This is a genomic window from Citrobacter sp. Ce119 (genome assembly GCF_030334525.1).
GTDB lineage: Bacteria > Pseudomonadota > Gammaproteobacteria > Enterobacterales > Enterobacteriaceae > Citrobacter > Citrobacter europaeus.
Genome location: NZ_JAOWDR010000013.1, coordinates 115,344 through 173,014, shown reverse-complemented (window position 1 = coordinate 173,014; position 57,671 = coordinate 115,344). Strand labels below are relative to the sequence as shown.

Sequence of the window (57,671 nt, the reverse complement as noted above, 5' to 3'; positions counted from 1 at the left end):
GTGATCGGCGACGGCCTCGCCGTTCCTTCTGTCCGTTTCCTGGCCGAACGTATTCTGGAGCCACTGGTGATGGCCGTCAGAATTAATAATACCCACTGAACGGAGGATGTTCGCGAATGAACTGGACGTCACCGATTACGCTCGATGGCTGGGAAAGTAAACTGATTGATTATTTTCTTCGGTTTGGTGCTGACGACGATGCGCAGGATATTCGCTGGTTTGAAGTTACGCCGGAGACGCTCGCGGCAGCATTCGCCGACAGCGGCGTTAGCGCGGATGATGTTGAGGAAGCGTTTCGAACCTGCATGTCGAAAATACGGGAGCTGCCGCAGCGCCTTGCAGGCGGCATGATGGAAAAGTCAACTCGTCGTTCGCCCGGATATTTTACTTATCTGGTCATGACGTTACTTATTAGCAGTAAATTCGACGTACAGGAAAAACGCAATGATTTTCGCCTGAAACTACAGAGCTGGTTGCAGACCACGCATAGTTTTCAGAACTTATCCGGCGTCAACAAGATGTGGGAGGCATTAACCGAATGGCTTGACCAACGTATTCAGGAAGGCGAGCCCTACAGGCGTCTTGTCCTGCCGCCGCGGGATGGCTGGGTCCAGATCGGTCACACACTGCGATTGGCATTCCCGAATAAAGCCGATCTACGCCTAATGAGAGAATGTCTTGAAAGCTATCCACAAGCTGGCGCGAACCCGCGCCAGCTAATTGAATACTTTCAAATCGTTATTCAGAGATACGGTGTTTCTCCTGCGCTGAAAGAGGCTTTTGCCGAATTCAGCGACGCTTGGTTGTTGGGTCATCGCGCGCTGTTCGATATGCCTTTCTGGCACCTGCGCCAACGAGCAGTCCAGCTATCTTCCTGTGTAACACCGCATCAGGCCATCATTGATATGTACGTCGATTTCGATGGCTCGCGGTGCTATTTCAGTGTCGCAGACAAGAGCGACGAAAGAGTTTTTCATCCTACATTATCCGAAGCTCTTATCGCCCGCGACGCAGAGAGTAGCGAAAATCTGGGGAAGGCGACGCAGGTTGGCTTACTCTTTTTTTACGAGATAGGACACGGACGCTGGAGAGCTAAATCGTCACCCGACGTAGACTCCCAACAGTTTCATATCGCTTTATCCAGTAAACATTCTGTACAGATGAGCAAGCGCTTGAATGAATATATTTCAGAGGACGAGTGGATTTTAACGTCGCAGCCGCTGAGCAGGGTTTCAGCGGCTGATTTATTCCGATTAATACGATCCTCTTCGGCTAATCAGGATGATGTCGTTACACGCCCTCAGCTATACGGAGGAATACGCGTCCCTGGCGGATGGCTGGGATTACCGGCATTTTTGCCTTATGTTGAGTCAGATACGCGGCGCTACAAAATATATTCAACCGTGAATGATGAAGCAGGAACCAATATTTCTGTAATAGATGGTCGGCTGAATTCTTCTGAGCCGCTTAACGGTGAATTTTTCATCGAGCCAGTCCTTAAGGCGGGTGAACAAACGCCGCTCTGGCGGCGTCGCGCGCGTTTTTTCACCCGCGCCATACCGCACCCTACTTTAGGTGAAAGCGCAAGATACCGGTTTGAACTGCTTTGCGATTGGTTGACGTCTTCACTAAAGGCACCGGCGTTTAATTTCGAAGGATTGTTTGAGTGGGAAGATAGCGAAGCGTGTTGCGATCACCTCCTCGAAGCGATTTACGCGAGTGGAGCCAGCGGCTGGGAAGAAGCTGAATTAATCGAGCTTCTCAAGTCTGTGACCGGTGATCTCAACGTATGGCATTTGATTCGTTGTTTACATCATGCGGGTCTGATCGAGCCGCGCTTGCGGCCAGGCTGGAAAGGTCGGGTATGGACATTAGTTAAACCTTCATTGTTTTATATTCGCAATGGAGAAAATAGTCTGATTGTTGTGGAAGGCGCAGTCTGCGCCAGTCTGATGGATGATTTTCAAAAAGCGGTCGCTGGGCTGGGTGGAAATAGTTTTCGTCGTTGCGGTGTAAGCCTCTGGTCGCCGCCTGTATTTGGAGCAGCACTAGCTAATCCTCTTGCATTATCCCAACGTATGGGATGGCCGCTTATCGAAGCACCGTCGTCATCCGATACAACACCACTTTCACTGGTCTCAACGGAGCGCACAGCTGAACTACACGAGCCAGCGGCTGTCTGGAACTGGCGTTCAGGAAGATTTCAGCAGCATGGTTCTGAGGATAAAGAGTCTGCTTCGCTGTCATATCATAATCACCCTGGCGGGCGAGATCATGATATTTATCGGGTTGTTTCCGGAAAAAAAACAATACATTATCTTTCTAGAACTGCAGCTATTATCGCTGCTGGCGCAAAAAACCGGCAACCCGTGTTTAAACGCATCACCAAAAATCATCTGCTATGTCTTATCACTGATTGCGGTCTGCCTGACGCGCTTGCCGCGGGAATACGGCGTCACACACTCAGAAACGGAGGCCCAACGGATTCTGGTTATGTTTATCCTGTCGATGACGCCTCTTTCTTCTGGTTGAAATCGCTGCTTCCGGGATGTTTTTCTTCCCTCGCGCCGGACGGCGAGAAGGAAGCAAGCAATTTGGTTTCCTCCGCTCGCCATTCCGGCGGGAAAATACGTCTGACATGGCGAGACGGGCGACTCATGCTGGGTCCGAGATAATAAGGAAAATAACAATGAGTGAAATTCCATGGTATCTTGGTCAATATGACCGCAGAAATTACCAGTCGTACTTCAAAGTTGTCGCGCAGGAAACCCAAGATGGCTGGAGTGTGATCGACAATCCTAAGAAGAAATTTCCTCGTACAGGGGAAGTCGAGTTTAACGGAACTGACCTTTTACAATTTCGCCCGCAAGAATGGGCTGCCTTTCAGGTAGGTCCAGGTCCTCGAAACAAGACTCAGGCGAAACACACCCGTCGTATTTATCCTTATTATGATTTATCTTCCGGGCAATCACTGCTGGAGGCGCGTCGTAGATTAAGTTTCGATGGCATAACGGCAGACGGCGAACCGGGATTATGGGCTATCCGCTTCGGGTCCGATGCGCTTATTCTGGCTAATCTGGCGGAATCGAAATCAGGCAGCCTTATCCTGTCCAGAAATCAGAACGTTTACGAATATGATTTCAATGAAAACGGCGTAATTATCGTATCCGGTATATCTGAAAGCGAAAATTTATTTTATATGCCCGATGTCGATGCATCACCAACCCAGGTCCATGACTGGACGCCGGATAAGCAATACATCGAAAACGTTATTCGACTACTTTCCTGCGCTGATTCAACAGCCGCGGTAGCTTCGTGGCTTCGGGTGCATACAAACGAGCAAAATGGGGAATTAACATCCGGCACCGAAGCTCTTCTGGCTGCCGCTCAAACGCTCCGGGCTGGAGAGCTGGCGAAGAAACTGGAAGAAGAGGATTCACTGGCTCGTCAATTTACTGAAGCGGTGTTGAAGGACCAGCATATCACCCGCCTTCTCGACCATCAGATAAAAAACATTGCGAAAGAAGAGCGAGTCGCATTGCGCGCCGAACAGCATAAGGCGCTCGAGAAAGAGTTTTCTATTGAACGACGGCGACGTCGTGAAGTTATTGAAACGGAAATGGCCGTTTTTGAGAAGACAAGTAAAAGCGAGATCGAAGAGAAGCTCGCACAATTACGGCAACTCGAAGAAGAAAAATTACACATTGATTTTGCAGAAAAGCAAGCGAATATAGAACAAACGCTCAAACAGGAAAAAGCGTATCTCGAAAGCGAAATTAGCCGTCTGAAAGACGCCAACGCTGATTTATGCGCTCAGAACGAAAACCAGCGTCAGATACTGGCTTCTTTGACCTGTGAACATGAAGACTGTTTGGCATCTTTAACAGATATCGAAGAACATACCGCTCAGGCGCAAATTGAACTCGAAAAAATAGATATCGCCATTGCTGAGAAGGCTCGTCGTATGGCTTACTCAGCGATCCCCGAAGTACGCCTCCCGGTGCAAGCGAGAGTCGTATCTTGCGAAGAGTTCGGTCATACCGTCAGAGAGAACAAGCTACTGACGTCTGACGGAAAGATACTCATGACGCAATTTCTGGCGTTGATGTTGGCCGGCGAGTGTCCATTGCTATATGGCCCGGAGACACAAGACTTCCTTGCTATTGCCGAATCGCTGATTTCTTCAGGCCGCTCCATCCGACAGATCGCCGATCCAACGATGATTTCCTGTGAAGATCTTTGGGTTCGTGCGGGAAATAATATGGCAACGCCGTTTTATCAGGGTTTATTATTGAGCGAAGCCTCTTGTCCTCGAACGATTCTCGCCGTCATTGAACGTGTCGAATGTTCCGCTGCGCGTTTCTGGCTGCCAACGCTGAAAGACCGATTACACGGCGGCGATTTGCCCAGACGCTTTCTGATTTGCGGCACCATTGAGAACGAAGATTGTGAAGAAGCAGAGAAAATGAAGGAACAACATCTTCGCCTACGGATGGAAAACGTCGTCATTCAGAATGCGATTGCGCTGTCCCCTTTGCACCTTTCCCCGGAAAATCATAGTGAACTGGATCCTGGCATAGCATCGCAAGGTTCACTCCCGGATAAACTCGCTATCACGGATAAAATGTCAGCCGGACGTTTGGATCTGGCAAATACCCTACGGGCGATGCGAACGGCACATGAAGTCGCGCCGTTTGATGATGAAAACAAAGCGATACATCAGAAGCAGTTAGTCGATTTATACGCTGATTTGCAGAATAACGAGCTGTACGCCCAATAAATTACAGGAGAAGGAAATCATGTTAGATCCAATTGGCGGTTTTCGCCGCATTCAGGACTTCTTCATTTCATATATAGAAACCAGCTTTCGAATTGCCGATCCTTCAGTCGCGGACTCAAGACGCAGTCTCTTGAATAGCAGCGGGGAATTTGCCGCAGAGCCCTACATTGAACCTGTTTTACGGTATGAGTCTTCGGATAAAACGCTTGAAGCTTTGGCCGAGATGGACAGCGGGCCGCTGAATAGCTTGTCTTCCAAAGGCCGTAAAGCGTTCGTCGAACTAGCGTTATCCGGTCTGTTCGATTCTAAACCAGGCGACGAAGTCTGGCCGCGTCGTTCGGTCCATGCGCCCTATAGCCACCAGACTCAAATGCTAGAGCGCGGTATTCGCCCCGGCTGCCCCGGCATTGTGACATCGGGAACAGGTTCGGGAAAAACGGAAAGTTTTATGTTGCCGATACTGGCTGCATTATCGAATGAGGCTGTCAACTGGGCCAAGCCTTGCGATGGCTATCTGCAAAATCGGTGGTGGAATGGCGAAAAAACAAACTGGGTTTCTCGTCGCGAAGGGGAAAGACGCCCTGCAGCGGTCAGGGCGATGGTGCTTTACCCAATGAACGCTCTGGTTGAAGATCAAATGGCGCGTTTGCGTAAAACACTGGATTCCGACGATGCGCGAGAGGTCATGGAGCAGCGTTTCGCCGGAAACAAGATCTTCTTCGGGCAATATACCAGCGCCACACCGATTACCGGCTACTCTAACCATCCTCGTCTTTCCGGCATCAGTTCGGAAAAAAGCCGCCGGGCTCGTAATCTTGAAAAATTACGTAAGGCGTTGAAACGAATTGATAGCGATCAGCAGGCTGCGCGCGCATTCGACGAAAAAGAAAACGCTTCGGAAAAGACCCGATATATATTTCCTTCTACAGACGGCGGGGAAATGATGTCTCGCTGGGATATGCAGGCTGCCCCGCCTGACGTTCTTGTCACTAACGCCTCAATGCTAGGGGCAATGCTTTCGCGCGAAGTCGAAGACGGTATTTTTGATGCAACGCGCGAATGGTTGATGAATAACAACGATGCGTACTTCTATCTGGTATTCGACGAACTGCATTTAATGCGCGGTTCCGCTGGAACCGAAACCGCAATGTTGATTAAGTCGCTGATTATCAGACTTGGGCTTGACGATCCGAAACATCGCTACAAACTGCGTTTGCTGGCGTCTTCCGCATCGCTGCCGATGGATGGAGCTGATGGAGAACAATCACGGAAATACCTTCGAGATCTCTTTGCGCCCTTTGGCACTTGCCGCGATTCTCTGGATCCCGGTAGCGATAAGCCTGATTTCTGGCTTAACTGCGTCATTCAGGGAAAACCTTATATACCGTTGAAGCCAGAAGGAAAAATCGCCGTGCGGCCTTTTGCCGCATTAATGCGGGTTGCCCTTGAGAATCAGGGAAATGTCATTCGCAATTTGAATATGACGGACGCGCTGAGTCAGGCTTTGTCTGATGTATTCCTGGCTCTGAGCGTGAATGCGCAAAATGATATACAAGGCATTAAACAAGCGGCGGAAAAAGCGGCTGCGCTATTGACCAACGCTTGTATAGAAGAAGACGGCGAGTTGCCACGAGCAATGCCTCCAGGACTTATTATAGATAAGATTTTTCTGAAGGAAGACTCGGATAAACCAGATGAATTGGAATTAGCATTACGCGGGTTAATGCTGGTGCGCGCGCTGCCGGAATGCGGAGTGGTTTGCGAGAAGCCCGCCAACGTCACACCAGCTTTTCGCGTGCATACATTCGTCAGAAATATTGAAGGTTTCTTTGCCTCCGTATCGGCGGGAGAGCAAAAGGCGAAATTCGCAGACTTTTGCCTAGAGCGAGGGCTGTCGCATGCGCCATCAACACCAGCCGGAAAACGTGGTCGCCGTTTGTTCGAAATGTTGTATTGTGAAGCGTGTGGCGAGTTACTGATCGGGGGGCAGAAGGGACAGAATCACGGTAAAATCATCGAATTATTACCTTCAGCGACAAATCTGGAAAATCTTCCAGAACGCCCTAGCGCTGAATATTACGATGATATGACACTGGATGAGTTCGCGGTTTTCTGGCCTGTCGATATAGCTGATCGACCGCCGGTAGGTTGCGAAAAAGGTTGGGATGTCTGGGAAAAAGCGGCGCTTAATCCTGTTACAGGCATAGTGACCACTGGTCAGGAAACATCAACGACGAATACTGACGTAGTTCGCGGGTATATCTATTTCCAGAATCAGGTTAAGCCTAAAAAAGGTGAGCCGCCGAAGAAACCCTCTGCGCAACCTTTCTGCTGCCCTAGCTGCGGTATTGACTATTCCAGCCGGCCTGCCAGCAATCGTTCCAGATCGCCCATTCGCGCATTTCGTACCGGTGTGACGAAATCATCCCAACTGGTAGCAACGGAGCTATTTGAATTACTGCATGCGATCGGCGCAGAAGCAAAGAGTATTGTTTTCTCAGACAGTCGACAGGATGCGGCATCAATGGCGCTGGAAATCGAACGGCTGCACTTGCGCGATCTACGCAGGGAAATATTGATCGCAGCGTCCAGGGCGATGATTAACGAGGCCGAAAGCGGGTACATTTCAGACAAGGATATTGAAGAAAGGAAAGCCAAAGCTATACAATCTGGAGACTACGATGAGTATGCCAAACTAGATAACCTTCAAAAAAGCCAAGTCGGAATTACCGAGCTTTGTAAATATCGACGGGTAAAAATAGACAAATTGCTGGAGTCTGAAGGCGGCTCAATCGGAAGAATCACATCTGAGCTAGTCGGACTGGGAATATCACCCTATAAATACCGTTCTAATTCAGATGAGAATGATAGCGCTGTTTGGCATGCTAATTTCATTAAAGAAGAGGAATCGGTTAGATTCAGTGAAAGACTTCCTTCTCATGAACTAATGAAAATAAAGACGAAAATATCTTACGATCAATCTGAACTGATAGATGACGTTATCTTCGCCAATACTTTTTTCGCGCTGGAAGAAACAGGACTGGCATACCCATGTATCTCAGATAAAGATGACATGCCGGAAATTGATGCTTGGCTAAGGGTGTTTTCCGGTGCCTATCGTGTTAAAGAGAATAAATATTTCGATGCAAGCCGTACTCGTGATTGGTATGTTGGGAAAGATGTTGAAAAAGAGAAAATTAAGCGAGTCGCGAGAGTTTTATTCGGTGATAACAACTATCAAGATGGGTTGACGCGTATATTAAAGCAGTTTACTGATTTGAAACATCCAGCAGGATTAATTAGTATCGGCAAGTTGTTTCTTAAAGTTGCTAAACCTGGCGATAATTACTGGCAATGCGGTAATTGTGGGCGAATTCACTTACATTTAGGGTTCAATCATTGTACCCGTTGCGTAAACCCGCTCGACATTAAACCCAGCGGAGTTGTCGAAGAGCTATGGGAAGAAAATTTTCTTGGTAAACGCATTGTACGTGGAGAGCGAGACGGAGTTAAACGTTTCCGGCTGAACGTCGAAGAATTGACGGGACAAACGGATGATTTCTCCGATCGTCTGCGTAAGTTCAAGGGTATTTTCGTCGATAAGATGAGTGAACTTGAAAAGCTAGATGCGGAAATAGATATGCTTGCTGTTACCACGACAATGGAAGTTGGAATTGATATCGGTTCACTTCAGTCTGTTTATCAGGCGAACATGCCGCCTCAACGGTTTAACTACCAGCAGCGCGTCGGTCGAGCTGGGCGACGCGGCCAAGCTTTTTCTTTCGTTATCACATTTTGTCGCGGACGTACTCATGATGCTTACTATTTCGCCCATCCTCATGCGATCACCGGTGATCCACCGCCGCCGCCCTTTCTGGCGGTAGATCACGATGCCATTCCATTAAGACTTATGCGGAAAGTATGGCTTAGAGCTGCATTTAATCTTTTACGCGAAGAGGATCATAAAAACGGAACAACTTTCCCTGGAGATAAGCTCGTTCCTCCTGATATTCATGGCGAATATGTTTCTACGCATGATTACTATCATAGCGATGAAACAAATTGGGCTGAAAGATTGCTGGGAGCATTGAAAGCGACTCAGAATATACATGATCGTTTTATTGAAGCAGCAACATTCGCTCCAGAGCAAAAACAACGTCTTTATTCCGCATTAAATGCGGAAAGAGTAATTGATGAAATCGCTGAACTGAATGCTTATGTCCCTGAAGAAGATATGGGGCTCGCTCGTTTCCTGGCCGAACACGGTAAACTGCCGATGTATGGAATGCCGACACGGGTGCGCAACCTTTATTTGGGATTGCGTAAAACAAAAGGTCTGAATGCTCAAGAAGAATACGAATGGTCGACGATGGATCGAGATCTTGATCTCGCAGTTTTCGAATATGCTCCCGGTTCTGTATTGATTAAGGATAAGAAAAAGCATGAGGTAATAGGCTTTACAGGCAATTACCAGGAACCACAGGTCAAAAATAACCGAATATGGGATCTATCGACGGTAGGCTCCTGGCAGGAGTCATGCAGCCATGTAGCAATTTGCCCGGCATGTGGCTCCGCCAAGCTGGAGTTACATAAGCCTGGCAGCGATATTAATTGCGAGGATTGCCGCGCTCCTATTAGTCCTGACGAATTCAGGCTTTATATCACGCCCGCCGCTTTTCGCACGGATTTCAAACCCAAAGACGATATAGATAGTTTTATCCGCATGTCGTTGAAAACCACGGCGACAGTGTTGCATGAAGGCATTCCAACAAAATGCGATTCTTTCACTGTGCAACGCGGCGAAGTGACCATCCTGCGCCTCAACGATGGTCCTATTAATGGAGAAAAGGAAGGTGAACGATTTACTGTCGACTTGGTAACCGATCAAAAAGCACCGATGCCCTTTTCTACATATTGTTCGTCAGTTAAAGGCGAGCAGGCTATCGATTCAGGATGGCTGGAATCGCACAATAACCCGCGCTGGCAGTTTAGCGGCAAGAGAAAAAGTTTTGGGCTTATATCGAGCAAAGAGACCGAATCGCTTCATCTTGAACTAACGAAATTCGATACTCGCCTTAATCTGAATATGGTCGCCAGATACGGAGAGTACATGAATTTGCCTACGCGCGCCGCGGCTATCAGCGCAACCCAGATATTGACGCATAAAGCAGCGCTCTATCTGGATGTTTCGCCAGATGAATTTGAAATACTTGAACCCCGACTACATCTTGGTAAACCCATATTGCAAATCGCCGACGCGTTAATCAACGGTTCAGGATTATGCAGACGGCTTGCCGAACCAGCAACTGCTAACGGCTTACCTTTGATAGTCAAATTATTACATGAGATTCTCGAAGAGAAAAACGACTGGCCGATGGTTGATTTTCTAAAAAATGATCACCCGACTCAGTGCAAAACCGCGTGTTACAAGTGCATACAGCGCTATGGCAACCGTCAGTATCACGGCTTGTTGGACTGGCGTTTAGGTATGGCCTATTTACGAGCGATGGTTATGCCTGAATTCGCATGCGGCCTGAACTCCGTCGACTGGAACCAACCGGAAATGAAAGGCTGGCGAGAAAGAGCGTTTGAGTTAGCGGAAGACGTCGAGGCGCTACGACCAGGAACAATCAAATTGTCAAAAGAGCATTCATTACCTGTTCTTATCGAAATACAGGACGGAAAAGAGCTTTGGCGAGCGGCCGTAACGCATCCATTATGGCAATGGAGAGACGCCGAACGTGATGCCCTTATCAACACTTTTGGATTGGTTGATGGGAAGTCGCCGCTACGATTCATCGATACATTTGAACTGGAAAGACGACCACTGCGTGCGCTGACGAATCTTAAAAAATTGCAGTAGCGTTTATTGTTACTGGCTGGTGTTTTTTGCCGAAGACGCTTTCGATGCGAAAGCGCTTTTAAGTGACGACATAACATAGCGAGGTTTACGATGGATACGGTTTCTCCTGCTAAACGAAGCTATGTTATGTCCAAGGTTAAGGGGAGAGATAGCAATTCAGAAAGAATCGTTAGACGTCTCGTCTATCATGCTGGATTTCGTTATCGTTTATGCGATCCACGATTGCCGGGCAAGCCAGATTTAGTGTTTTGGGGAAAGCGTAAAATTATCTTCGTGCATGGCTGTTTTTGACATGGTCATGAGGGATGTCAGCGAAATCGTATGCCAAAGTCAAACCAGGAATACTGGTTTGTTAAGTTGGGGAAAAACAAAGTCAGAGATACTTTGCATTTATCAAAACTACATGAAATGGGTTGGCAGAAGTTGGTGGTTTGGGAGTGCGAACTTAAAGAAACAGATATCCTTTTGGAAAAAATGAAAACGTTCTTAAAAGAATGATGGACAGGACAAATTTTAATAAAACGTTGCGTATTTATATAGATAGATAGTAGTTTTATAGAAAACCCTCACATAAGATCATTATAATGCTTGTTTTTGATAAAAACGGTACTGAACTGAACGCGGAGTGCACAGTAGATGAAGAAGATGGGGTTTATGGCCTAATCCTTGAGTCTTGGGGACCAGCACACAGAAACAAAGACTACAATATTGCCCTCGATTGTATCATTGAGCGACTGATCAATTCCGATGTAGATAATGTCGTTGTATATCTTGCCTCATCGACAGCCAGAAAGCATATGCCGTCCATAACTGAAAGAAAAATCCATCCTGGTGAATACTTTTCTCTAGTAGGTAATAGCTTTCGAGATATTCGCCAAGAAATGTGTAGTTATCAAGCTCATTTCAGTAGCACAGGTAGAAAAGAAGTTCCTTCTGGTAACAGGACCAAACGAATAATGATAAGTGTTCCTAAAGTCAACAGTGGCGAATTTTGGGAACAAATAATACATGGAGAATCATCAGATCTCTTGCAACCTACAGATGATGAGAACGTTCTGAATACAAGAGTTAGCAAATTAATAAAAAAACCTCTGAGTAAGCCCAAAGGATATAAAGTACCAGGCGCGGTAGAGCGACTTCAAAAGGTCTATGTTAGAGATCCTGCGGTGAAAGCTTGGATCTTGCAGCAAAGTAAGGGTGTTTGTGAAAACTGTGGTGCAAAGGCACCGTTTTATTTAAACGATGGTAGCCCATACCTGGAAGTACATCACGTGATACCTCTATCTTCAGGAGGTGCTGATACCACAAGCAACTGCGTTGCACTTTGTCCCAATTGCCATAGGGCCTTGCACTACAGTCAAAATGCGAAAGAACTAGTCGAGATGCTTTACATTAATACAGATAGATTGCAGAAGTGAGGGGGTTCTTTTCTAAGTGGCTTGCAGACGAGCAACGTCCCATTTCTTTAAGAATAAGCAAGCGAGACGGTGATCTAGTTTCCTCTTTTTTACCCTGCAAAGGCAAACTTCTTGAAGCCGTGTCGTTTGTAATCTCCCCCGTTCCGGGTATCATTTTGCGAACTGCATTCCAAAAATGAATTTGCGGAAAAGCATGGCTGCTTTTTCGCTGCGATCTCCCCCGAGGATTTTCATGAACAACGCTGAACAACTCTTTCTGAACGAGCTGGATAACAAATTCTGGAAGGCCGCTGATAAGCTACGTGCCAACATGGATGCCGCCAACTACAAGCACGTGGTGCTAGGACTTATCTTTCTGAAATATGTCTCCGATGCATTTGAGGCCCGTCAACAGGAGCTGATAACCCTGTTCCGCGACATCGGCAACCCGGACAACATCTACGCCATGTCGCGCGATGATTACGACTCCGACGAAGATTACGCACAGGCGATTGTTGATGAGCTGGAAGTCGAGGATTACTACACCGAAAAGAACATCTTCTGGGTCCCTAAAGCTGCTCGCTGGGACACGCTGAAAAACAAAGCCATGCTGCCGACCGGTACGGTGCTGTGGGTGGATGAAACGACCGGACAGGATGTGAAGCTGCGCTCCGTCTCCTGGCTGGTGGACAACGCGCTGGATGAAATCGAAAAAACCAACCCGAAACTGAAAGGCATTCTGAACCGCATCAGCCAGTACCAGTTGGGCAACGAGGTACTGACCGGGCTGATTAACACCTTCTCTGACGCCAACTTCAGCAACCCGGAATATAACGGTGAGAAACTGAGCTTAAAGAGCAAAGATATTCTCGGCCACGTATACGAATATTTCCTCGGTCAGTTCGCGCTGGCGGAAGGTAAACAGGGCGGCCAGTATTACACGCCAAAAAGTATCGTCACCCTGATTGTTGAAATGCTGCAACCGTATAACGGGCGGGTGTATGACCCGGCGATGGGTTCCGGCGGGTTCTTTGTTTCCAGCGACCGCTTTATTGAAGAGCACGCGGGCGAGAAGCAGTACAACGCCGCCGAGCAGAAGCGCAATATCTCTGTTTACGGCCAGGAGTCCAACCCGACCACCTGGAAGCTGGCGGCAATGAATATGGCGATCCGGGGTATCGACTTTAACTTCGGCAGCAAAAACGCCGACACCCTGCTGGACGACCAGCACCCGGATCTGCGCGCTGACTTCGTGATGGCGAACCCGCCGTTCAACATGAAGGAGTGGTGGAACGCCAAGCTGGAAAACGACGTTCGCTGGAAATACGGCACACCGCCGCAGGGCAACGCCAACTTTGCGTGGATGCAGCACATGATCCACCACCTCGCGCCAAAAGGTTCGATGGCGCTGCTGCTGGCGAACGGTTCGATGAGTTCCAACACCAACAACGAAGGCGAAATCCGCCGTAACCTGATTGAAGCGGATCTGGTGGAATGTATGGTGGCGCTGCCAGGGCAACTGTTTACCAACACCCAAATCCCGGCCTGTATCTGGTTCCTGACCAAAGATAAATCCGGTGGCAACGGCAAAGCGCACCGTAAAGGTGAAGTGTTGTTTATCGATGCCCGCCAGATTGGCTATATGAAAGACCGCGTGCTGCGTGATTTCAGCCGCGAGGATATTGCCAAAATTGCTGAGACCTTCCATGCCTGGCAGACAGATAAAGAGTACGAAGACGAAGCCGGATTCTGTTTCTCGGCAACGCTTGAAGACATCCAGAAAAACGACTTTGTGCTTACTCCAGGGCGCTATGTCGGTGCGGCCGAACAGGACGAAGACGATGAACCCTTTGCCGAGAAGATGGCACGACTGACTGCGCAGCTGAAAGAGCAACTGGAAGAGAGCGCGAAACTGGAAGCGCAGATTAAGGCGAATCTGGGGGGGCTGGGTTATGAGTTCTGAGTTTTATAGCACTACCATTGGTGAACAAATCACTTTGCAGAGAGGTTTTGATATCACCAAAAAAGAGCAAGAAAAAGGGGATGTTCCTGTGGTTTCATCAGGAGGAATATCAAGCTATCACAATGTAGCTAAAGTAAGTGGTCCTGGCGTAATATTGGGACGAAAAGGAACTTTGGGGACGGTTTTTTTTATCGAAGAAGACTACTGGCCTCATGATACAACACTTTGGGTTAAAGATTTTAAAGGAAACAATCCATCCTTTGTTTATTACTTTTTTAAAAATATGAGTAAGCAATTGAAGGGCATGGATGTTGGAGCCGCAAATCCTGCACTAAATAGAAATCACGTTCATCCTCTTGAAATTACGTGGCCTAGCAGCGACGTTCAAAAACACATCTCTAAAATTCTATCCTCTCTTGATAATAAAATTAAAAGCAACGAAAAAATCAACCAAACCCTAGAGCAAATGGCCCAAGCCTTGTTCAAAAGTTGGTTTATCGATTTTGAACCGGTAAAAGCCAAAATCGCAGCGCTGGAAGCGGGCGGTTCGCAGGAAGAATCCACACTTGCGGCCATGACGGCGATTTCCGGGAAAGAGGCTGATGCGCTGGTGGTTTTTGAGCGTGAACACCCTGAGCAATATGCAGAGTTAAAAGCCACGGCAGAACTGTTTCCGTCTGTGATGCAGGATAGTGAGATGGGGGCGATTCCGGAAGGTTGGGCTTTGGGGACATTAAGTGACATTGCAATTTTTGCCAACGGTAAAGTGGACGTTTCTTCTCTGACACCGGCTACATATGTTTCTACTGAGAATATGCTTGAAAATCGAGCCGGTATTTCTAGCGCTTCTTCATTACCCTCTGTAAACAGCGTTCCTAATTTTAGACGTGGACATGTTCTGATTTCCAATATTCGCCCTTATTTCAAGAAAATTTGGTTAGCTCGGTTCGAGGGAGGCCGTTCGGCGGACGTGTTAGCCTTTGAAGCAAGAGACTCTGTTACCGTGGAGTACATTTACAATTTGCTTTATCAAGAATCGTTCTTTGATTTTATGATGCTGACTTCTAAAGGTGTGAAAATGCCTAGGGGAGATAAAAAAGCGATAATGGGTTGGCAGTGTATTTGCCCTGAGAAGAAAATCTCACACGCTTTTTCAAAGGCTGTTGGTAACTATTATTCATTTATTGAAAGCAATCATGCTCAGAATAAGACTTTAACCCAACTCCGCGATACCCTTCTCCCCAAACTCCTCTCCGGCGAAATCACCCTGCCCGAAGCAGAGCAGGCAGTAAGCGAGGCGGAAAATGTATAAAGTCGATACGCCGACCAATAGCTTGCACTCCTTGCAAGAAGTGTCGTTCAGCAGCCTCGGCTTTCGCGAGCGCGATCATTTGCAGGAGTGGCTGGCGAAAAATCCGCAGACGCTGACCAAAAAAGACGACAAAGAAGACGAACTGCTGATTATCCAGAAAGAGTTCGCCGGCTTTGACGACACCAAAGAGCGCCTCGATCTGCTTGCACTCGATAAAAAAGGCAACCTGGTGATCATCGAGAACAAACTCGATGACTCCGGGCGCGACGTAGTCTGGCAGGCGCTGAAATACGCCGGATACTGCGCCAACCTGCGTCAGGAGAGCGTGGTGGAGATCTTCCAGCTCTATCTGGATCAGTACGATCCCAGCGAGAACCGCCAGGCAGCAGACGTCATCGCCGAGTTTATAGGCTGGGAAAGCCTGAAAGAAGGGGTGCTCAACCGTAAAGGCACCCAGCGGGTCATCATGGTCGCGGCCAATTTCCGCAAAGAGGTCACCAATACCGCGCTGTGGCTGATGCAGTTTGGTATCCGCGCCCAGTGCTTCAAAGTGACCCCTTACCGTTTTGGTGAAGACGTGTTTGTCGATATCCGCCAGGTTATCCCAACCCCGGAAGCGGAGTCATACATGATCGGCATGGCGCAGAAAGAGGCGGAAGAGCAGTCAACCTCCAGCAGTAGCGAACTGCAACAGCGTCATTATCTGCGCCGCGAATTCTGGACGATGGCGCTGGAAAAATTCCGCACCAGCCCCTGTACACTGTTTAACAACCGTGCCCCCTCAACCGATCACTGGCTGGCCGCCGGGTCGGGCGTCAGCGGCGTGCCGTTTGAGCTGATCTTTTCCCAGAAAGACGCTCGCGTGCAGCTCAATATTTCGCGCGGGGATGCGCTGGAAAACACCTGGTTATTTGAACGCCTGCAGGAACGCAAAACGCACATTGAATCGCTGTTTGGCGAGCCGCTCGACTGGCGATTGCTGCCAGAGCGAAAAAGCTGCCAGATCGTCTGCTCAAAGGCGTTTGACGGCGGCAATAAAGAGATCTGGCCTGCCATTATCAACTGGATGATGGATAGCATGAACCGTCTGGAAAAAGCGATCCGCCCGAGCCTGCTGGAACTGGCGATTGAGCTGAAACAGACCGGTATGATCACCGAGGGAGAGGAAGAGTAATGCTGAGCGAAGACGATTTAGAGCAGCAATGCCTGAAATGGTTTGCTGAACAGGACTGGGAAGTGCTGCACGGGCCAGATATCGCACCGGATGGAGACAACCCGCTGCGTGCTTCATTTCATGATGTGTTTCTGCGCCCGGTGATGCTGGAGCAGCTGCAAACCATCAACCCCCATCTCCCTGTTACCGTGCTGGAAGAGGTGATACTGCGTATTACCCGCCCCGAAAGCCCGGATCTGGTCGTCAGCAATAAAGCCTTTCATCACCTGCTGCTCAATGGCGTACCCGTTGAATATAAGCATGAAGACAAGGTGATTCACGACAACGCGCTGTTAATGGATTTCAACCATCCAGACAACAACCGCTTTATGGTGGTGAACCAGGTCGCCATTCAGGGAACAAAACAGGTGCGTCGCCCGGATGTCATTGGCTATATCAATGGCCTGCCGGTAGCGGTGCTCGAACTCAAAAGTCCCATTGATGCTAACGCCGATATCTGGGCGGCGTTTAACCAGTTACAGACCTATAAAAATGAACTGAGCGACCTGTTTATCTGCAACGAAGCGCTGGTGGTGAGTGACGGGCAGAATGCGCGTATCGGCTCGCTGACTGCCGATGAAGAGCGCTTCCTGCCATGGAAAACCGTGGCTAACGAAGATGATAAACCGCAGTTTGACTGGCAGTTACAAACCGTCGTGAAGGGCTTCTTTAACCGTGCGCTTCTGCTCGATTACATTCGTTATTTTGTGCTGTTTGAGTCTGACGGTAAACGGCTGATCAAGAAAATTGCCGCCTATCACCAGTTCCACGCGGTGCGTGAAGCGGTTGCGGCCACGATTGTGGCGTCTACCGGCAAACACCTGCCGCTGCGCAGCAACATTACCCCCGGCAGTAAAAAAGCGGGCGTGGTGTGGCATACCCAGGGCTCTGGCAAAAGTATCTCTATGTGCTGCTACGCCGGAAAGCTGCTGCAACAGGCGGAGATGAACAACCCGACCATCGTGGTGGTGACCGACCGTAACGATCTGGATGGGCAGCTTTACGCCACCTTCTGCCAGGCGCAGGATTTGCTGAAACAGATGCCGTTACAGGCTAACGACCGCGACGAGCTGCGCGAGTTGCTCAATGCTCGTGAATCCGGCGGCATCATCTTTACCACCGTGCAGAAGTTTGCGCCGCTGGACAACGAGCGGAGCCATCCGGCACTCAATCAGCGCAGCAATATCGTGGTGATTTCCGATGAAGCGCACCGTAGCCAGTATGGCCTGAGTGCCACGCTGGACCGTGAAACCGGGGTCTATAAATACGGCTATGCAAAGCATATGCGCGATGCACTGCCGAACGCGTCGTTTATGGGCTTCACCGGTACGCCGATTGCCTCTGAAGATAAAGATACCCGTGCCGTGTTCGGTGATTACGTCTCGATATACGACATTCAGGATGCGGTGGATGATGGCGCGACAGTACCTATCTACTACGAATCCCGTCTGGCAAAACTCGATCTGAATCATGAGGAACTGGAAACGCTCTCCGACCAGGTAGATGAGCTGGTGGAAGATGAAGAGACGGACCAGCAAGAGAAAACCAAAGGTGACTGGAGCCGTCTGGAAAAACTGGTGGGATCTGAGCCACGTATCAAACAGGTAGCTGCGGATCTGGTTCAGCATTTTGAAACGCGCAACGCGGCCATGAACGGTAAAGCGATGATTGTCGCCATGAGCCGTGATATCTGTGTGAAGCTCTATGATGCCATCGTCGCAATCCGTCCGGACTGGCACAGTACAGATGTCGAACAAGGTGCCATCAAAGTCATCATGACGGGCTCGGCATCTGATAAAGACCATCTCCAGCCGCATATATACAACAAGCAGACCAAAAAGCGTCTTGAAGCCCGTTTTAAAGATTTGAACGATCCGCTGAAGTTGGTGATTGTCCGCGATATGTGGCTGACCGGGTTTGATGCGCCGTGTTGCCACACCATGTATATCGATAAACCGATGCGCGGCCATAACCTGATGCAGGCCATTGCGCGCGTTAACCGCGTGTTCCGGGATAAACCCGGCGGGCTGGTGGTGGATTACATTGGCATTGCCAACGAGCTGAAGCAGGCTCTGAAAACGTACACTGACTCGAAAGGGAAAGGGCAGACCACGGTAGATGCGCGGGAAGCCTTAGCCATTCTGTTGGAAAAAATCGATGTCATTCATGGGATGTTCGCATCCTCAGCAGGAAAACCCGGCTTTAGCTACGAAGGATTTTCTCGCGATCCATTAGCATTTTTACGCGATGCCGTGAACTACATTTTGGGTCTGGATGACGGTAAAAAACGCTACCTCGACGTTTCACTGGCGATGAGCAAAGCCTGGTCGCTCTGTAACACCCTTGATGAAGCTGAGCCCTTACAGGAGGAGTTCGCGTTTCTTTCTGCCGTCAGAGTGGGGCTTATCAAACTTGATCCGAAGGCAAAATTTAGCCAGTCAGAAAAAAACTCCCTGTTGAGCAAGATTCTCGATAACGCCGTTGTTGCAACCGGCGTTGAGGATGTGTTTGCTCTGGCGGGGTTAGATAAACCCAATATTGGGCTGCTGTCGGATGAGTTCCTGGAAGAAGTGCGGGAAATGCCACAGCGTAATCTGGCGGTGGAACTGCTGGAAAAACTGCTAAATGACGGCATCCATGCTCGTTCTGGTAATAACGTGGTGCAGCAGAAAAAATACTCTGACCGCCTGAAAGCCGTTTTGCTGAAATACAATAACCGGGCGATTGAAACCGCGCAGGTGATTGAAGAGCTTATCCAGATGGCGAAAGCGTTCCAGGAAGCGATGGCGCGTGATGAAGCGCTGGGGCTAAACCCGGACGAAATCGCGTTCTACGATGCACTGGCGGAAAACGATAGCGCGGTACGAGAGCTGGGTGATGATGTCCTTAAGAAACTGGCTATCGAAGTCACGTTAAAATTGCGTCAATCCACAACTGTAGACTGGCAGGTACGAGAAAGCGTGCGTGCGAGGTTACGTATTCTGGTGCGCCAGACACTACGCAAATATAAGTATCCGCCGGATAAAACACCGGGTACGGTGGAGCTGATTTTAAAACAGGCTGAGGTTATCTCGAATCATTGGACGGTATAGCAACTGATGAGTTCTATCCGCCGAGGATGACGGTGAATTTTAGTCTCAAAAAAATCTCATTTGATTATAAAAGGAAAATAGCAAAGTGAGTAGAAACCCATGGGAAGTTCCTGAATGGCATGCTCTAGGCCGAGAAGCATCATTAGTCTGTCATCTCATTGGATCAGGTGCAACAGCTATAGGTAGGGCCAATTACGCTGACAAGATGGGAGAATATTACACTGCGTTCTTTGGACTTTCAGTTGGGTTAGAAAGGCTTTCAAAGTTAATATTGGTTGCGCATTATGCTATTGAGAACCAAGGAAGAATGCCTGATGAGAAAGTTGTGAGAAAATTTGGACACAAACTAATCGACTTGACCAATGAGGTTGAGAATATTTCCAAAAAAATGGAACTATTACTTGAATATAAAATTCCTACAGGAAAAATTCCTCACAAGATACTTGAATGTTTAGATTCATTTGCTGATGCTCGGAGAGGTAGGTATGCAAATTTTGCTTCATTAGGTAACCCCTCTTTAACCAGTGATGAACCTATTAACAAGTGGTGGGGAGAAGTAGCTGAGTGCATACTAGAAAAACATTATTACGGTACAACTGCTCAAAGACGTGTTGAAGGGGATGCTGAATTAATCGATGCTATGATGTCACGTTTTACAATGGTATTGCATACAGATGAGACCGGAAATATTATGCAAGATGTTAAGTCTTCCTCAACACGTACTGGCCAAAACGTTATCGTACAAAAGTGGGGAAGATACTATTCTCTAACTATCGCTCGATGGCTTGCAACAATTTTATCTGAGCTTTCTCAGATCGCTTGCTATAAATATAATATCGAAGGTTTTTTTGGTCTGAATGAACATTTTTATAGTTACACTGTTGACGATAGTTTCTTAAAAACCAGAAAGATATGGCCTCTAAAATAATAGCAATCTTAACAAACACCATATATCGTGAATACGAAGCTGAGCTCACAACAAGCTGTGAGCTCTCTATTACTTCAGGCCCCTCTAAGTAAGCATGCATACCGTATTCCTGTTTTTTACATAAACCTGACAGTCAGGTTTTACTGGTTTCAACATATAAAGTTGTTAGGCTAAGTTTGAGCTAATACATATATTGCAGTCAATTGCTGCAACCAGAGATGCTTCCCACTTCAGCCCAACTATTTATCCACCATTACCCCGATTAATTTTCGCATAGTCAAACGGCGTAATCCCCTTCTCCCGATTCGCATCCAGATAATCCGCCCACCACTGCAGCATTAACCTGCGCTCTCCCAGATGCTCCGCCTTGTGGATGTAAGCTGCTCGCACAGAGCTACGCTCTTGGTGACTCATCTGCCGCTCTACCGCATCCCTCGACCATAATCCCGACTCGATCAACGAGCTACACGCCATCGTCCTGAAACCATGCCCACATACTTCCGTTTTCGTGTCATAACCCATCACTCTCAGCGCCTTGTTCACCGTGTTTTCACTCATAGGTTTACGCGGATCGTGATCGCCCACAAAGATCAGCTCACGGTTTCCACTCATGCTTTTGATCTTTTGCAAGATAGCGAGAGCTTGTCGCGACAAAGGAACAAGATGTGGAGTACGCATCTTCGAACCACGTTGAGAATGCTTAACTCCTTCCAGTGGCTCACGCTCGCCCGGAATCGTCCACATAGCCGTTTCAAAATCCACTTCTGTCCAGCGAGCAAAACGTAACTCGCTCGAACGGATGAAAACCAGTAACGTCAAATCCACAGCTAACCGCGTTAATGGTCTGCCGGTGTAGTTATCAATGCGATGGAGTAACTCAGGAATGCGATTGAGATCTAGCGCAGCGCGATGCTTTCGTTTAGCTGTTGCGATCGCACCAGTGATCTCTTGTGCAGGATTGTAATCAATTAAGCCGTTCTGTACCGCAAAGCGCATTATTGCCGTTGTTCGCTGTTGAAGACGCGCAGCCACTTCAAGGCGTCCTGACTTTTCCACTGCTTTAATTGGGACCAGTAAGTCACGAGTACCAATATCTTTGATATTTCGCTTCCCAACTGAAGCAAATAAATTGTCTTCCAAGCTTTTCAATACACGAGCGCTATGCGATGCCGACCACTTTTGATTGCTGGCATGCCAGTCTCTGGCGACCACTTCAAACGTTATCGCCTCTTGCTCCTGCTCTACCTTAACGGCTTTCTTGTTCTCACTTGGATCGACGCCATTAGCTATTAGCTTACGGGCTTCATCCCTGCGTGCCCGGGCATCCGCCAGCGAGACTTCGGGGTATTTCCCCAACGCCAGCATCTTCTCTTTGCCGCCGAAGCGATAACGAAGTCGCCAGTATTTAGAACCGTTAGGGTGAACCAGCAATACCATGCCGTCACCGTCAGTCAGTTTATAGGCTTTTGCTTCAGGCTTAGCCGAACGAACCTTCACATCACTCAGAGCCATGATGAGTATCCTTTCAAGGGTTCTGTGTGGGTACAAACATTATCGAACCGCGATATACCCGCAGTTGTACCCGCATCAGTAAGTTGATGTAGATTGAATCAGGTTGACTTAGGTAGAGTGAAAAAGCGAGGAAAGCCTTGCGGATACTGGATTTCAGGCACAAAAAAAGACGTCCGTTGACGTCTATTGATGTTCCGATGGTGCCGAAGGCCGGACTCGAACCGGCACGTATTTCTACGGTTGATTTTGAATCAACTGCGTCTACCGATTTCGCCACTCCGGCACGGAAGGGATGCGGAAAACGTTGTGGATTATACCTGTCGTGCGCCACCATGCAAGTGCCAGCGTGTGTCCGGCTCGCTAAGTGTTGAAAATTTCAGCATTACCTTTCTTACCTGTAACCATCATCACAGTTTGCCCCCACCTTAATCCCCCCTTCTGCGAAGCGTCCCGTTTCCCCATGCTCTACACTTCCAGTTCAACACCACACTGAGGGGAACACGATGTCGATGATAAAAAGCTACGCTGCAAAAGCGGCGGGCAGCGAACTCGAACTCTATGAATATGATGCGGGCGAGCTTAAGCCGGAAGATGTCGAAGTCCAGGTCGATTACTGCGGTATCTGCCATTCCGATTTGTCGATGATCGACAACGAATGGGGATTCTCTCAGTATCCGCTGGTTGCCGGGCATGAGGTGATTGGTCGCGTGGCGGCGCTCGGCAGCGCGGCGCAAGATAAGGGTCTGAAGGTTGGTCAGCGCGTTGGGATTGGCTGGACGGCGCGCAGCTGCGGGCATTGCGACGCCTGTATCAGCGGTAATCAGATTAACTGCCTGGAAGGCTCCGTGCCCACGATTCTTAATCGCGGCGGCTTTGCCGAGAAGCTGCGGGCCGACTGGCAGTGGGTGATCCCCTTGCCGGAGAGCATCGACCTTGCGGCGGCCGGTCCCTTGCTGTGCGGCGGCATCACGGTGTTCAAACCGCTGCTGATGCACCATATCACCGCCACCAGCCGCGTTGGGGTGATCGGCATCGGCGGCCTGGGGCATATCGCCATTAAGTTGTTACACGCGATGGGTTGCGAAGTCACCGCGTTCAGCTCCAATCCAGCGAAAGAGCAGGAAGTGCTGGCGATGGGGGCGGATAAGGTGGTCAACAGCCGCGATCCGGATGCGCTAAAAGCGCTGGCGGGCCAGTTCGATCTCATTATTAACACGGTTAACGTCGATCTCGACTGGCAGCCCTATTTTGAAGCGCTGGCCTACGGCGGTAACTTCCACACCGTCGGCGCGGTGCTGAAGCCGCTGCCGGTGCCGGCGTTCACTTTGATAGCTGGCGATCGCAGCATCTCCGGTTCGGCGACCGGTACGCCGTTCGAACTGCGCAAGCTGATGAAGTTTGCCGGTCGCAGCAAGGTGTCGCCTACCACCGAGCTGTACCCGATGTCGCAAATTAACGACGCTATCCAGCACGTGCGTGATGGCAAGGCCCGCTACCGCGTGGTGCTGAAAGCCGACTTCTGATGCCGGGCTCAGTCCCGCAAGGGGCTGGGCCTATTGCCCGTTACGAAACGCGAGCACCGCCTGGCGGCACTGTTCCGTCACATGCTCGATGTCATGGTTCACGTCGATGCGGGCAATATCGCGTTCATCCTCCTGCGGGCACTCCAGCGCATCGAACTGGCTTTTGAGTAATCCCACCGGCATAAAATGCCCTGCCCGACGCTGCATGCGCGCCAGAATAGTCTCGTAGTCGCCGTCCAGCCACAGGAAATGTACATTCGGGCTGCCCTGACGCAATATATCGCGATACTGTTTTTTTAATGACGAGCAAACAATAAACCCGGTCTCATTCTTTTTATATAAACTGTATGAGGCGTCATTTAATCGTGTTAACCACGGTAGTCGGTCTTCATCGGTTAATGGAATACCTTCAGACATTTTATCAATATTTTTGGCCGGATGGAGATCGTCGCCATCAATAAATTTAGCCGATAACACTGCGGCAACTTTACTGCCAATTAAAGATTTACCGCTACCCGAAACGCCCATCAAAATATAACTTTCCCCGGCCATCGAAAAACTCCAGATTCATATTCCATGGTGCGATACTACGCCTTCCACATTGCAGAATTCACCTTTTTTCGCCGCGGCTGCGTAGATTTACAAGGCGCATCACGTTATGCGTAACATTGTAGTGTAACAATTTTCCAGCGTGATCTGCATCACAAATAATAACAATCAAAACCGTTTAAATGCTGCCGAGGTTACTACCTGACCAGTGAGGCATTTATGCAAGTCAAAACCCAATCCTGCGTTGTTGCGGGTAAGAAAACTGTTGCCATAACCGACCAAAATATTGAATGGGATAATAAAGGAACATTAGTACAAATTACCCGCGGCGGTATTTGTGGTTCCGATTTACATTATTACCAGGAAGGGAAAGTCGGTAATTTTACCGTTAAAGCGCCGATGATTTTAGGCCATGAAGTTATTGGTAAAGTGGTGCACAGCGATTCAAAAGAATTACATGAAGGTCAGTCGGTGGCTATTAATCCGTCGAAACCTTGTGGCCACTGTAAATACTGTTTGCAGCACGAAGAAAACCAGTGCACGGAAATGCGCTTTTTTGGCAGCGCCATGTATTTTCCCCACGTCGACGGCGGTTTTACCCGGTTTAAAACCGTCGATACTGCGCAGTGCATCCCTTACCCGCAAGAGGCTGATGAAAAAGTCATGGCCTTTGCCGAACCGCTGGCGGTAGCGATCCACGCCGCGCATGAAGCGGGCGACCTGCAGGGCAAGCGCGTGTTTATCTCCGGCGTCGGTCCTATCGGCTGTCTGATCGTCAGCGCGGTGAAAACGCTCGGCGCAGCAGAGATTGTCTGTGCTGATATCAGCCCGCGCTCGCTGTCGCTTGCCCAGCAGATGGGGGCTGACACGCTGATTAACCCGCAACAGGACTCGCTCGACGAGTGGAAAAAAGAGAAAGGCTACTTCGACGTCAGCTTCGAAGTCTCCGGCCATCCATCCTCAATCACCACCTGTCTGGAAGTCACCCGCGCAAAAGGCGTGATGGTGCAGGTCGGCATGGGCGGCGCGGTGCCGGACTTCCCGATGATGATGCTGATCGGCAAAGAGATCGCGCTCAAAGGCTCGTTCCGCTTTACCACCGAGTTCAACACAGCGGTGTCGTGGCTGGCGAATAACGTTATCGATCCGCTGCCGTTACTCAGCGCCGAATATCCGTTTACCGAGCTTGAACAGGCGCTGATCTTCGCCGGGGATAAAACCCAGGCGGCGAAAGTCCAGCTCGTTTTTGCAGAAACAAAATAAGGAATAACATGATGAACGATCTTTTTTCACTGGACGGCAAAAACATTCTGATCACCGGTTCGGCTCAGGGTATTGGTTATTTACTGGCGACCGGGCTGGGTAAATATGGCGCGCAGATTATCGTCAATGATATTACGCCAGAGCGTGCGGAGTCCGCCGTCGCCAAACTGCAGCAGGAAGGGATCCGCGCCGTTGCCGCGCCGTTCAATGTTACGCATAAACAGGACATTGATGCCGCCATCGAGCATATCGAAAAAGGCATTGGCCAAATTGATGTGCTGGTGAATAACGCCGGTATCCAGCGTCGCCATCCGTTTACCGAGTTCCCGGAGCAGGACTGGAACGATGTGATTGCCGTTAACCAGACGGCGGTATTCCTGGTCTCGCAGGCGGTAACGCGTCGCATGGTTGAACGTCAGGCCGGGAAGGTCATCAACATCTGTTCCATGCAGAGCGAACTGGGCCGCGACACCATCACGCCGTACGCCGCCTCCAAAGGCGCGGTAAAAATGCTCACCCGCGGGATGTGCGTTGAGCTGGCACGCCATAATATCCAGGTTAACGGTATCGCGCCGGGCTACTTCAAAACCGAAATGACCAAAGCGCTGGTCGAGGATGAAGCTTTCACCTCCTGGCTGTGCAAACGTACGCCAGCCGCGCGCTGGGGCGATCCGCAGGAGCTGATCGGCGCGGCGGTATTCCTCTCTTCTAAAGCATCCGATTTTGTAAACGGTCACCTGTTGTTTGTCGATGGCGGCATGCTGGTCGCCGTCTGATACCACACAACGCAACATCACGCAGCGCCCAGGCGCTGCATTTTTGGCTCCCCCCTAAATAATTCGAGCTGTAGCCAACACACCTGCAACTTGAAGTATGACGGGGATATAAGAGAAACGATTATGCCATTAATAATAATTGCGGCAGGCGTCGCGCTGCTCCTGGTCCTGATGATTGGCTTTAAAGTTAACGGCTTTATTGCTCTGGTCCTGGTGGCGGCGGTCGTTGGTTTTGCCGAAGGGATGGATGCCCAGGCCGTTCTGCACTCAATACAAAATGGGATCGGCGGGACGCTCGGCGGGCTGGCGATGATCCTCGGGTTCGGCGCGATGCTCGGTAAGCTGATTTCCGATACCGGCGCGGCTCAGCGCATCGCCACCACGCTGATTGGCACGTTCGGTAAAAAACGTGTGCAGTGGGCGCTGGTGATCACCGGTCTGGTGGTCGGTCTGGCGATGTTCTTCGAAGTCGGCTTTGTTCTGCTGCTGCCGCTGGTATTTACGGTGGTGGCCTCTTCCGGTCTGCCGCTGCTGTATGTTGGCGTGCCAATGGTGGCAGCATTGTCCGTGACCCACTGTTTTCTGCCGCCGCATCCGGGGCCTACCGCGATTGCCACCATTTTCGAGGCCAATCTCGGCACCACCCTGCTGTACGGATTTATTATTACTATCCCGACGGTGATTGTCGCCGGGCCGCTGTTTTCTAAGCTGCTGACCCGCTTTGAGAAAGCGCCGCCGGAAGGGTTATTCAACCCGCATCTGTTCACTGAAGAAGAGATGCCGTCGTTCTGGAATAGTATCTTTGCGGCGGTAATCCCGGTCATACTGATGGCGGTCGCCGCAGTGTGCGAAATTACGCTGCCGAAAACCAACAGCGTGCGGGTGTTCTTTGAGTTTATCGGCAACCCTGCGGTCGCGTTGTTTATCGCTATCGTGCTCGCCATTTTTACCCTTGGTCGACGTAACGGACGGACGATCGAGCAAATTATGGATATCATTGGCGACTCTATCGGCGCGATCGCGATGATTGTGTTCATCATCGCCGGGGGCGGCGCGTTTAAGCAGGTTCTGGTCGACAGCGGCGTGGGGCAATACATCTCGCACCTGATGACCGGCACGTCGCTTTCTCCGCTGCTGATGTGCTGGACGGTAGCCGCGTTGCTGCGCATCGCGCTCGGTTCAGCCACCGTGGCGGCGATCACTACCGCAGGCGTGGTGCTGCCGATTATTAACGTCACCCACGCCGACCCGGCGCTGATGGTGCTGGCTACCGGCGCGGGCAGCGTGATTGCCTCCCACGTTAACGATCCGGGATTCTGGCTGTTTAAAGGCTATTTTAATCTCAGCGTGGGGGAAACGTTGCGCACCTGGACGGTGATGGAAACGCTGATTTCCATTATGGGTCTGCTGGGCGTTCTGGCGCTGAACGCCATCCTGCATTAAAACGGTCATCACCGGGGAGCACAGGTCAGCGCTCCCCGGTACTGGAGAGAAGATGAGGAACCACAGAATTTCTTTGCAAGACATCGCCACGCTGGCGGGCGTGACCAAAATGACGGTGAGCCGCTACATTCGCTCGCCGAAAAAGGTCGCAAAGGAAACCGGTGAACGCATTGCGCAGATTATGGAGGAGATTAATTACATCCCTAACCGCGCGCCCGCGATGCTACTGAACGCGCAAAGCTATACGCTCGGCGTGCTGATCCCCTCGTTTCAAAACCAGCTGTTCGCCGACATTCTGGCCGGTATTGAATCGGTCACCTCCGACCATAATTATCAGACGCTGATCGCCAACTACAATTATGACCGGGAATCCGAGGAAGAGTCGGTGATCAATCTGCTGTCGTATAATATCGACGGCATTATCCTGTCCGAGAAATATCACACTCTGCGCACGGTTAAATTTCTGCGTTCAGCCAACATACCGGTAGTAGAACTGATGGATATTCAGGGCGATCGTCTGGACATGGAAGTAGGGTTCGATAACCGTCAGGCGGCGTTTGATATGGTCAGCACCATGCTGGACAAACGCCAGCGCCGCAAAATCCTCTACCTTGGTTCAAAAGATGATGTCCGCGATGAACAGCGCTATCGCGGCTATTGCGATGCCATGACGCGTCGGGGTCTGACGCCGCTGCGCGTCAATCCGCGATCTATTTCCTCTATTCATCTTGGCACCCAGATGATGCGGGACGCGCTCACCGCGCATCCGGATTTAGACGGCGTGTTTTGTACCAACGACGACATCGCGATGGGCGCGCTGCTGCTGTGCCGCGAACGCGAGCTGGCCGTTCCGGAGCAGATCTCAATTGCTGGTTTTCACGGGCTGGAAATGGGCCGGCAGATGATCCCCAGCCTCGCCAGCGTGATCACTCCGCGTTTCGACATTGGCCGTATGGCGGCACAGATGCTGCTGAGCAAAATCAAGAACAACGACCATAATCACAACACCGTGGATTTGGGGTATCAGATTTACCACGGCAATACGCTTTAACTCATTTTCTCTCGCCATCGCATATTCTCTTTGATGGACATTGCCTATACTCCAGGCAGGATAAATGGAGGAAATCTCAATGAGCGCACCCCTGCTAATTGCCCGCACGCCGGACACCGAACTGTTTTTACTGCCAGGCATGGCCAACCGTCACGGGCTGATTACCGGCGCGACCGGGACCGGTAAAACCGTCACGCTACAGAAGCTGGCCGAATCGTTGTCCGATATTGGCGTGCCGGTATTTATGGCCGATGTGAAAGGTGACTTAACCGGCGTAGCCGAGGAAGGACAAGCCTCTGAAAAGCTGCTCGCCCGCCTGAAAAACATCGGCATTACCGACTGGCAACCACATGCTAATCCGGTAACAGTGTGGGATATCTTCGGCGAAAAAGGTCACCCCGTGCGGGCCACGGTATCTGACCTCGGTCCGCTGCTACTGGCCCGTTTGCTGAACCTTAACGATGTGCAGTCCGGCGTACTGGATATTATCTTCCGCATTGCCGATGACCAGGGTCTGCTGCTGCTCGATTTCAAAGACCTGCGGGCCATCACTCAGTATATTGGCGATAACGCCAAATCCTTCCAGAATCAGTACGGCAATATCAGTAGCGCCTCGGTCGGGGCTATCCAGCGCGGACTGCTGTCGCTGGAGCAACAGGGTGCGGCGCACTTTTTTGGCGAACCGATGCTGGACATCAAAGACTGGATGCGTACCGACGCCAGCGGCAAAGGGATGATCAACATCCTCAGCGCCGAGAAGCTCTACCAGATGCCCAAACTGTACGCTGCCAGCCTGCTGTGGATGCTCTCCGAACTGTACGAACAATTGCCGGAAGCGGGCGATCTGGAGAAGCCAAAACTGGTGTTCTTCTTCGATGAAGCGCACCTGCTGTTCAACGATGCCCCGCAGGTGCTGCTGGATAAAATCGAGCAGGTGATCCGTCTGATTCGCTCGAAAGGGGTCGGCGTGTGGTTCGTCTCGCAAAACCCGTCGGATATTCCGGACAACGTGCTCGGCCAGTTGGGCAACCGTGTGCAGCACGCCCTGCGGGCCTTCACGCCGAAAGACCAGAAAGCGGTGAAAACCGCGGCGCAAACCATGCGCGCCAACCCGGCATTTGATACCGAAAAAGCCATTCAGGAACTGGGAACCGGCGAGGCGCTGGTGTCGTTTCTGGACGCCAAAGGCAGCCCGTCAGTAGTTGAGCGAGCGATGGTGATTGCGCCGTACTCACGGATGGGACCGGTGACGGACGACGAGCGCAACGGTCTGATTAATCACTCTTCGCTGTACGGCAAATATGAGGAAGAGGTCGACCGTGAATCCGCCTATGAACGTTTGCAGCAAGGCGTGCAGGCCAGCACCGAGCAGCAAAATACGCCTCCCGCCAACGGTAAAGCGCTCGAGGTGGACAGCGGTATTCTCGGCGGGTTGAAGGATATTCTGTTTGGCAGCACCGGACCACGTGGCGGCAAGCGCGATGGCGTAGTACAGAGCGTGGCGAAAAGCGCGGCGCGACAGGTCACCAATCAGATAATCCGCGGCATGTTGGGAAGTTTGATGGGCGGGAGAAAACGTTAACAGGAAGCCCCTCCCGCACAGCGGGAGGGGTAGATATTACGACTTACGCAGCATCAGCCACAGGCTAATCAAGAAGAAGCTGGCGCTTGGCAACAGCGCACCGATAATCGGCGGAATGCCGTACACCAGCGTCAGCGGGCCAAAGATTTGGTCCAGCACATAGAACACAAAGCCAAAGCTAATCCCTGTCACCACGCGCACGCCCATCGGCACGCTACGCAGCGGACCAAAGATAAACGACAGCGCCATCAGCATCATGACCGCCACAGACAGCGGCTGGAAGACTTTGCTCCACATATTGAGCTGATAGCGTCCTGCGTCCTGGCCGCTCGACTTCAGGTACTTCACGTAGTTATGCAGACCGCTAATCGACAGCGCATCAGGATCCAACGCCACGACGCCGAGCTTGTCGGGCGTAAGGTTGGTTTTCCAGGTACCGCTCACCGTTTGCGATCCGGTGATTTGCTTCGGATCGGTCAGGTTGGATTCATCCACCTGCGCCAGACGCCAGACCTTTTGTTCCGGGTCAAACGTCGCGCTTGCGGCATAGCGAACGGACTGCAGACGGCGTTTGTCGTTAAAGGAGTAGATGCTAATCCCACCTAACTCGGCGTCGCCTTTCACCCGCTCGATGTAGACAAAGCTGTCGCCATCTTTCGCCCACAACCCCTGCTGGGTGGAGAGCAACGAGCCGCCGTACATCTGCTGCGCACGGTAGTTACGCGCCATCTGTTCACCCTGCGGCGCCACCCATTCACCGATGGCCATCGTCAGCAGCACCAGCGGAATCGCGGTTTTCATCACCGACAACGCCACCTGCATACGGGTAAAACCGGAAGCCTGCATCACCACCAGTTCGCTGCGCTGGGCCAGCATGCCCAGACCCAACAAAGCACCCAGCAGCGCCGCCATCGGGAAGAAGATCTGGATATCTTTCGGCGCGCTGAGCAGGGTATACAGCCCCGCGCCCATCGCATCGTAGCTCCCCTGCCCGGCTTTTTTCAGCTGGTCGACAAACTTGATGATCCCGGAGAGCGACACCAACATGAACAATGTCATCATGATGGTGGTGAAAATGGTTTTACCGATATAGCGGTCAAGTACACCAAAGGGCTGCATTATACCGCTCCTTTACGCATAAAACGGGCACGCAAGCGGCGCATCGGCACCGTATCCCAGAGGTTAAGCACAATCGCCAGCGCCAGATACGCCAGGTTAACCGTCCACATCCAGAATACCGGATCCAGCTTACCTTTACCGCCGTTCGACTTCAGCGACGTCTGCACCAGGAAGAACAGCAAATAGAGCAGCATGGCTGGCAGCATCGACAGTACGCGACCCTGACGCGGGTTCACCACGCTCAGCGGTACGACCATCAGCGCCATCATAAATACGGTGAATACTAACGTGATACGCCAGGTCAGCTCCGCACGGGCGCGATCGGTATCGGTCGTCCACAGCGTACGCATGTTCATCTGGTCGGTATCGTTTGGATCCAGCGCCACGGCCTGATGACCGATAATCGCCTGATAATCCTGGAAGTCAGTAATGCGGAAATCGCGCAGCAGCGCGGTCCCTTCAAAGCGCGTACCCTGGTTAAGCGTCACGATCTGAGAGCCATCGCGCGTCTGGGTAAGATGTCCGGAATCCGCTACCACCACCGAAGGACGGGCGTTACCTTTCGGGCGGATTTGCGCGAGGAACACATCTTTGAAGTTGCTGCCGTCAACGCTTTCGATAAACAGCACCGAACCACCGTTAGTCGCCTGCTGGAACTGGCCCTGAGCGAGCGCCGCCATACCGGGGTTCGCTTTCGCCTCCGCCAGCACTTCGTCCTGATGTCTGGAGGACCACGGTCCAGCCCACATCACGTTGACCGCCGCAATAATACTGGTAAACAGCGCCAGCACCATCGCCGCTTTCACTAATACAGCCTTGCTCAGCCCGCAGGCGTGCATGACCGTAATTTCACTTTCGGTATACAGTTTGCCCAGCGTCATCAGCAGCCCGAGGAACAGGCTTAATGGCAAGATAAGTTGCGCCATTTCTGGCACGCCCAGCCCCAGCAGCGAGAGCACCAGATTCGCCGGGATATCACCGTCAACCGCCGCACCAAGGATCCTGACCAGCTTTTGACAAAAGAAGATCAAAAGCAGGATGAATAGGATCGCAAGTTGGCTTTTGAGCGTTTCCCGAACCAGATATCTTATGATTATCACTTTAAATACGCCCGTAAAAACCCGTCTTTTGCCGGAATTTAGCTTGTTTCATGGCTTAAACGTCATTTATTCTCTTGAGTCGTCGAAATCGTCGCTAAGATCATTATACTCAACGGATCCACCTCTCAGAAATTGTTCTGACGTGCCAATGCCGTAATAACGTTAAGATTAACACGAAGTCACCGCAACAGCGGGTATGAGTTACGAAAGCTTGCAATTCTATCCGTAGCCACCGCCGTTGTCTTTAAGATTCAGGAGCGTAGTGCATGGAGTTCAGTGTAAAAAGCGGTAGCCCGGAGAAACAGCGGAGTGCGTGCATCGTCGTGGGTGTCTTTGAACCACGCCGCCTCTCTCCGATTGCAGAGCAGCTCGACAAGATCAGCGACGGGTACATCAGCGCACTGCTGCGTCGTGGTGAACTGGAAGGCAAACCGGGTCAAACCCTGTTGCTGCACCATGTTCCTAACGTTCTGTCTGAGCGAATTCTCCTCATTGGATGTGGCAAAGAGCGCGAACTTGATGAGCGCCAGTACAAGCAGGTCATTCAGAAAACCATCAATACGCTGAATGATACTGGCTCAATGGAAGCCGTCTGCTTCCTGACTGAGCTGCACGTCAAAGGGCGCAACAACTACTGGAAAGTGCGCCAGGCCGTTGAGACGGCACAGGAAACGCTATACAGCTTTGATCAACTGAAGACCAACAAAAGCGAGCCGCGTCGCCCGCTGCGTAAAATGGTCTTCAACGTACCGACCCGCCGCGAATTGACCAGCGGTGAGCGTGCTATCCAGCACGGTCTGGCGATCGCCGCCGGTATTAAAGCGGCAAAAGATCTCGGCAACATGCCGCCGAACATCTGTAACGCCGCCTACCTGGCCTCTCAGGCGCGCCAGCTGGCAGACAGCTACAGCAAAAATGTTGTGACCCGCGTGATCGGCGAACAGCAGATGAAAGAGCTGGGCATGCACTCTTATCTGGCCGTCGGTCACGGCTCGCAGAACGAGTCGCTGATGTCGGTCATCGAGTACAAAGGTAATCCGTCCGAAGACGCGCGTCCGATTGTGCTGGTCGGTAAAGGGTTAACCTTCGACTCCGGTGGTATCTCCATCAAACCTGCCGAAGGCATGGATGAGATGAAGTACGACATGTGCGGTGCTGCAGCGGTATACGGCGTGATGCGCATGGTCGCTGAGCTTCAGTTGCCAATCAACGTCGTCGGCGTGCTGGCGGGTTGCGAAAACATGCCGGGTGGCCGCGCGTATCGCCCAGGCGATGTACTGACCACGATGTCCGGGCAGACCGTTGAAGTGCTCAACACCGACGCCGAAGGCCGTCTGGTGCTGTGCGACGTGTTAACTTACGTCGAGCGCTTTGAGCCGGAGGCGGTGATTGACGTCGCAACCCTGACCGGCGCGTGCGTGATTGCGCTGGGCCATCACATCACCGGCCTGATGTCGAACCACAATCCGCTGGCACATGAGCTGATCGGCGCGTCCGAGCAGGCTGGCGACCGCGCATGGCGTTTGCCGCTGGGTGATGAATACCAGGAGCAGTTAGAGTCCAACTTTGCGGATATGGCGAACATCGGCGGACGTCCTGGCGGAGCCATTACCGCAGGCTGCTTCCTGTCACGCTTTACCCGTAAGTACAACTGGGCGCACCTGGACATCGCCGGTACCGCATGGCGTTCAGGGAAAGCCAAAGGCGCAACCGGTCGTCCGGTGGCGCTGTTGTCGCAGTTCCTGCTCAATCGCGCCGGTTTTAACGGCGAAGAGTAAGTTTGAGATTGCCCCGTAGGCCGGATAAGCGCAGCGCCATCCGGCAAAACGCCTGATGGCGGCGCTATTGCGCCTTATCAGGCCTACGGTGTGCATCATGGCAACGCATTTAAATCCACCACAAGAAGCCCCATATATGAAGAATGCGACGTTCTATCTTCTGGACAACGACACACAACAAGATGGCTTAAGCGCCGTTGAGCAACTGGTGTGTGAAATTGCCGCAGAACGTTGGCGGGCTGGCAAGCGCGTGCTGATCGCCTGTGAAAACGAAAAGCAGGCTCTTCGACTGGATGAAGCCCTGTGGGCAAGACCGGCAGAAAGCTTTGTTCCGCATAATCTGGCGGGTGAAGGCCCCAGAGGCGGCGCGCCGGTAGAAATAGCCTGGCCGGAGAAACGCAACAGCAGCCCGCGCGACCTGCTGATCAGTTTGCGCGTTGGCTTTGCAGATTTTGCCACCGCTTTCACAGAAGTGATAGACTTCGTTCCTTACGAAGATTCTTTGAAACAATCGGCACGCGATCGCTACAAAGCTTACCGCGTGGCTGGTTTTAACCTGAATACGGCAACCTGGAAATAATGGAAAAGACATACAACCCACAAGATATCGAACAGCCGCTTTACGAGCACTGGGAAAAGCAGGGCTATTTCAAACCTAACGGCGATGAAAGCAAAGAGTCCTTCTGCATCATGATCCCGCCGCCGAACGTCACCGGCAGTTTGCATATGGGTCATGCTTTCCAGCAAACCATCATGGATACCATGATCCGCTACCAGCGCATGCAGGGTAAAAACACTCTGTGGCAGGCCGGTACCGATCACGCGGGTATCGCCACCCAGATGGTGGTTGAGCGTAAGATTGCCGCTGAAGAAGGTAAAACCCGTCACGACTACGGTCGCGAAGCGTTTATCGACAAAATCTGGCAGTGGAAAGCGGAATCCGGCGGCACCATTACCCGTCAGATGCGCCGTCTCGGCAACTCCGTTGACTGGGAGCGCGAGCGCTTCACCATGGACGAAGGCCTTTCCAATGCCGTGAAAGAAGTTTTCGTTCGCCTGTACAAAGAAGACCTGATTTACCGTGGCAAGCGCCTGGTGAACTGGGACCCGAAACTGCGCACCGCCATCTCTGACCTGGAAGTGGAAAACCGCGAGTCTAAAGGCTCCATGTGGCACATCCGCTATCCGCTGGCCGACGGCGCGAAAACCGCAGACGGTAAAGATTACCTGGTCGTCGCCACCACCCGTCCGGAAACTATTCTGGGCGATACCGGCGTGGCCGTGAACCCGGAAGATCCGCGTTATAAAGATCTGATCGGCAAGTTCGTTATTCTGCCGCTGGTTGACCGCCGTATTCCGATCGTGGGCGATGAACATGCCGATATTGAAAAAGGCACCGGCTGCGTGAAGATCACGCCTGCGCACGACTTTAACGACTACGAAGTCGGGAAACGTCACGGCCTGCCGATGATCAACATTCTGACCTTTGATGGCGACATCCGCGAAACCGCAGAAGTGTACGACACCAAAGGCGAAGAGTCTGACGTTTACTCCAACGCTATCCCGGCTGAATTCCAGAAGCTGGAACGCTTTGCCGCGCGTAAAGCGATCGTCGCAGCCGTTGACGCGCTGGGCCTGCTGGAAGAAATTAAACCGCACGATCTGACCGTACCTTACGGTGACCGTGGCGGCGTAGTTATCGAACCGATGCTGACCGACCAGTGGTACGTCCGTGCCGACGTGCTGGCGAAACCGGCGGTAGAAGCGGTTGAGAACGGCGACATTCAGTTTGTACCAAAACAGTACGAAAACATGTATTTCTCCTGGATGCGCGACATTCAGGACTGGTGTATTTCCCGTCAGCTGTGGTGGGGTCACCGTATCCCGGCATGGTATGACAACGACGGCAACGTCTACGTTGGCCGTACAGAAGACGAAGTGCGTCAGGAAAACAACCTCGGCGCCGACGTTCAGCTTCGTCAGGACGAAGACGTTCTCGATACCTGGTTCTCCTCCGCGCTGTGGACCTTCTCTACCCTCGGCTGGCCGGAAAACACCGACGCGCTGCGTCAGTTCCACCCAACCAGCGTGATGGTTTCCGGCTTCGACATCATCTTCTTCTGGATTGCCCGCATGATCATGATGACCATGCACTTCATCAAAGATGAAAACGGCAAGCCGCAGGTACCGTTTAAGACCGTCTACATGACCGGTCTTATCCGCGACGACGAAGGCCAGAAGATGTCCAAATCCAAGGGTAACGTGATTGACCCGCTGGATATGGTCGACGGTATCTCGCTGGCGGACCTGCTTGCTAAGCGTACCGGCAACATGATGCAGCCGCAGCTGGCAGAGAAGATTGCCAAACGTACCGAGAAGCAGTTCCCGGACGGCATTGAGCCACACGGTACCGACGCCCTGCGTTTCACCCTGGCGGCGCTGGCCTCTACCGGTCGCGACATCAACTGGGATATGAAGCGTCTGGAAGGTTACCGTAACTTCTGTAACAAGCTGTGGAACGCCAGCCGCTTCGTGCTGATGAACACCGAAGGAAATGATTGCGGTTTCAACGGCGGCGAAATGACCCTGTCGCTGGCGGACCGCTGGATCCTCGCTGAATTCAACCAGACCGTTAAAGCGTACCGCGAAGCGCTGGATAACTTCCGCTTCGACATCGCCGCGGGCATCCTGTACGAGTTCACCTGGAACCAGTTCTGCGACTGGTATCTGGAACTGACCAAGCCGGTAATGACCGGTGGTTCTGAGTCTGAACTGCGCGGCACCCGCAATACGCTGGTTACCGTGCTGGAAGGTCTGCTGCGCCTGGCGCACCCGATTATTCCGTTCATCACCGAGACCATCTGGCAGCGCGTGAAAGTGATTTGCGGCAACACCGCAGATACCATCATGCTGCAGCCGTTCCCGGAATATAACGCCGCACAGGTTGATGAAGCCGCGCTTGCTGATACCGAATGGCTGAAACAGGCGATCGTTGCCGTACGTAACATCCGTGCGGAAATGAACATCGCACCGGGCAAACCGCTGGAGCTGTTGCTGCGCGGTGCGAGCTCCGATGCGGAGCGTCGTGTGAACGACAACCGCAGCTTCCTGCTTAACCTGGCACGTCTGGAAAGCATCACCGTGCTGCCAGCCGATGACAAAGGTCCGGTTTCGGTGACCAAAATCATCGACGGCGCCGAGCTGCTGATCCCGATGGCGGGCCTCATCAACAAAGAAGATGAACTGGCGCGTCTGGCGAAAGAAGTGACGAAAATCGAAGGTGAGATTGCCCGTATCGAAGGCAAGCTTTCCAACGAAGGGTTTGTCGCTCGCGCACCGGAAGCGGTCATCGCCAAAGAGCGTGAGAAGCTGGACGGTTACGCAGAAGCAAAAGCGAAGCTGATTGAGCAGCAGGCGGTCATCGCCGCGCTGTAATCATCGTGCCTGTACGTTTGCCGGATGGCGCTGCGTTTATCCGGCATACAGCACCGTCAACGTAGGTCGGATAAGCGTAGCGCCATCCGACACCGCAGACGACAAAAGCCTCTGAGGCATATGCTCAGAGGCTTTTTATTGAATTATCCTCGCTTGCGCTTCCCCTCACCGCAGTGGTATTAACTGCATATGTCCCACGTTTATGTCATGAGTTCGCTATGAGTGTCATTACCCCTGTTTCTGCGACGCTACGCCGCATTACCGCCGACGATAACGCCGCTATCGCCCACGTCATCCGCGAGGTCTCTGCCGAACACGGCCTGACCGCCGATAAAGGTTACACGGTGGCCGACCCCAATCTGGACGAACTTTTTCAGGTTTACAGCCAGCCGGGCGCGGCCTACTGGGTGGTTGAGCAGAATGGTCAGGTGGTGGGCGGCGGCGGCGTCGCGCCGTTAGGCTGTAGCGAACCGGACATTTGCGAGCTGCAAAAGATGTACTTTCTGTCGAGCGCACGCGGTCAAGGGCTGGCGAAAAAGCTGGCGCTGATGGCGCTGGATCACGCCCGCGAGCAGGGGTTTAAGCAGTGCTATCTGGAGACCACGGCGTTTCTGACCGAGGCTATCCGCCTGTATGAACATTTAGGCTTTGAGCATATCAGCGAAGCGCTCGGCTGTACCGGGCACGTGGATTGCGAAGTGCGGATGTTAAAGCCCCTCTGACTTCACGCCGAGGGGCCATGTCGGCCTTACTGCATCTCAGCTGAAAGCATCAGGCGTATTACGCCAGCCGCGCGAGCGGTTGGCAGCTTCAGCACCTGTGACCAGAGATCCTGTACTATCTCACAAGCAATCTTCTCTTTGCCGATCGCTTTCGTCGGATCGGCCATGATCTGAATATCATCCCCGTAGCGCTGTACCAGCCCAGGGCTTATTGCTTGCAGATCCTGCAACGCCAGCTGTTTCTCTTCTGCCGTGACCGTATGTTTTTTGGGGCCGTGTGAGGCATACATCATGCTCATATCACTCGCCATACGACGATCCATGATCTCACGCGGAACAAGACGCGCCGGGTTAATCCCACCTTTTACCGCCGGAAACAGAAAGCGGAAGCATTCGTCATCACCTATTTTGGCCACAGCAGCGATCTGCTCAAGGTTAATTTTCATATATTCAATGACGTTGGCATCTGGCGCCTGCTGCAATCTTGCCATTTGTAGCTGAAGAATTTGCGGCTGTATCGCGTCGATGACCTGCTGTTCACTGCTCCCTGCTTTCTTCATCTGCGCTGCCTGGCTGATAATTTTTTGTGTCAGTTCAGGTTCCTGCTCCTTAATGACCTGAAACGCCGGATTAGAGAGCATCGCTTTTTCAAACTGCTGCTCTTCAGTCAGACCATAATCCGGGCTTTCACGGGGGATCAGGTAGTGCACATCAAACAGATTCCACGCGATAATCGCCACCACAAAAATTACCGCGCCGGAAATCTTGCCCAACCAGCCTTTTTTGCGAAACATGCCGACGACGATAGCAATCACCGCCCCGATATAACCTGCCAACAATACGTGTGCCCAGTTCATTAACCATCCTTTTGCCAAATCGTCTCGGTTATGGGGATATATTTCCCCTTCGCGTCTTTTGATTATCACGGCAGCAGCGAGTGATTTCCAGCCACCAGATTTTGCTAACAGAAACAGGAAGGATTAAACCGCGCGGCGATAGGCACCGCGCGTCTCAGAAGGGTGCTAAGCCGGTACGCCGCTGTGAAAACGGAATTCATCGTCGGGAGAGGTAATCAACGCGGCTTCGACTTCGCCAAAGAACCGCACCCGGCTACTGATATCATCAGCCGAAACCTGCTGCGCCAGCGCCAGATAGTCCTGATAGTGCCGCGCTTCGGATCGCAGTAGCGACAGATAAAACGCCTGTAAATCCTCATCCAGGTACGGCGCCAGCGCGGCGAACCGTTCACAGGAACGCGCCTCAATGTAAGCCCCGCAAATCAGTTTATCGATTAGCGTTAGTGGCTCGTGGGTGCGCACCTCTTTGAGCATGCCTTTGGCATAACGGCTGGCGGTAATTTTGACGTAGGGAATGTTGCGGCTCATCATCGCCTCACGCACCTGCCAGAAGTGGTGCAGCTCTTCTTTGATCAGCAAAACCATACTGTCGATAAGCTTGCGTCCCCACGGGTCGTCGGTTTGCGGCATCACGCTTTTGCTTATCTGTTTATTCAGCGCAATAAAATCCGGTTCATCCCCTTCTCTGAAAGCATACGCCTCATAGGGTTTCAGCCAGTCCAGCAGCGCCTGCGATCCCTGTTTATCTGCGACGTACTTACGCACCAGCAGCATGGCCGTTTGCGCCGCTTTCAGCTCACAGACGAGATGATCGGTCAGTAACAGTGGAAGATTCGCCGGATCTCGCGCTTTATCAAGCCAGGCCTGAGGCGTTTTACAGTGCAGGAAGTTGTGGATTGGGGAGAGTATTTGCAGGTAATCCATACGTAGTCCTTGGCCTACGGCAGCAAATGCCACCGTAGGTCAGCAGATGACTTAGTGACGCACGCCGTCATCATCTTCGTCGACGAGATCTTCATCGTCGCCGTCTTCACCTTCTTCGCCGTTCGGGTCTTCAAAATAGGTGCCCCAACCGTCGTATTCCACATCATATTTTTCAGCCAGGTTCATCAGTTGCTCAACCTGAGCGTCAATCAACTCGGCATTCAGAGCACATTCGCTCAGGATGTCACAGCAAATAACCGTGTCGCCTTCTTCCACTTCCAGCTCTTCCGGCTCGGTCACTTCATAACCCAGCTTGAAGGCTTCTACAGCCGCTTTTTCCAGGGTTTCAAAGTCATCTGCGGAAAGGTGATGCTCAATGGTGTACAGCGCGTCTGGATCGCTGCCATCTTCGAGTAGCTCTTCAATAATCAAGCGCGTTTCTTCACGCTGTTCTTCCAGTAGTTCCGGGTTTGCCATGGCTCGTTCCTCATAATGTCCTGCCGATACTCTTATTGTCACATACCGCTGACATTGCCTCCACCTTTCCAGGAAAGATTTGTTAAACAAGGTTGCAAATGAATAAACATCCATATAAATTGAATTTTAATTCAATAAATGGCCTAAGCCATGTGAGGGAACCATGTCTACGTTTTATCAGAAACATTTTTTGAAACTGCTTGATTTCACGTCTTCTGAACTCACGTCACTGCTCAAGCTCGCCGCACAGCTGAAGGCGGAGAAGAAAAACGGTACTGAGGTCGCTAAACTCACCGGTAAGAACATCGCGCTCATCTTCGAAAAAGACTCAACCCGTACCCGTTGCTCTTTCGAAGTTGCCGCATACGATCAGGGCGCGCGCGTAACGTATCTCGGATCGAGCGGCAGTCAGATTGGTCATAAAGAGTCGATCAAAGACACCGCCCGCGTGCTCGGTCGTATGTACGACGGTATTCAGTATCGGGGACACGGTCAGGAGATTGTCGAGACGCTGGCGGAATATGCCGGCGTTCCGGTATGGAACGGATTAACCAACGAGTTTCACCCTACCCAGCTGCTGGCCGACTTGCTCACAATGCAGGAACACCTGCCGGGGAAAGCGTTTAATGAGATGACGCTGGTCTACACCGGCGATGCCCGCAACAACATGGGCAATTCCATGCTGGAAGCCGCCGCGTTAACAGGGCTGGATCTGCGTCTGGTCGCGCCGCAGGCCTGCTGGCCGCAAGAAAGCCTGGTCGCGGAGTGCAAAGCGCAAGCGCTGAAAAACGGCGGCAATATTACGCTGACCGAAGATGTCGCCACGGGCGTGAAAGACGCGGACTTTATCTATACCGACGTCTGGGTATCAATGGGTGAAGCGAAAGAGAAGTGGGCCGAACGTATTGCGCTACTGCGTAAGTATCAGGTTAATAGCGCGATGATGGCGTTGAGCGGCAATCCGCAGGTGAAATTCCTGCACTGCCTGCCCGCGTTTCATGACGATCAAACCACGCTTGGCAAACAAATGGCGCAGGAATATGGTCTGCACGGCGGTATGGAAGTGACCGATGAGGTCTTTGAATCACCCGCCAGCATCGTATTTGATCAGGCGGAAAACCGGATGCACACCATCAAAGCGGTGATGGTGGCGACATTAGTGAAGTGAGAGCATGGATGAAAAGAATGCCGGATGGCGATGCTAAGCATCTTATCCGGCCTACAACCGCGCTCCCGTAGGCCGGGCAAGGCGAAGCCGCCCCCGGCAAATACGCTTATTCCACCCGCATTTTCACTACGGCTTTGCGTACCATCGCTGGGGCACCGACCGCGCACAGCGGTTTATGCACTTCGCCCGGATAGAACACCACGAAATCACCTTCATTCAGCACGACCGTTTTCTCCTGTACCCCTTCCGCCACGAAGGCGATATCTTTGTCAGCCAGCCAGTCAGTTTCCGGCGCGCCTGCAGGCTGGGTGCTGAAAGTCATTCCTTCCTGGCCTTTGAGCAGGATCTGAATATCCAGATAGCGGGCGTGATATTCGGCGCGGCGCTGCGCAAACGGCTCCGTCATATCTTCAGCAATCAGATAAAACAGACGATCGCCGTCGATGTCGTGCTTACCTTTTTCCGTCGCATCCGTCACATGCGCTTTAATGTGTTCAATCGCCTGACGCAGCTCTTCCGGCAGCCAGGCATCCAGGTTGTGAATATTGCCGACAATCATCTCAAACCCCTTAATTAAAACATCGTTTCATTTTAGTTGTTATACGAAAAAACGCTCTGCCATACCACTGCTATTTACCGATATTTTGCGTCAACGCATGTTTATCGCTGATGATGTTAAATAATTGCTAACTCTCAGCAACAGGTTATGCATAAACTTTGCATAACTTTCGGCTACCCTTTTTCAACCCCATCAGTAACCTACTGTTATTGAAAATTTTATTAGAAAAACCAGCTACCGGTCACAGTTCATCTCTCCTTCGTTATCCTTCTTCATCGTCATATTTATTTTGAAATAAACTTTACCGCGAAAATAATAAAATCATATATTCGCATAATAATTCACCACGCATAAAAAAGTACAAATAAATCAATATATTACTTATATTGCAACACTCTAAAAGTGTACATAAAATTAACACCAATAAATAACAAGACATATTCCCGCGTAGTAATTCAATTATTCGCATTTTTATTTTATTAATTCTCCGAGCCATATCATAAATTAAACATCAAAAGTCAAATATCGACCTGACTGTGAAATAAATCACGTTTCCTCATCAAATAAGATCTAAATATAGATTCTGAAATCAGCTGAAAAATCATGACTGCGATAAATATTATTTGCAGGCATCTCCTCTTTATTTTTTAAAATAGTATTAAAGGAATAATGATGGAAAAGCATTATGTCGGGTCGGAAATCGGTCAATTACGTAGCGTGATGCTACACCGCCCTAACCTCAGCCTAAAAAGGCTGACGCCGTCAAATTGTCAGGAACTGCTTTTTGATGATGTTCTTTCGGTAGAACGTGCAGGAGAAGAGCATGACATATTCGCCAACACGTTGCGTGAACAGGGAATTGAGGTTCTGTTACTGACTGATTTATTGACACAAACCCTGGATATCCCTGATGCCAAAAACTGGCTGTTGGATACACAAATTTCTGATTATCGCCTTGGCCCCGCTTTCGCCACGGATATTCGCGCCTGGCTTGCAGATATGCAGCATCGGGAACTCGCCCGGCATTTAAGCGGTGGGCTAACCTACGGAGAAATTCCTGCCTCAATCAAAAATATGGTGGTCGATACTCACGATATTAATGATTTCATTATGAAGCCATTACCAAACCACTTATTTACCCGCGACACCTCATGCTGGATATATAACGGTGTGTCCATTAACCCAATGGCTAAAACCGCGCGACAAAGAGAAACCAATAACCTAAGGGCGATCTACCGTTGGCACCCCCAATTTGCCGATGGTGAATTTATTAAATATTTCGGCGATGAAAATATTAATTACGACCACGCCACATTAGAAGGTGGAGATGTGCTGGTCATTGGTCGCGGCGCGGTTCTCATCGGTATGTCGGAACGCACAACGCCGCAAGGAATCGAGTTCCTTGCCCAGTCGCTATTCAGCCATCGCCAGGCAGAACGCGTCATTGCGGTCGAACTGCCTAAACATCGCTCCTGCATGCATCTCGATACCGTAATGACCCACATCGATATCGATACCTTCTCCGTCTACCCGGAAGTCGTGCGTCCTGATGTGCAGTGCTGGACCCTGACACCAGACGGGCGCGGCGGCCTGAAAAGGACGCCGGAAAATACGCTGCTCCATGCTCTCGAGAAAGCGCTGGGCCTCGACCAAATTCGGCTGATCACCACCGGTGGCGATGCCTTCGAAGCCGAACGTGAACAGTGGAATGACGCCAACAACGTCCTGACGCTTCGCCCCGGTGTGGTCGTAGGCTACGAGCGCAACATCTGGACCAACGAGAAATACGACAAAGCCGGCATCACCGTTTTACCCATTCCTGGCGACGAACTTGGACGCGGACGCGGCGGCGCACGCTGCATGAGCTGCCCACTGGAACGCGACGGTATTTAAGGAAAAGTCATGGAAAACAAACCTACCCTGGTTGTGGCTCTGGGCGGCAATGCATTACTTAAACGCGGCGAGCCGCTGGAAGCTGACATCCAACGCAAGAATATTGAGCTGGCAGCAAAAACTATCGCTCAACTCACGCAGCAATGGCGCGTGATCCTGGTACACGGCAATGGCCCTCAGGTTGGACTTTTGGCGTTGCAAAACAGCGCGTATGCCAGCGTCACCCCCTATCCGCTCGACATTCTCGGCGCGGAAAGTCAGGGAATGATTGGCTATATGCTGCAACAGGCGCTGAAAAACCAGCTTCCACAGCGTGAAATTAGTGTGCTGCTGACTCAGGTTGAAGTCGATGCTCACGATCCGGCTTTCAGCAATCCCACTAAATATATCGGGCCGATTTACGATGCCCCCCAGGCCAACGCATTGCAGGCGGAAAAAGGCTGGGTTTTCAAAGCTGATGGTCAAGCGTTCCGCCGCGTTGTGCCCTCTCCACAACCCAAACGTATCGTTGAAAGTGACGCTATTCGCACATTGATCGCCCGCGATCATTTGGTTATCTGCAACGGCGGCGGCGGTGTACCGGTGGTGGAAAAAGCCGATGGCTACCACGGTATTGAAGCGGTGATCGACAAAGATCTCTCCGCTGCCCTGCTCGCCAGCCAAATCAACGCCGATGCGCTGCTGATCCTGACTGACGCTGATGCCGTGTACCTCGACTGGGGCAAACCTACTCAGCGCCCGCTGACCCAGGTTACGCCGGAACTACTCGGTGAAATGCAATTCGACGCCGGTTCAATGGGCCCCAAAGTCACCGCCTGCGCGGAATTTGTCTCTCTCTGTCACGGAATAGCAGGCATCGGCTCATTGGCCGACGGTTCGGCCATCCTCGCCGGAGACAAAGGCACGCTCATTCGGCTCGAAACCACCGACGCTAACGCTTAGGGCTTTTTTGCCGGACGGCGCCTGCGCCATATCCGGCCTACATAAGGACATTTTCATGACTGTTAACCTGAAGAATCGCAATTTTCTCAAACTGCTGGATTACACCCCGACGGAAATCCAGTACCTGATCGATCTGGCTATCGAGTTAAAAACGGCAAAAAAGGCCGGGCGCGAAAGACAGACGCTGGTGGGTAAAAATATCGCGCTGATCTTCGAAAAAACCTCAACCCGCACCCGCTGCGCCTTTGAAGTCGGCGCTTTCGATCAGGGCGCACAGGTGACCTATCTCGGTCCAAGCGGATCGCAGATCGGTCACAAAGAATCGATGAAAGATACCGCCCGCGTGCTAGGCCGCATGTACGACGGCATTGAGTACCGCGGATACGGTCAGGACATTGTCGAGGAACTGGGGCAATTTGCCGGGGTTCCGGTATGGAATGGACTGACTAATGAATTTCACCCTACGCAGATCCTCGCGGATCTGATGACCATGCTGGAACACGCGCCGGGCAAAACCTTACCTGAACTGAGCTTCGCCTACCTCGGTGACGCCCGCAATAACATGGGTAATTCGCTGATGGTAGGCGCGGCGAAAATGGGGATGGACATCCGCCTCGTCGCCCCTAAATCCTTCTGGCCGGATGAAAAACTGGTTGCCGAATGCCGTGAAATCGCCGGCGTGACGGGCGCGCGCATTACGCTCACAGAGGATGTCGAGGAAGGCGTATACGACGTCGATTTCCTCTACACCGATGTCTGGGTCTCTATGGGCGAACCCAAAGAAGCCTGGGCAGAACGCGTAAGTCTGATGACGCCCTATCAGATTAACCAACGGGTCATCAACGCAACCGGTAACCCCAATGTGAAATTTATGCACTGTCTGCCCGCCTTCCATAACGAGCACACAAAAGTTGGACGTGAAATTGAAATGGCCTACGGCCTGAAAGGGCTTGAAGTCACGGAAGAGGTTTTTGAATCAGCGCATTCAATCGTCTTCGACGAAGCAGAGAACCGGATGCATACCATTAAAGCGGTAATGGTAGCGACCCTCGGCGACTAACCCCAGCGGGCATATGTCGCCTGACGGCATATGCCCAAGCTATCCGGAGAACATCATGGGCAAATTCAAATTTCCCAGTGCATATACCATCCTGTTTATTCTCATTGCGCTCGTCGCGGTTATGACCTGGATAGTCCCGGCAGGGAAATACCAGATGGCGATGAATGCGACCCTGGGTAAAGAAGTGCCGGTTGCCGGGACTTATGCCCCCACAGAAGCGCACCCGCAAGGTTTTACCGCTGTACTGCTGGCCCCGATTGACGGTCTTTACAACCACGAAACCTATACCGCAGGCGCAATTGATGTGGCGTTGTTTGTCCTGATTATTGGTGGGTTTCTCGGCGTAGTAAATAAAACAGGTGCCATCGACGCAGGTATCGAGCGCGTGACGGTCAGGTTGAACGGTAAAGAGGAGTGGATGATCCCCATTCTGATGGGACTTTTCGCCGCCGGAGGTACGATTTACGGGATGGCGGAGGAATCACTCCCATTCTACACATTGCTGGTTCCGGTAATGATGGCCGCACGCTTTGATCCGTTGGTTGCCGCCGCCACCGTTCTGCTCGGCGCAGGCATTGGCACACTCGGCTCGACAATCAACCCTTTCGCAACGGTTATCGCGGCTAACGCCGCCGGGATCCCCTTCACCCAGGGAATGCTGATGCGCATTCTGCTGCTGGTCGTCGGCTATGTTATCTGCGTGGTGTGGGTCATGCGCTATGCACGGAAAGTTCGCAGCCATCCTGAACTCTCCATCGTGGCAGATAAAATGGAGGAAAACCGCGTCCATTTTCTCGGTAGTCGCGCCAATACCAATCTTGAATTCACAACAACGCGTAAATGGATCCTGCTGATTTTCGCCGCTGCCTTTGCGGTTATGATCTATGGGGTGGCAGTGCTCGGTTGGTGGATGGCAGAAATTTCCGGGGTTTTTCTGGCATCTGCGATTATCGTCGGCGTCATCGCCCGCATGAGTGAGGAGGAATTTACTGGCACATTCATTGACGGGGCACGTGATCTGCTTGGCGTCGCGCTAATTATCGGTATTGCACGCGGCATCGTAGTGGTGATGGATAACGGCATGATCACCCATACTATCCTGCACAGTGCGGAAAATGTCGTCTCCGGACTTTCCACCACCATTTTCATCAATGTGACCTACTGGCTGGAAGTTTTGCTCTCCTTCCTGGTCCCTTCCTCTTCGGGTCTGGCGGTCCTCACCATGCCCATTATGGCCCCGCTGGCCGACTTCGCGCATGTCCCCAGGGATCTGGTCGTCACCGCGTATCAATCCGCTTCCGGCATTGTGAATCTGATTACGCCCACCTCAGCAGTTGTGATGGGCGGGCTGGCCATCGCCCGCGTTCCTTACGTGCGATACCTGAAATGGGTCGCCCCGCTCCTGCTCATTTTGACGTTACTGAACATGGCCGTTCTGAGTATCGGCGCGATGTTGTAGCCCTTTTAGCCGTCGGATCCCGACGGCTTTTTTGAGCGCACTCTCGTTTTTCTGCACAACCGCCCGTTTGAGCCGTTATTGATACTGCAAATGTGGTGAATTTCGCCATCACATTGATACAAATGATAAATTTAGGGTGTATTTATGAAGGAATTCGATGATTACTCGACCAAAGAGCAGAAACAACTGGCGATTTGTCAGCGCCTGATTACTGAAAAAAGCTACCTGTCCCAGGAAGCGCTTCGCCGCGATCTCCAACAGCATGGTTTTACCGGAATTAGCCAGTCAACGGTATCCCGTCTGCTGAAACTGCTCGGGGCTATAAAAATAAGAAATACAAAAGGGCAAAAAATTTATTCTGTAAATCCGCAATCACGACCCGCTCCCGATGCTGCCCGATCGATTGCTGAAATGGTGGTCAGCGTGGAACATAATAGCGAGTTTATCCTCATTCACACGGCAGCGGGTTATGGCCGTGCCGTTGCCAGAATCCTCGATTACCACGCGTTACCAGAGATTCTGGGGGTCATCGCTGGCAGCAGTATTGTCTGGGTTGCGCCGCGAGTAGTGCAGCGAACGGGGCTGGTGCACAAACAGATTAACTATCTATTTAAAATGAATTTAAATTCATAAGAACCGTTTGCGGTGAATAAATTGTGCATTTTCCGCTTGATCCCATAACGGAGCTGAGTATAATCGCGGACAATTTGCCGGGAGGATGTATGGTTCAGTGTGTACGACATTTTGTCTTACCGCGTCTGAAAAAGGACGCTGGCCTGCCGTTTTTCTTTCCGTTGATCACCCATTCCGAGCCCCTCAATTGAGGGGCTTTTTTTTTGCCCAGGCGTCAGGAGATAAACATGGCTAACCCGCTCTATCAAAAACACATCATTTCCATAAACGACCTCAGCCGCGACGACCTCAATCTGGTCCTCGCGACGGCGGCGAAATTAAAAGCTAACCCGCAGCCGGAGCTGTTAAAGCATAAGGTTATCGCCAGCTGCTTCTTTGAGGCGTCAACCCGTACCCGTTTATCCTTTGAAACCTCCATGCACCGCCTGGGCGCCAGCGTGGTGGGTTTTTCTGACAGCAGCAACACGTCGCTGGGCAAAAAAGGCGAAACCCTGGCCGATACCATTTCCGTCATCAGCACCTATGTCGACGCCATCGTCATGCGTCATCCGCAGGAAGGCGCCGCACGTCTGGCAACGGAGTTCTCCGGCAACGTTCCGGTACTGAACGCTGGCGACGGCTCCAACCAGCATCCCACCCAAACGCTGCTGGACCTGTTTACCATTCAGGAAACTCAGGGTCGCCTGGACAATCTGCAAATCGCCATGGTGGGTGACCTGAAATATGGCCGTACCGTCCACTCCCTGACCCAGGCGCTGGCGAAGTTCGAAGGTAACCGCTTCTACTTCATCGCCCCGGACGCGCTGGCCATGCCGCAATACATTCTGGATATGCTGAACGAAAAAGGTATCGCCTGGAGCCTGCACGGCACTATCGAAGAGGTGATGGCGGAGGTCGATATCCTCTACATGACCCGCGTACAGAAAGAGCGTCTGGACCCGTCCGAATACGCCAACGTGAAAGCACAGTTTGTCCTGCGCGCCAGCGATTTGAACGGCGCCAGAGCGAACATGAAGGTGCTGCATCCACTGCCGCGCATCGATGAGATCACCACCGACGTCGATAAGACGCCGCACGCCTGGTATTTCCAGCAGGCTGGCAACGGCATCTTCGCCCGCCAGGCGTTACTGGCACTGGTACTGAATAGCGAACTGGCACTGTAAGGGAGAAAAAGAGATGACACACGATAACAAACTGCAGGTTGAAGCCATCAAACGTGGCACCGTGATTGACCATATTCCCGCACAGGTTGGTTTTAAGCTGCTGACGCTGTTCAAACTGACGGAAACCGACCAACGCATCACCATCGGCCTGAACCTGCCGTCTGGCGAGATGGGCCGTAAAGATCTGATAAAGATTGAAAATACCTTCCTGACCGACGAGCAGGTAAACCAGCTCTCCCTGTATGCCCCGCAGGCAACGGTAAACCGCATTGACGATTATGATGTCGTGGGTAAATCGCGCCCGAGCCTGCCTGATCGTATCGACAACGTGCTGGTTTGCCCGAACAGCAACTGCATCAGCCATGCTGAACCAGTATCTTCCAGTTTTGCAGTGAAAAAGCGCGCTGATGACATCGCACTCAAATGCAAATACTGTGAAAAAGAGTTTTCGCATTATGTGGTGCTGGCCAACTAATTGGGGTTGGTTATGAAATGTGGCCTCTCTATAATGGCCGGGAACATTCTACTACCGCTGTAATTCAGGAGAAATCATGAGCAAGACTATCGCGACGGAAAATGCACCAGCAGCAATCGGCCCATACGTTCAGGGCGTTGACCTGGGTAGCATGGTAATCACTTCCGGTCAGATCCCGGTCGATCCGAAAACCGGTGCCGTAGCGGAAGACGTGTCCGCTCAGGCACGTCAGTCGCTGGAAAACGTAAAAGCTATCGTTGAAGCAGCAGGCCTGAAAGTGGGCGACATCGTAAAAACGACCGTTTTCGTTAAAGACCTGAACGATTTCGCAACCGTAAACGCGACCTACGAAGCATTCTTCACCGAGCACAACGCGACTTTCCCTGCGCGTTCTTGCGTAGAAGTTGCCCGTCTGCCGAAAGACGTGAAAATCGAGATTGAAGCGATCGCCGTTCGTCGCTAAGCCTCCTTGCGCCGGATGGCGGCTTCGCCTCGTCCGGCCAACGCACGGGTAGTTTACAGGCCCGGTAAGCGCGAGCGCCACCGGGCATTTATCACATCACACCAAACAGTTTCGGCAGGAACAGCGAAATCGCCGGAATGTACGTCACGAGCATCAGCACCAGGAATAGCACAAGGTAGAATGGCAACATCGCCTTTACCACCTGCTCTATTTTCTGCTTACTCACCGCACTGGCCACAAACAGCACCGACCCTACCGGCGGCGTAATCAGGCCGATCCCTAAGTTCACCAGCATGATCATGCCAAAATGGACCGGATCAATACCGAGCGCGTTGGTCACCGGCAGCAGAACCGGCGTCAAAATCAGGATCAGCGGCGCCATATCCATCAGCGTACCGATCAGCAGCAGCATGATGTTAATGCACATCAGAATGACGTATTTGTTGTCCGAGATGCTGGTGAAGGCTTCAGTGATACGCATCGGCAACTGCATATAGGTCATGACGGCACCGAACGCAGCGGCAAAGCCTATCAGGATCATGACAATAGTGACCGTTTTCACCGTGCGGAACATCAGCTTCGGCAGCTCAGACCATTTATAGTCACGATAGATAAACATGGTGACAAAGAAGGCCCACAGGCAGGCAATCGCCGCAGACTCCGTCGCGGTAAAGATACCTGACAGGATGCCGCCCATGATGATCACAACCGTCATCAATCCCCACAGCGTATCGACGAAAATCTTCAGCGCCTGGCGAAACGGTACGCGTTCCCCTTTTGGATAACCGCGTTTGTGCGCGAAAGCCACGCACATGACCATCAGGCTGAAGCTTAACAGCAGGCCCGGCAGGATCCCGGCGATGAACAGCGCGGCAATCGACACCGTCCCCCCCGTTGCCAGCGAGTAGATAACTGAGTTATGACTGGGCGGCGTGAGGATCGCCTGTACCGAGCCGCTGGCAGTGACCGCCGCGGCAAAGTCGCGCGGATAGCCTTTTTTATCCATCTCCGGGATCATTACCGAACCGATGGACGCGGTATCGGCCACGGACGATCCGGAAATGGCGCCAAAAAAGGTCGATGCCACAATGTTTACCAGCGACAGCCCACCGCGAATAAAGCCAACGAAAATATAGGCAAAGTTCACCAGTCGCCGCGCAATTCCTCCTTCGGCCATAATAGCCCCGGCCAGAATAAAGAATGGGATCGCCAGCAGCGAAAACTTATTCACCCCGCTGGTCAGTTGGATCATTACCGCTTCCAGCGGAATATCTATATACCAGGCCCCAATGATGGCGCTAATGCCAACCGCGTACGCTACCGGTACCCCAATCGCCAGCATAATGCCGAGCGTAAAGACGAGAATAAATGCATCCATCTGCTTTCCTTTCTGAAATGGGGGCGGTAACTAGCTGGTCGATCCCAGCATGACAACGGGACGTTGGTACTGCGGACCACGGAAAATCTTTTCTGCGATAAACAGCAGCGTTATGGCAGAGCCAATCGGCAACGGAAGATAGTTTTGCCCGGCGCTTAAAAGCGGGAATTCCGCCACGGGCTGGTCCCACAGTTCAAGACAGAGATTGGTTCCGTACCAGAGGATAAACAGGCTTATCGCCACCAGCATTACGTCTGCGATTACCGAACAATAACGGCGGGAAGCATCACCCAAACGGTCAGTCACCATGCTCACCGCGATATGCGAGCCTGCGCGATAGCTTACCGCAGCGCCAATAAAGGTGAATGTCACCATACAAAGAATGGCGACGGGTTCTGGCCATGACAGGGCGTTATTCAGAACATAACGCGCGAATATGCCAATAGGGATAATGGCGACCATGACCAATAATGCGATACCGGCAATCCACATTGACACTCGATAAAGAAAATCCATTACCGATGAATAGCATTCACCCATAATCATCACCTCGAATTAATCAAAAGATTCAGGCGGAGGGTTGATATCCTCCACCTGATGAATTACTTCACATCCTGAATACGTTTGATCAAATCCTGGTGGTCTTTACCGTAATTATCCCGCACTGACTGCGTGGCTTTATAGAAATAGTCCGTATCAATATCGTGGAACTGAACGCCATTGGCTTTCATGGTCTCCAGCGATTTCGCATTATAATCCTGCCAAAGTTTGCGTTGCTCTACCTGGGCTTCTTTAGCGAGTTTAATAATGAGATCCTGGTCTTCTTTTTTCAACTTATCCCATTTAGCTTTCGAGAACAGAAAAAGCTCAGGAATAATAAAGTGTTTGCTCCAGGTATAGTTTTTCACGACCGGCAAATAGTTATGCGCAACAAACGTTGGCGGATTATTTTCCGTGCCATCAATAACGCCGGTCTGCATGCCGCTAAATACTTCACTGACGCCCATCACAACGGCGTTAGCGCCCATCGCTTTCAGGGTATCCAGCGCTATCGGACTTCCTTGAACGCGGATTTTCATACCGTGTAAATCTTCCGGTTTCACCACCGGATTTTTGGTGATTAGATTGCGCGTTCCGGCATCCATCCAGCCGAGGAACACCAGCCGCGATTTGGTGTTGGCCGTCAGACGGTCGCCAATCTCCTGACCGATCATGCCGTCGAGAACCTTATGCAGATGGTCTTCATCACGAAAGATATACGGCAGGGTAAAGACGTTAATTTCAGGGAGAATGGCGGCAACCGGCGTCATTGAAACGCGAATAATATCGATAGCGCCCAATTGCGCCTGTTCAATCATCTGTTTTTCATCACCTAACACGCCACCGGGAAATGTTTTAATCTCCAGACGACCGTCGGTCGCGGCGCTAAGTTTCTCCCCCATATGTTTGACGGCAACAACGTTCGGGTAATCAGCCGGATGCACATCTGCGGCGCGAAAGGTTTGTGCCAGCGTGGCATGACTCGCCAGTAATACAGACGCGCCAATACACAGACTTAACAGGTTTTTTGTCAGTTTCATTTGTCCTTCTCCAGAAGTTCATAATATCCATTAACAGGAATAGCTTGCAGAGCAAATGACTGCCGGAATTAAAAACGGGCAGCGAGAAACTTTCTTAACGACGTTACCTGCGCAGACTAACTGGTGTAACAATTTATTTCGATGACTGTGTTCACAAAAAATCGCAGATGCTTATAATTTTTAGCACACTGTTTCATTTTTGCAACGCAGATCGTTTTATTGATAAAAAAGCAAAGCAAAGAAGGGGATTTGATACTAATTGCCCGCGTTGGTATTTCAATAAAAATAAAACACCAATATTTCCGGAGAATATCTTTCGAATGAAAAAGAGAAATGCAGGATGGTATTAACACCATCCTGCAGAAGAGAAGTTGAGGATTACTGCCAGCCGTAGCGGCGGCTATAAAAACCTTTCACAAGCTGGGTTAATGTCATGTAACCCGCCAGAATCGCAACCAGCCACGGGAAGTAGCTCAGCGGCAGCGCCTGCAACTGCAGATAGCTGGCCAGCGGCGAGAACGGTAATGCAATGCCCACCACCATTACCACCAGCGTCATTAGCATCAACGGCCATGCGGCGCGGCTTTGGATGAACGGCACGCGACGGGTACGGATCATATGCACAATCAGCGTTTGTGACAGCAAGCCCACCACGAACCAGCCAGACTGGAACAATGTCTGATGCTCTGGCGTATTAGCATGGAACACGAACCACATCAGGCAAAATGTCAGAATGTCGAAGATCGAGCTGATCGGTCCAAAGAAAATCATAAAGCGGCCTAATTCAGCGGGATTCCAGCGCTGCGGCTTTTTGATCTGCTCTTCGTCGACATTATCAAACGGAATCGCCACCTGGGATACATCGTACAGCAGGTTCTGGATCAGTAAGTGCAGCGGCAACATCGGCAGGAACGGTAAGAAGGCGCTCGCCACCAGCACGCTAAACACGTTACCGAAGTTAGAACTGGCCGTCATTTTAATGTACTTCAGCATGTTAGAAAAAGTACGGCGTCCTTCGATCACCCCTTCTTCCAGCACCATCAGACTCTTTTCCAGCAGGATGATATCAGCAGCTTCACGCGCAATATCAACCGCGCCGTCAACGGAGATACCGATGTCCGCAGCGCGCAGCGCCGGGGCGTCGTTAATGCCATCGCCCATAAAGCCGACCACATGACCTTCGCGCTTGAGCAGCGTGACAATGCGCTCTTTATGCATCGGCGTCAGACGAGCAAACAGCGTGGTACGCTGGGCAAGTCGGGCCAGCTCATCGTCACTTAACCCCTCAATGCTGCTGCCGATAACCACATCGCCCGCATCCAGCCCCACTTCATGACACACTTTCGCCGCCACCAGCTCGCTATCGCCAGTGAGGATTTTCACCGTAATACCGCTGGCTTTCAGCGCTTTCAGCGCCGGCGCAGTGGTCTCTTTCGGCGGATCGAGGAACGCGATATAGCCTTCGAGGATCAGATCCGACTCATCAATACGCTGGTAATCGCCCTCACGCGCAGGCAGGTACTTCGTCGCCACCGCTACCACGCGCAGCCCCTGGCGGTTCAGCGTGTCCGTGACGCGTTTCACCCGACGCAGCATGTTGTCATCTAACGGGACAATCTCACCGTTGTGGCGCACCTGGGTACAGACGTTGAGGATCTCCTGCAACGCGCCTTTACACACCAGTTGATGCACATCGGTTTCTTCTGCGACCACCACCGACATGCGGCGGCGTTCGAAATCAAACGGGATCTCATCGATTTTCTGCCAGCGGGTAGAGAGCTGACGGGCAGATTCTTCGTCCACGCCCTCCAGCACCGCCGTATCCAGCAGATTCTTCAGCCCGGTCTGATAATGGCTGTTCAGCCACGCAGAATGCAGGACGTGTTCGCTGGGCTTTCCTGAGATATCCGTATGATTCTCCAGGACAATTTTATCCTGAGTCAGGGTACCGGTTTTATCAGTGCACAGGATATCCATTGCGCCAAAGTTTTGGATGGCGTCGAGGTGTTTGACGATGACCTTTTGTTTTGACAGCTTCACCGCCCCGCGCGCCAGCGTCGAGGTGACGATCATTGGCAGCATTTCCGGGGTCAGTCCCACTGCCACAGACAGGGCAAACAGCGCCGCTTCCCACCAGTCGCCTTTGGTATAGCCGTTGATGATGAGCACAATGGGCGCCATCACCAGCATAAAGCGGATCAGCAGCATGCTGACGCGGCTGATCCCTTTCTGGAATGCATTTTGCTCGCTTTCCTGCTCGCTGACGCGGCCCGCCAGTTGCCCAAACCAGGTATTAGCTCCGGTTGAAATCACGATGGCCTGTGCCGTGCCGCTCACCACGTTGGTGCCCATAAAGCACAGGGTATCGCATTCCAGCGGGTTACTTTGCTGCGGGTCGCGGCTGGTTGCAACTTTCTCCACTGGCAGCGATTCACCGGTCAGCGAAGCCTGGGCCACGAACAGGTCACGCGCCTGCACCACGCGCAGATCGGCCGGGATCATATCTCCTGCCGCCAGCTTGATAATATCGCCGGGAACCAACTGGTCGATCGGCAGTTCAACCCAGCCATTCTCCCCTTTCTCGTTAATAACGCGCAGTACCGTGGCGGTGTTGCTGACCATCGCTTTCAGCGCATCTGCCGCTTTGGTGGAACGCGCCTCCTGCACAAAATTCAGCAGCGTAGAGATGACGACCATCAGCGCGATGACGCCAGCGGCAAACAGATCTTCGGTGGCATAGGAAATCGCACCGAGGATGGTCAGCAGAATGTTAAACGGGTTACGATAGCAGACCCACAGATGCACCCACCATGGCGACGGCTTCTGCGCCGGCAACTGGTTCTCGCCATGTAATTCGCGAGCGTTTTCCACTTCCGCGGCGTTCAACCCTTCTGGGTGCGTGCCGAACGTTTTCCACAGCGCTTCTTCGTCCATTAGGGCCATTTTCAGGCAATGTTCGCTCAGCGATGGCGGGATCGGCGTGCTGGCAACGGTCTGGGCATTAGGCAACGGATCGCGATGCACCAGACGATGCGGTAAATGGCGGTTTAGTCGGGCAAACAACTGGCGAGTCATATTTTTGAACATAGGCAGTCCCTCTGCACCAGTATAAACAGGCGCAGTAAATCCTTCAGGCGTGGCAAGGCCTTGCCTGATGGCAATTATTAAATCACAACAGGGACGTCAGAACGTCACTGTCTTACTGTTCCGGTAAGACAGTGAAAGACAGGCTTACCGGAAAGGGTTGTTTCTCCGTCTCGGGAGAGGGGTGGGATCGGGATCCATATAGCCTCCGGTAAGTGAATGATTTGCGCTGCGGATTATACGCAGAAAACCATAAGGTTTGTGGCAATTATGGCGATATGATAAACCATGGAAACTAAACCAAACGTATACCAGACTTTGCCCATTGCACCGCGCTTGAGTAAAGTTATTCTCTATTTGGCATAACTTCACACGCAACACGGGAAAACAGGATGCAAAACCGGCTGACAATTAAAGACATCGCCCGCTTAAGCGGCGTGGGAAAATCGACCGTTTCCCGTGTGCTTAACAATGAAAGCGGCGTGAGCGAACGCACGCGCGAACGCGTTGAAGCGGTGATGAACCAGCACGGTTTTTCCCCTTCCCGCTCCGCACGCGCCATGCGCGGTCAAAGTGATAAGGTGGTGGCGATTATCGTCACGCGTCTGGACTCGCTTTCGGAAAATCTCGCGGTGCAAACCATGCTACCGGTCTTTTATGAGCAGGGCTACGACCCGATCATGATGGAAAGCCAGTTCTCGCCCGAGCTGGTTGAGGAGCACCTCGGCATGCTCAGACGCCGCAATATTGACGGCGTGGTGCTGTTTGGTTTTACCGGCATTACTGAATCCATGCTCGCCTCCTGGCAGGATTCGCTGGTGCTGCTGGCAAGAGATGCGAAAGGCTTTGCCTCGGTCTGCTATGACGATGAGGGCGCCATTCGCACCCTGATGCAGCGTTTATACGATCGCGAGCATCGCCAGATCAGCTTTCTTGGCGTTCCTCATAGCGACGTAACCACCGGTAAGCGCCGCCATGAAGCCTACCTGGCGTTCTGTAAGAAACACAAACTGCACCCCGTCGCCGCGCTGCCGGGTCTGGCCATGAAGCAGGGCTATGAGCAGGCCGCCAACGTCATCACCCCAGAAACCACCGCTTTAGTCTGCGCGACGGATACCCTCGCCCTTGGGGTCAGTAAATATTTGCAGGAGCAGC

The 57,671-nt window shown here is 51.7% G+C and carries 49 protein-coding genes and 1 tRNA gene (2 of these 50 cut by a window edge); 34 read left to right on the top strand and 16 right to left on the bottom strand.

What is annotated here, in order from left to right; genetic code table 11:
- The 11 genes from OGV80_RS01230 to OGV80_RS01185 all read left to right on the top strand — a co-directional run.
- Window positions 1–99, top strand: the end of a protein-coding gene (locus OGV80_RS01230; protein WP_096927840.1) for a DNA cytosine methyltransferase. 1,119 nt of this gene lie to the left of the window's left edge; 99 of the gene's 1,218 nt are visible here — the last part of the coding sequence; the start codon falls outside the window, past its left edge; its stop codon occupies window positions 97–99.
- A gap of 17 nt (window positions 100–116) precedes the next feature.
- Window positions 117–2,675: a hypothetical protein gene (locus OGV80_RS01225; RefSeq protein WP_286513305.1), complete on the top strand. Its 2,559-nt coding sequence runs from the start codon at window positions 117–119 to the stop codon at window positions 2,673–2,675.
- 14 nt (window positions 2,676–2,689) lie between these two features.
- Window positions 2,690–4,780: a hypothetical protein gene (locus tag OGV80_RS01220; RefSeq protein ID WP_220152189.1), complete on the top strand. Its 2,091-nt coding sequence runs from the start codon at window positions 2,690–2,692 to the stop codon at window positions 4,778–4,780.
- A gap of 19 nt (window positions 4,781–4,799) precedes the next feature.
- The gene (locus tag OGV80_RS01215) at window positions 4,800–10,643 is read left to right on the top strand and encodes a DEAD/DEAH box helicase (protein ID WP_286513302.1); all 5,844 of its coding nucleotides are present in this window, start codon (window positions 4,800–4,802) and stop codon (window positions 10,641–10,643) included.
- A 90-nt stretch (window positions 10,644–10,733) separates the two neighbouring features.
- Complete coding sequence (locus OGV80_RS24390) at window positions 10,734–10,934, top strand: very short patch repair endonuclease (RefSeq protein WP_217991822.1); 201 nt, start codon at window positions 10,734–10,736, stop codon at window positions 10,932–10,934.
- A 293-nt stretch (window positions 10,935–11,227) separates the two neighbouring features.
- Window positions 11,228–12,061 carry an HNH endonuclease gene (locus tag OGV80_RS01210; RefSeq protein ID WP_286513300.1) on the top strand — a complete coding sequence of 278 codons (834 nt, stop codon included), beginning with the start codon at window positions 11,228–11,230 and terminating at the stop codon, window positions 12,059–12,061.
- A 232-nt stretch (window positions 12,062–12,293) separates the two neighbouring features.
- Window positions 12,294–14,003 (top strand): class I SAM-dependent DNA methyltransferase, encoded by a 1,710-nt coding sequence (locus tag OGV80_RS01205; protein ID WP_286513298.1) that lies wholly within the window; start codon window positions 12,294–12,296, stop codon window positions 14,001–14,003.
- Complete coding sequence (locus tag OGV80_RS01200; RefSeq protein WP_286513297.1) at window positions 13,993–15,315, top strand: restriction endonuclease subunit S; 1,323 nt, start codon at window positions 13,993–13,995, stop codon at window positions 15,313–15,315. Before OGV80_RS01205 ends, OGV80_RS01200 begins: the two co-directional genes overlap by 11 nt.
- Window positions 15,308–16,489 carry a DUF4268 domain-containing protein gene (locus OGV80_RS01195; RefSeq protein WP_121339976.1) on the top strand — a complete coding sequence of 394 codons (1,182 nt, stop codon included), beginning with the start codon at window positions 15,308–15,310 and terminating at the stop codon, window positions 16,487–16,489. Before OGV80_RS01200 ends, OGV80_RS01195 begins: the two co-directional genes overlap by 8 nt.
- Window positions 16,489–19,620 carry a type I restriction endonuclease subunit R gene (locus OGV80_RS01190; protein WP_220152183.1) on the top strand — a complete coding sequence of 1,044 codons (3,132 nt, stop codon included), beginning with the start codon at window positions 16,489–16,491 and terminating at the stop codon, window positions 19,618–19,620. Before OGV80_RS01195 ends, OGV80_RS01190 begins: the two co-directional genes overlap by 1 nt.
- Window positions 19,621–19,705: 85 nt before the next feature.
- A complete protein-coding gene (locus tag OGV80_RS01185) occupies window positions 19,706–20,548 on the top strand; it encodes a hypothetical protein (RefSeq protein WP_286513295.1) in 843 nt (280 codons plus the stop codon).
- Between the two features lie 243 nt (window positions 20,549–20,791).
- On the opposite strand, the gene OGV80_RS01180 is transcribed toward OGV80_RS01185, so the two are convergent.
- Together OGV80_RS01180 and OGV80_RS01175 are read right to left on the bottom strand one after the other, a co-directional pair.
- Window positions 20,792–22,060 carry a tyrosine-type recombinase/integrase gene (locus tag OGV80_RS01180; protein WP_069196998.1) on the bottom strand — a complete coding sequence of 423 codons (1,269 nt, stop codon included), beginning with the start codon at window positions 22,058–22,060 and terminating at the stop codon, window positions 20,792–20,794.
- 198 nt (window positions 22,061–22,258) lie between these two features.
- Window positions 22,259–22,343, bottom strand: a tRNA-Leu gene (locus tag OGV80_RS01175).
- A gap of 220 nt (window positions 22,344–22,563) precedes the next feature.
- Between OGV80_RS01175 and ahr the strand changes: the two genes are divergently transcribed.
- A complete protein-coding gene (gene ahr / locus OGV80_RS01170) occupies window positions 22,564–23,583 on the top strand; it encodes an NADPH-dependent aldehyde reductase Ahr (RefSeq protein ID WP_016155584.1) in 1,020 nt (339 codons plus the stop codon).
- Window positions 23,584–23,613: 30 nt separating this feature from the next.
- Here the strand turns inward: ahr and idnK are convergent, their stop codons facing one another.
- The gene (idnK, locus tag OGV80_RS01165) at window positions 23,614–24,135 is read right to left on the bottom strand and encodes a gluconokinase (protein ID WP_080625785.1); all 522 of its coding nucleotides are present in this window, start codon (window positions 24,133–24,135) and stop codon (window positions 23,614–23,616) included.
- Between the two features lie 216 nt (window positions 24,136–24,351).
- Between idnK and idnD the strand changes: the two genes are divergently transcribed.
- The 5 genes from idnD (at window position 24,352) to OGV80_RS01140 (ending at window position 30,247) form a co-directional block, all read left to right on the top strand.
- Entirely contained in the window at window positions 24,352–25,395 is a 1,044-nt protein-coding gene (gene idnD, locus OGV80_RS01160; protein WP_043018257.1) for an L-idonate 5-dehydrogenase, read from the top strand.
- A gap of 11 nt (window positions 25,396–25,406) precedes the next feature.
- Complete coding sequence (idnO, locus tag OGV80_RS01155) at window positions 25,407–26,171, top strand: gluconate 5-dehydrogenase (protein WP_286513407.1); 765 nt, start codon at window positions 25,407–25,409, stop codon at window positions 26,169–26,171.
- 123 nt (window positions 26,172–26,294) lie between these two features.
- On the top strand, window positions 26,295–27,614 hold the full coding sequence (idnT, locus tag OGV80_RS01150) for a gnt-II system L-idonate transporter (RefSeq protein WP_016155581.1): 1,320 nt from the start codon (window positions 26,295–26,297) through the stop codon (window positions 27,612–27,614).
- Window positions 27,615–27,666: 52 nt separating this feature from the next.
- On the top strand, window positions 27,667–28,665 hold the full coding sequence (gene idnR / locus OGV80_RS01145; RefSeq protein WP_043018255.1) for a DNA-binding transcriptional regulator IdnR: 999 nt from the start codon (window positions 27,667–27,669) through the stop codon (window positions 28,663–28,665).
- A 79-nt stretch (window positions 28,666–28,744) separates the two neighbouring features.
- Window positions 28,745–30,247 carry a helicase HerA-like C-terminal domain-containing protein gene (locus tag OGV80_RS01140; protein ID WP_286513291.1) on the top strand — a complete coding sequence of 501 codons (1,503 nt, stop codon included), beginning with the start codon at window positions 28,745–28,747 and terminating at the stop codon, window positions 30,245–30,247.
- A 36-nt stretch (window positions 30,248–30,283) separates the two neighbouring features.
- Here OGV80_RS01140 and lptG read toward each other — a convergent pair whose 3' ends face one another.
- From lptG to OGV80_RS01125, 3 genes are all read right to left on the bottom strand, one after another.
- Entirely contained in the window at window positions 30,284–31,366 is a 1,083-nt protein-coding gene (gene lptG / locus OGV80_RS01135; RefSeq protein ID WP_043018254.1) for an LPS export ABC transporter permease LptG, read from the bottom strand.
- Entirely contained in the window at window positions 31,366–32,466 is a 1,101-nt protein-coding gene (gene lptF, locus OGV80_RS01130) for an LPS export ABC transporter permease LptF (RefSeq protein ID WP_043018253.1), read from the bottom strand. Before lptF ends, lptG begins: the two co-directional genes overlap by 1 nt.
- Before the next feature lie 62 nt (window positions 32,467–32,528).
- Complete coding sequence (locus OGV80_RS01125) at window positions 32,529–32,579, bottom strand: hypothetical protein (protein ID WP_212723231.1); 51 nt, start codon at window positions 32,577–32,579, stop codon at window positions 32,529–32,531.
- 153 nt (window positions 32,580–32,732) lie between these two features.
- On the opposite strand from OGV80_RS01125, the gene pepA reads away from it, so the two are divergent.
- The 4 genes from pepA (at window position 32,733) to OGV80_RS01105 (ending at window position 38,401) form a co-directional block, all read left to right on the top strand.
- Window positions 32,733–34,244 (top strand): leucyl aminopeptidase, encoded by a 1,512-nt coding sequence (gene pepA / locus OGV80_RS01120; RefSeq protein WP_003025870.1) that lies wholly within the window; start codon window positions 32,733–32,735, stop codon window positions 34,242–34,244.
- A 136-nt stretch (window positions 34,245–34,380) separates the two neighbouring features.
- On the top strand, window positions 34,381–34,824 hold the full coding sequence (holC, locus tag OGV80_RS01115; RefSeq protein WP_003025862.1) for a DNA polymerase III subunit chi: 444 nt from the start codon (window positions 34,381–34,383) through the stop codon (window positions 34,822–34,824).
- Window positions 34,824–37,679, top strand: coding sequence for a valine--tRNA ligase (locus OGV80_RS01110; RefSeq protein ID WP_286513288.1), 2,856 nt, complete (start codon window positions 34,824–34,826; stop codon window positions 37,677–37,679). The genes holC and OGV80_RS01110 overlap by 1 nt, the downstream gene beginning before the upstream one ends.
- Window positions 37,680–37,897: 218 nt before the next feature.
- Window positions 37,898–38,401 carry a GNAT family N-acetyltransferase gene (locus OGV80_RS01105; protein WP_075145277.1) on the top strand — a complete coding sequence of 168 codons (504 nt, stop codon included), beginning with the start codon at window positions 37,898–37,900 and terminating at the stop codon, window positions 38,399–38,401.
- Window positions 38,402–38,427: 26 nt separating this feature from the next.
- On the opposite strand, the gene OGV80_RS01100 is transcribed toward OGV80_RS01105, so the two are convergent.
- From OGV80_RS01100 to rraB, 3 genes are all read right to left on the bottom strand, one after another.
- A complete protein-coding gene (locus tag OGV80_RS01100) occupies window positions 38,428–39,258 on the bottom strand; it encodes a topoisomerase II (RefSeq protein WP_087052241.1) in 831 nt (276 codons plus the stop codon).
- Window positions 39,259–39,423: 165 nt separating this feature from the next.
- On the bottom strand, window positions 39,424–40,182 hold the full coding sequence (gene miaE / locus OGV80_RS01095) for a tRNA isopentenyl-2-thiomethyl-A-37 hydroxylase MiaE (protein WP_047406563.1): 759 nt from the start codon (window positions 40,180–40,182) through the stop codon (window positions 39,424–39,426).
- A 51-nt stretch (window positions 40,183–40,233) separates the two neighbouring features.
- Complete coding sequence (rraB, locus tag OGV80_RS01090; RefSeq protein WP_003025845.1) at window positions 40,234–40,659, bottom strand: ribonuclease E inhibitor RraB; 426 nt, start codon at window positions 40,657–40,659, stop codon at window positions 40,234–40,236.
- A gap of 98 nt (window positions 40,660–40,757) precedes the next feature.
- On the opposite strand from rraB, the gene argL reads away from it, so the two are divergent.
- Window positions 40,758–40,853, top strand: a complete 96-nt coding sequence (argL, locus tag OGV80_RS24450; RefSeq protein ID WP_370867251.1) for a putative translational regulatory protein ArgL — start codon at window positions 40,758–40,760, stop codon at window positions 40,851–40,853.
- The gene (argF, locus tag OGV80_RS01085) at window positions 40,823–41,827 is read left to right on the top strand and encodes an ornithine carbamoyltransferase (protein ID WP_043018248.1); all 1,005 of its coding nucleotides are present in this window, start codon (window positions 40,823–40,825) and stop codon (window positions 41,825–41,827) included. The genes argL and argF (OGV80_RS01085) overlap by 31 nt, the downstream gene beginning before the upstream one ends.
- A gap of 106 nt (window positions 41,828–41,933) precedes the next feature.
- Here the strand turns inward: argF (OGV80_RS01085) and OGV80_RS01080 are convergent, their stop codons facing one another.
- Window positions 41,934–42,386 carry a YhcH/YjgK/YiaL family protein gene (locus tag OGV80_RS01080; protein ID WP_043018247.1) on the bottom strand — a complete coding sequence of 151 codons (453 nt, stop codon included), beginning with the start codon at window positions 42,384–42,386 and terminating at the stop codon, window positions 41,934–41,936.
- A 672-nt stretch (window positions 42,387–43,058) separates the two neighbouring features.
- On the opposite strand from OGV80_RS01080, the gene arcA reads away from it, so the two are divergent.
- From arcA to OGV80_RS01055, 5 genes are all read left to right on the top strand, one after another.
- The gene (arcA, locus tag OGV80_RS01075) at window positions 43,059–44,279 is read left to right on the top strand and encodes an arginine deiminase (protein ID WP_087052243.1); all 1,221 of its coding nucleotides are present in this window, start codon (window positions 43,059–43,061) and stop codon (window positions 44,277–44,279) included.
- Between the two features lie 9 nt (window positions 44,280–44,288).
- Window positions 44,289–45,221 carry a carbamate kinase gene (arcC, locus tag OGV80_RS01070; RefSeq protein WP_043018245.1) on the top strand — a complete coding sequence of 311 codons (933 nt, stop codon included), beginning with the start codon at window positions 44,289–44,291 and terminating at the stop codon, window positions 45,219–45,221.
- Between the two features lie 55 nt (window positions 45,222–45,276).
- On the top strand, window positions 45,277–46,281 hold the full coding sequence (gene argF / locus OGV80_RS01065) for an ornithine carbamoyltransferase (RefSeq protein WP_047406573.1): 1,005 nt from the start codon (window positions 45,277–45,279) through the stop codon (window positions 46,279–46,281).
- Window positions 46,282–46,336: 55 nt separating this feature from the next.
- Window positions 46,337–47,740, top strand: coding sequence for a YfcC family protein (locus OGV80_RS01060; RefSeq protein WP_043018243.1), 1,404 nt, complete (start codon window positions 46,337–46,339; stop codon window positions 47,738–47,740).
- 144 nt (window positions 47,741–47,884) lie between these two features.
- Complete coding sequence (locus OGV80_RS01055; RefSeq protein ID WP_286513284.1) at window positions 47,885–48,373, top strand: arginine repressor; 489 nt, start codon at window positions 47,885–47,887, stop codon at window positions 48,371–48,373.
- Here the strand turns inward: OGV80_RS01055 and OGV80_RS01050 are convergent.
- Window positions 48,343–48,483 carry a hypothetical protein gene (locus OGV80_RS01050; protein ID WP_286513280.1) on the bottom strand — a complete coding sequence of 47 codons (141 nt, stop codon included), beginning with the start codon at window positions 48,481–48,483 and terminating at the stop codon, window positions 48,343–48,345. The two genes, OGV80_RS01055 and OGV80_RS01050, sit on opposite strands and share 31 nt — an antisense overlap.
- On the opposite strand from OGV80_RS01050, the gene pyrL reads away from it, so the two are divergent.
- The 5 genes from pyrL (at window position 48,463) to ridA (ending at window position 50,474) form a co-directional block, all read left to right on the top strand.
- Window positions 48,463–48,564: a pyr operon leader peptide gene (gene pyrL, locus OGV80_RS01045; RefSeq protein WP_003025819.1), complete on the top strand. Its 102-nt coding sequence runs from the start codon at window positions 48,463–48,465 to the stop codon at window positions 48,562–48,564. The two genes, OGV80_RS01050 and pyrL, sit on opposite strands and share 21 nt — an antisense overlap.
- Entirely contained in the window at window positions 48,545–48,598 is a 54-nt protein-coding gene (locus OGV80_RS24385) for a pyrBI operon leader peptide (protein WP_106875647.1), read from the top strand. Before pyrL ends, OGV80_RS24385 begins: the two co-directional genes overlap by 20 nt.
- 2 nt (window positions 48,599–48,600) lie before the next feature.
- Window positions 48,601–49,536: an aspartate carbamoyltransferase gene (gene pyrB / locus OGV80_RS01040; protein WP_016151493.1), complete on the top strand. Its 936-nt coding sequence runs from the start codon at window positions 48,601–48,603 to the stop codon at window positions 49,534–49,536.
- Between the two features lie 13 nt (window positions 49,537–49,549).
- Window positions 49,550–50,011: an aspartate carbamoyltransferase regulatory subunit gene (gene pyrI / locus OGV80_RS01035; RefSeq protein WP_043018241.1), complete on the top strand. Its 462-nt coding sequence runs from the start codon at window positions 49,550–49,552 to the stop codon at window positions 50,009–50,011.
- A gap of 76 nt (window positions 50,012–50,087) precedes the next feature.
- Window positions 50,088–50,474, top strand: a complete 387-nt coding sequence (ridA, locus tag OGV80_RS01030) for a 2-iminobutanoate/2-iminopropanoate deaminase (protein ID WP_000047544.1) — start codon at window positions 50,088–50,090, stop codon at window positions 50,472–50,474.
- A 91-nt stretch (window positions 50,475–50,565) separates the two neighbouring features.
- Here ridA and OGV80_RS01025 read toward each other — a convergent pair whose 3' ends face one another.
- The 5 genes from OGV80_RS01025 to mgtL all read right to left on the bottom strand — a co-directional run bounded on the left by OGV80_RS01025 (window position 50,566) and on the right by mgtL (window position 56,717).
- Window positions 50,566–51,852, bottom strand: coding sequence for a TRAP transporter large permease (locus OGV80_RS01025; RefSeq protein ID WP_003839607.1), 1,287 nt, complete (start codon window positions 51,850–51,852; stop codon window positions 50,566–50,568).
- Window positions 51,853–51,882: 30 nt separating this feature from the next.
- Window positions 51,883–52,392 carry a TRAP transporter small permease gene (locus tag OGV80_RS01020; RefSeq protein WP_043018240.1) on the bottom strand — a complete coding sequence of 170 codons (510 nt, stop codon included), beginning with the start codon at window positions 52,390–52,392 and terminating at the stop codon, window positions 51,883–51,885.
- Window positions 52,393–52,454: 62 nt separating this feature from the next.
- Window positions 52,455–53,432, bottom strand: a complete 978-nt coding sequence (locus tag OGV80_RS01015; protein ID WP_043018239.1) for a TRAP transporter substrate-binding protein — start codon at window positions 53,430–53,432, stop codon at window positions 52,455–52,457.
- Window positions 53,433–53,810: 378 nt separating this feature from the next.
- Window positions 53,811–56,519: a magnesium-translocating P-type ATPase gene (gene mgtA, locus OGV80_RS01010; protein ID WP_047406582.1), complete on the bottom strand. Its 2,709-nt coding sequence runs from the start codon at window positions 56,517–56,519 to the stop codon at window positions 53,811–53,813.
- A gap of 144 nt (window positions 56,520–56,663) precedes the next feature.
- Window positions 56,664–56,717 carry a mgtA regulatory leader peptide MgtL gene (gene mgtL / locus OGV80_RS24380; RefSeq protein ID WP_191229402.1) on the bottom strand — a complete coding sequence of 18 codons (54 nt, stop codon included), beginning with the start codon at window positions 56,715–56,717 and terminating at the stop codon, window positions 56,664–56,666.
- Between the two features lie 191 nt (window positions 56,718–56,908).
- Between mgtL and treR the strand changes: the two genes are divergently transcribed.
- Window positions 56,909–57,671, top strand: partial view of a trehalose operon repressor TreR gene (gene treR / locus OGV80_RS01005; protein WP_075145281.1) — the 5' portion only. It continues 185 nt past the right edge of the window; only the first 763 of its 948 coding nucleotides appear in the window; the start codon lies at window positions 56,909–56,911; the stop codon falls past the right edge of the window.

Bases quoted from the DNA above. Each gene is read 5' to 3' on its own strand.
- OGV80_RS01225 (WP_286513305.1), top strand. From the start codon at position 117: ATGAACTGGACGTCACCGATTACGCTCGATGGCTGGGAAAGTAAACTG.
- OGV80_RS01220 (WP_220152189.1), top strand. From the start codon at position 2,690: ATGAGTGAAATTCCATGGTATCTTGGTCAATATGACCGCAGAAATTAC.
- OGV80_RS01215 (WP_286513302.1), top strand. From the start codon at position 4,800: ATGTTAGATCCAATTGGCGGTTTTCGCCGCATTCAGGACTTCTTCATT.
- OGV80_RS24390 (WP_217991822.1), top strand. From the start codon at position 10,734: ATGGATACGGTTTCTCCTGCTAAACGAAGCTATGTTATGTCCAAGGTT.
- OGV80_RS01210 (WP_286513300.1), top strand. From the start codon at position 11,228: ATGCTTGTTTTTGATAAAAACGGTACTGAACTGAACGCGGAGTGCACA.
- OGV80_RS01205 (WP_286513298.1), top strand. From the start codon at position 12,294: ATGAACAACGCTGAACAACTCTTTCTGAACGAGCTGGATAACAAATTC.
- OGV80_RS01200 (WP_286513297.1), top strand. From the start codon at position 13,993: ATGAGTTCTGAGTTTTATAGCACTACCATTGGTGAACAAATCACTTTG.
- OGV80_RS01195 (WP_121339976.1), top strand. From the start codon at position 15,308: ATGTATAAAGTCGATACGCCGACCAATAGCTTGCACTCCTTGCAAGAA.
- OGV80_RS01190 (WP_220152183.1), top strand. From the start codon at position 16,489: ATGCTGAGCGAAGACGATTTAGAGCAGCAATGCCTGAAATGGTTTGCT.
- OGV80_RS01180 (WP_069196998.1), bottom strand. From the start codon at position 22,060: ATGGCTCTGAGTGATGTGAAGGTTCGTTCGGCTAAGCCTGAAGCAAAA.
- ahr (WP_016155584.1), top strand. From the start codon at position 22,564: ATGTCGATGATAAAAAGCTACGCTGCAAAAGCGGCGGGCAGCGAACTC.
- idnK (WP_080625785.1), bottom strand. From the start codon at position 24,135: ATGGCCGGGGAAAGTTATATTTTGATGGGCGTTTCGGGTAGCGGTAAA.
- idnD (WP_043018257.1), top strand. From the start codon at position 24,352: ATGCAAGTCAAAACCCAATCCTGCGTTGTTGCGGGTAAGAAAACTGTT.
- idnO (WP_286513407.1), top strand. From the start codon at position 25,407: ATGAACGATCTTTTTTCACTGGACGGCAAAAACATTCTGATCACCGGT.
- idnT (WP_016155581.1), top strand. From the start codon at position 26,295: ATGCCATTAATAATAATTGCGGCAGGCGTCGCGCTGCTCCTGGTCCTG.
- idnR (WP_043018255.1), top strand. From the start codon at position 27,667: ATGAGGAACCACAGAATTTCTTTGCAAGACATCGCCACGCTGGCGGGC.
- OGV80_RS01140 (WP_286513291.1), top strand. From the start codon at position 28,745: ATGAGCGCACCCCTGCTAATTGCCCGCACGCCGGACACCGAACTGTTT.
- lptG (WP_043018254.1), bottom strand. From the start codon at position 31,366: ATGCAGCCCTTTGGTGTACTTGACCGCTATATCGGTAAAACCATTTTC.
- pepA (WP_003025870.1), top strand. From the start codon at position 32,733: ATGGAGTTCAGTGTAAAAAGCGGTAGCCCGGAGAAACAGCGGAGTGCG.
- holC (WP_003025862.1), top strand. From the start codon at position 34,381: ATGAAGAATGCGACGTTCTATCTTCTGGACAACGACACACAACAAGAT.
- OGV80_RS01110 (WP_286513288.1), top strand. From the start codon at position 34,824: ATGGAAAAGACATACAACCCACAAGATATCGAACAGCCGCTTTACGAG.
- OGV80_RS01105 (WP_075145277.1), top strand. From the start codon at position 37,898: ATGAGTGTCATTACCCCTGTTTCTGCGACGCTACGCCGCATTACCGCC.
- OGV80_RS01100 (WP_087052241.1), bottom strand. From the start codon at position 39,258: ATGAACTGGGCACACGTATTGTTGGCAGGTTATATCGGGGCGGTGATT.
- miaE (WP_047406563.1), bottom strand. From the start codon at position 40,182: ATGGATTACCTGCAAATACTCTCCCCAATCCACAACTTCCTGCACTGT.
- rraB (WP_003025845.1), bottom strand. From the start codon at position 40,659: ATGGCAAACCCGGAACTACTGGAAGAACAGCGTGAAGAAACGCGCTTG.
- argL (WP_370867251.1), top strand. From the start codon at position 40,758: ATGAATAAACATCCATATAAATTGAATTTTAATTCAATAAATGGCCTA.
- argF (WP_043018248.1), top strand. From the start codon at position 40,823: ATGTCTACGTTTTATCAGAAACATTTTTTGAAACTGCTTGATTTCACG.
- OGV80_RS01080 (WP_043018247.1), bottom strand. From the start codon at position 42,386: ATGATTGTCGGCAATATTCACAACCTGGATGCCTGGCTGCCGGAAGAG.
- arcA (WP_087052243.1), top strand. From the start codon at position 43,059: ATGGAAAAGCATTATGTCGGGTCGGAAATCGGTCAATTACGTAGCGTG.
- arcC (WP_043018245.1), top strand. From the start codon at position 44,289: ATGGAAAACAAACCTACCCTGGTTGTGGCTCTGGGCGGCAATGCATTA.
- argF (WP_047406573.1), top strand. From the start codon at position 45,277: ATGACTGTTAACCTGAAGAATCGCAATTTTCTCAAACTGCTGGATTAC.
- OGV80_RS01060 (WP_043018243.1), top strand. From the start codon at position 46,337: ATGGGCAAATTCAAATTTCCCAGTGCATATACCATCCTGTTTATTCTC.
- OGV80_RS01055 (WP_286513284.1), top strand. From the start codon at position 47,885: ATGAAGGAATTCGATGATTACTCGACCAAAGAGCAGAAACAACTGGCG.
- pyrL (WP_003025819.1), top strand. From the start codon at position 48,463: ATGGTTCAGTGTGTACGACATTTTGTCTTACCGCGTCTGAAAAAGGAC.
- OGV80_RS01050 (WP_286513280.1), bottom strand. From the start codon at position 48,483: ATGTCGTACACACTGAACCATACATCCTCCCGGCAAATTGTCCGCGAT.
- pyrB (WP_016151493.1), top strand. From the start codon at position 48,601: ATGGCTAACCCGCTCTATCAAAAACACATCATTTCCATAAACGACCTC.
- pyrI (WP_043018241.1), top strand. From the start codon at position 49,550: ATGACACACGATAACAAACTGCAGGTTGAAGCCATCAAACGTGGCACC.
- ridA (WP_000047544.1), top strand. From the start codon at position 50,088: ATGAGCAAGACTATCGCGACGGAAAATGCACCAGCAGCAATCGGCCCA.
- OGV80_RS01025 (WP_003839607.1), bottom strand. From the start codon at position 51,852: ATGGATGCATTTATTCTCGTCTTTACGCTCGGCATTATGCTGGCGATT.
- OGV80_RS01020 (WP_043018240.1), bottom strand. From the start codon at position 52,392: ATGGGTGAATGCTATTCATCGGTAATGGATTTTCTTTATCGAGTGTCA.
- OGV80_RS01015 (WP_043018239.1), bottom strand. From the start codon at position 53,432: ATGAAACTGACAAAAAACCTGTTAAGTCTGTGTATTGGCGCGTCTGTA.
- mgtA (WP_047406582.1), bottom strand. From the start codon at position 56,519: ATGTTCAAAAATATGACTCGCCAGTTGTTTGCCCGACTAAACCGCCAT.